Source organism: Okeania sp. KiyG1 (genome assembly GCF_014132355.1).
Lineage (GTDB): Bacteria > Cyanobacteriota > Cyanobacteriia > Cyanobacteriales > Microcoleaceae > Okeania.
In genome coordinates this window covers 1-57,671 of sequence record NZ_BLZO01000039.1, presented here as the reverse complement: position 1 = coordinate 57,671, position 57,671 = coordinate 1, and the positions used below count along the sequence as shown (strand labels likewise).

The 57,671-nt window shown below is 38.4% G+C and carries 52 protein-coding genes and 2 pseudogenes; 33 read left to right on the top strand and 21 right to left on the bottom strand.

Annotated elements, in window-relative coordinates:
- The first annotated feature begins 124 nt into the window (after positions 1–124).
- Positions 125–1,000, top strand: coding sequence for a formylglycine-generating enzyme family protein (locus SAGCYANO_RS06555; RefSeq protein ID WP_202219334.1), 876 nt, complete (start codon positions 125–127; stop codon positions 998–1,000).
- Between the two features lie 608 nt (positions 1,001–1,608).
- Here SAGCYANO_RS06555 and SAGCYANO_RS06550 read toward each other — a convergent pair.
- Both SAGCYANO_RS06550 and SAGCYANO_RS06545 read right to left on the bottom strand, forming a co-directional pair.
- Positions 1,609–2,913, bottom strand: a complete 1,305-nt coding sequence (locus tag SAGCYANO_RS06550; protein WP_202219333.1) for a calcium-binding protein — start codon at positions 2,911–2,913, stop codon at positions 1,609–1,611.
- 285 nt (positions 2,914–3,198) lie between these two features.
- A complete protein-coding gene (locus SAGCYANO_RS06545; RefSeq protein WP_202219332.1) occupies positions 3,199–4,488 on the bottom strand; it encodes an iron-containing alcohol dehydrogenase in 1,290 nt (429 codons plus the stop codon).
- A 326-nt stretch (positions 4,489–4,814) separates the two neighbouring features.
- Between SAGCYANO_RS06545 and SAGCYANO_RS06540 the strand changes: the two genes are divergently transcribed.
- Positions 4,815–5,738: a LysR family transcriptional regulator gene (locus SAGCYANO_RS06540; RefSeq protein ID WP_202219331.1), complete on the top strand. Its 924-nt coding sequence runs from the start codon at positions 4,815–4,817 to the stop codon at positions 5,736–5,738.
- Positions 5,739–6,113: 375 nt separating this feature from the next.
- The gene (locus tag SAGCYANO_RS06535) at positions 6,114–6,662 is read left to right on the top strand and encodes a cytochrome b/b6 domain-containing protein (RefSeq protein WP_202219330.1); all 549 of its coding nucleotides are present in this window, start codon (positions 6,114–6,116) and stop codon (positions 6,660–6,662) included.
- 566 nt (positions 6,663–7,228) lie between these two features.
- Here the strand turns inward: SAGCYANO_RS06535 and SAGCYANO_RS06530 are convergent.
- Positions 7,229–8,431: a ferrochelatase gene (locus tag SAGCYANO_RS06530; RefSeq protein ID WP_202219329.1), complete on the bottom strand. Its 1,203-nt coding sequence runs from the start codon at positions 8,429–8,431 to the stop codon at positions 7,229–7,231.
- A 989-nt stretch (positions 8,432–9,420) separates the two neighbouring features.
- On the opposite strand from SAGCYANO_RS06530, the gene SAGCYANO_RS44230 reads away from it, so the two are divergent.
- The 3 genes and pseudogenes from SAGCYANO_RS44230 (at position 9,421) to SAGCYANO_RS06520 (ending at position 11,637) form a co-directional block, all read left to right on the top strand.
- Complete coding sequence (locus SAGCYANO_RS44230; RefSeq protein ID WP_237395858.1) at positions 9,421–9,735, top strand: hypothetical protein; 315 nt, start codon at positions 9,421–9,423, stop codon at positions 9,733–9,735.
- A gap of 1 nt (position 9,736) precedes the next feature.
- Positions 9,737–9,973 (top strand): hypothetical protein, encoded by a 237-nt coding sequence (locus tag SAGCYANO_RS44225; protein WP_237395857.1) that lies wholly within the window; start codon positions 9,737–9,739, stop codon positions 9,971–9,973.
- 771 nt (positions 9,974–10,744) lie between these two features.
- A pseudogene (locus tag SAGCYANO_RS06520) lies at positions 10,745–11,637 on the top strand (alpha/beta fold hydrolase).
- Between the two features lie 337 nt (positions 11,638–11,974).
- On the opposite strand, the gene SAGCYANO_RS06515 reads toward SAGCYANO_RS06520, so the two are convergent.
- Positions 11,975–13,087, bottom strand: a complete 1,113-nt coding sequence (locus SAGCYANO_RS06515; RefSeq protein WP_202219365.1) for a trypsin-like serine protease — start codon at positions 13,085–13,087, stop codon at positions 11,975–11,977.
- Positions 13,088–13,576: 489 nt separating this feature from the next.
- Between SAGCYANO_RS06515 and SAGCYANO_RS47360 the strand changes: the two genes are divergently transcribed.
- The 5 genes from SAGCYANO_RS47360 to SAGCYANO_RS47355 all read left to right on the top strand — a co-directional run bounded on the left by SAGCYANO_RS47360 (position 13,577) and on the right by SAGCYANO_RS47355 (position 16,298).
- Positions 13,577–13,702, top strand: a complete 126-nt coding sequence (locus tag SAGCYANO_RS47360) for a hypothetical protein (protein ID WP_255502476.1) — start codon at positions 13,577–13,579, stop codon at positions 13,700–13,702.
- A gap of 212 nt (positions 13,703–13,914) precedes the next feature.
- Positions 13,915–14,793 carry an Ig-like domain-containing protein gene (locus SAGCYANO_RS06510; protein WP_202219328.1) on the top strand — a complete coding sequence of 293 codons (879 nt, stop codon included), beginning with the start codon at positions 13,915–13,917 and terminating at the stop codon, positions 14,791–14,793.
- Between the two features lie 75 nt (positions 14,794–14,868).
- Positions 14,869–15,207, top strand: coding sequence for an SdrD B-like domain-containing protein (locus SAGCYANO_RS50055; RefSeq protein WP_375339888.1), 339 nt, complete (start codon positions 14,869–14,871; stop codon positions 15,205–15,207).
- Between the two features lie 140 nt (positions 15,208–15,347).
- Complete coding sequence (locus SAGCYANO_RS06500) at positions 15,348–15,947, top strand: calcium-binding protein (RefSeq protein ID WP_202219327.1); 600 nt, start codon at positions 15,348–15,350, stop codon at positions 15,945–15,947.
- A 219-nt stretch (positions 15,948–16,166) separates the two neighbouring features.
- Complete coding sequence (locus SAGCYANO_RS47355; protein ID WP_255502475.1) at positions 16,167–16,298, top strand: hypothetical protein; 132 nt, start codon at positions 16,167–16,169, stop codon at positions 16,296–16,298.
- Positions 16,299–16,362: 64 nt separating this feature from the next.
- On the opposite strand, the gene SAGCYANO_RS06495 is transcribed toward SAGCYANO_RS47355, so the two are convergent.
- The gene (locus tag SAGCYANO_RS06495; protein WP_202219326.1) at positions 16,363–16,893 is read right to left on the bottom strand and encodes a hypothetical protein; all 531 of its coding nucleotides are present in this window, start codon (positions 16,891–16,893) and stop codon (positions 16,363–16,365) included.
- Between SAGCYANO_RS06495 and SAGCYANO_RS47350 the strand changes: the two genes are divergently transcribed.
- From SAGCYANO_RS47350 to SAGCYANO_RS50045, 5 genes are all read left to right on the top strand, one after another.
- The gene (locus SAGCYANO_RS47350) at positions 16,887–17,012 is read left to right on the top strand and encodes a hypothetical protein (RefSeq protein ID WP_255502474.1); all 126 of its coding nucleotides are present in this window, start codon (positions 16,887–16,889) and stop codon (positions 17,010–17,012) included. The two genes, SAGCYANO_RS06495 and SAGCYANO_RS47350, sit on opposite strands and share 7 nt — an antisense overlap.
- A gap of 478 nt (positions 17,013–17,490) precedes the next feature.
- On the top strand, positions 17,491–17,811 hold the full coding sequence (locus tag SAGCYANO_RS06490; protein ID WP_202219325.1) for a YkvA family protein: 321 nt from the start codon (positions 17,491–17,493) through the stop codon (positions 17,809–17,811).
- A gap of 151 nt (positions 17,812–17,962) precedes the next feature.
- Positions 17,963–19,015 (top strand): UDP-3-O-(3-hydroxymyristoyl)glucosamine N-acyltransferase, encoded by a 1,053-nt coding sequence (lpxD, locus tag SAGCYANO_RS06485; protein ID WP_202219324.1) that lies wholly within the window; start codon positions 17,963–17,965, stop codon positions 19,013–19,015.
- A 447-nt stretch (positions 19,016–19,462) separates the two neighbouring features.
- A complete protein-coding gene (locus SAGCYANO_RS50050; protein ID WP_375339887.1) occupies positions 19,463–19,696 on the top strand; it encodes a DUF2358 domain-containing protein in 234 nt (77 codons plus the stop codon).
- Positions 19,663–19,869 carry a DUF2358 domain-containing protein gene (locus tag SAGCYANO_RS50045; RefSeq protein WP_375339886.1) on the top strand — a complete coding sequence of 69 codons (207 nt, stop codon included), beginning with the start codon at positions 19,663–19,665 and terminating at the stop codon, positions 19,867–19,869. Before SAGCYANO_RS50050 ends, SAGCYANO_RS50045 begins: the two co-directional genes overlap by 34 nt.
- A 346-nt stretch (positions 19,870–20,215) precedes the next feature.
- Here the strand turns inward: SAGCYANO_RS50045 and SAGCYANO_RS06475 are convergent, their stop codons facing one another.
- Positions 20,216–21,100: a methylenetetrahydrofolate reductase gene (locus SAGCYANO_RS06475; RefSeq protein WP_202219323.1), complete on the bottom strand. Its 885-nt coding sequence runs from the start codon at positions 21,098–21,100 to the stop codon at positions 20,216–20,218.
- 605 nt (positions 21,101–21,705) lie between these two features.
- Positions 21,706–22,713 (bottom strand): tryptophan--tRNA ligase, encoded by a 1,008-nt coding sequence (gene trpS / locus SAGCYANO_RS06470; RefSeq protein WP_202219322.1) that lies wholly within the window; start codon positions 22,711–22,713, stop codon positions 21,706–21,708.
- Between the two features lie 509 nt (positions 22,714–23,222).
- Between trpS and SAGCYANO_RS06465 the strand changes: the two genes are divergently transcribed.
- Together SAGCYANO_RS06465 and SAGCYANO_RS06460 are read left to right on the top strand one after the other, a co-directional pair.
- Positions 23,223–23,606 (top strand): hypothetical protein, encoded by a 384-nt coding sequence (locus tag SAGCYANO_RS06465; RefSeq protein WP_202219321.1) that lies wholly within the window; start codon positions 23,223–23,225, stop codon positions 23,604–23,606.
- Positions 23,607–23,816: 210 nt separating this feature from the next.
- The gene (locus SAGCYANO_RS06460) at positions 23,817–24,866 is read left to right on the top strand and encodes a folate-binding protein YgfZ (protein WP_202219320.1); all 1,050 of its coding nucleotides are present in this window, start codon (positions 23,817–23,819) and stop codon (positions 24,864–24,866) included.
- Between the two features lie 678 nt (positions 24,867–25,544).
- On the opposite strand, the gene SAGCYANO_RS06455 is transcribed toward SAGCYANO_RS06460, so the two are convergent.
- From SAGCYANO_RS06455 to SAGCYANO_RS06430, 5 genes are all read right to left on the bottom strand, one after another.
- Positions 25,545–26,024, bottom strand: a complete 480-nt coding sequence (locus SAGCYANO_RS06455; protein WP_202219319.1) for a TerB family tellurite resistance protein — start codon at positions 26,022–26,024, stop codon at positions 25,545–25,547.
- 560 nt (positions 26,025–26,584) lie between these two features.
- Positions 26,585–27,874, bottom strand: a complete 1,290-nt coding sequence (locus SAGCYANO_RS06450; protein WP_237395855.1) for a CRISPR-associated protein Csx3 — start codon at positions 27,872–27,874, stop codon at positions 26,585–26,587.
- 724 nt (positions 27,875–28,598) lie between these two features.
- Positions 28,599–29,090 (bottom strand): ISAs1 family transposase, encoded by a 492-nt coding sequence (locus tag SAGCYANO_RS06445; RefSeq protein ID WP_255502477.1) that lies wholly within the window; start codon positions 29,088–29,090, stop codon positions 28,599–28,601.
- Positions 29,091–29,245: 155 nt separating this feature from the next.
- Positions 29,246–29,473, bottom strand: coding sequence for a hypothetical protein (locus SAGCYANO_RS06435; protein WP_202219317.1), 228 nt, complete (start codon positions 29,471–29,473; stop codon positions 29,246–29,248).
- A complete protein-coding gene (locus SAGCYANO_RS06430; protein WP_202219316.1) occupies positions 29,460–29,699 on the bottom strand; it encodes a transposase family protein in 240 nt (79 codons plus the stop codon). The genes SAGCYANO_RS06435 and SAGCYANO_RS06430 overlap by 14 nt, the downstream gene beginning before the upstream one ends.
- Before the next feature lie 244 nt (positions 29,700–29,943).
- On the opposite strand from SAGCYANO_RS06430, the gene SAGCYANO_RS06425 reads away from it, so the two are divergent.
- The 3 genes from SAGCYANO_RS06425 (at position 29,944) to SAGCYANO_RS06415 (ending at position 32,595) form a co-directional block, all read left to right on the top strand.
- The gene (locus SAGCYANO_RS06425; RefSeq protein WP_202219315.1) at positions 29,944–31,419 is read left to right on the top strand and encodes a TIGR03985 family CRISPR-associated protein; all 1,476 of its coding nucleotides are present in this window, start codon (positions 29,944–29,946) and stop codon (positions 31,417–31,419) included.
- 392 nt (positions 31,420–31,811) lie between these two features.
- Positions 31,812–32,369 (top strand): HD domain-containing protein, encoded by a 558-nt coding sequence (locus SAGCYANO_RS06420; RefSeq protein ID WP_202219314.1) that lies wholly within the window; start codon positions 31,812–31,814, stop codon positions 32,367–32,369.
- A gap of 25 nt (positions 32,370–32,394) precedes the next feature.
- Positions 32,395–32,595 (top strand): hypothetical protein, encoded by a 201-nt coding sequence (locus SAGCYANO_RS06415; protein WP_202219313.1) that lies wholly within the window; start codon positions 32,395–32,397, stop codon positions 32,593–32,595.
- Between the two features lie 359 nt (positions 32,596–32,954).
- On the opposite strand, the gene SAGCYANO_RS06410 is transcribed toward SAGCYANO_RS06415, so the two are convergent.
- Together SAGCYANO_RS06410 and SAGCYANO_RS06405 are read right to left on the bottom strand one after the other, a co-directional pair.
- The gene (locus SAGCYANO_RS06410; RefSeq protein ID WP_202219312.1) at positions 32,955–34,268 is read right to left on the bottom strand and encodes an FAD-dependent hydroxylase; all 1,314 of its coding nucleotides are present in this window, start codon (positions 34,266–34,268) and stop codon (positions 32,955–32,957) included.
- Positions 34,269–35,084: 816 nt separating this feature from the next.
- Positions 35,085–35,900, bottom strand: coding sequence for a hypothetical protein (locus SAGCYANO_RS06405; RefSeq protein WP_202219311.1), 816 nt, complete (start codon positions 35,898–35,900; stop codon positions 35,085–35,087).
- A gap of 380 nt (positions 35,901–36,280) precedes the next feature.
- Between SAGCYANO_RS06405 and SAGCYANO_RS06400 the strand changes: the two genes are divergently transcribed.
- On the top strand, positions 36,281–36,637 hold the full coding sequence (locus SAGCYANO_RS06400; protein ID WP_202219310.1) for a hypothetical protein: 357 nt from the start codon (positions 36,281–36,283) through the stop codon (positions 36,635–36,637).
- 56 nt (positions 36,638–36,693) lie between these two features.
- On the top strand, positions 36,694–36,879 hold the full coding sequence (locus SAGCYANO_RS06395) for a hypothetical protein (RefSeq protein ID WP_202219309.1): 186 nt from the start codon (positions 36,694–36,696) through the stop codon (positions 36,877–36,879).
- Between the two features lie 228 nt (positions 36,880–37,107).
- Here the strand turns inward: SAGCYANO_RS06395 and SAGCYANO_RS06390 are convergent, their stop codons facing one another.
- From SAGCYANO_RS06390 to SAGCYANO_RS06375, 4 genes are all read right to left on the bottom strand, one after another.
- Positions 37,108–38,052, bottom strand: coding sequence for a DUF1517 domain-containing protein (locus SAGCYANO_RS06390; protein ID WP_202219308.1), 945 nt, complete (start codon positions 38,050–38,052; stop codon positions 37,108–37,110).
- A 625-nt stretch (positions 38,053–38,677) separates the two neighbouring features.
- Positions 38,678–38,896 carry a sulfur carrier protein ThiS gene (gene thiS, locus SAGCYANO_RS06385; protein ID WP_202219307.1) on the bottom strand — a complete coding sequence of 73 codons (219 nt, stop codon included), beginning with the start codon at positions 38,894–38,896 and terminating at the stop codon, positions 38,678–38,680.
- 11 nt (positions 38,897–38,907) lie between these two features.
- Positions 38,908–39,990: a thiamine phosphate synthase gene (locus SAGCYANO_RS06380; protein WP_202219361.1), complete on the bottom strand. Its 1,083-nt coding sequence runs from the start codon at positions 39,988–39,990 to the stop codon at positions 38,908–38,910.
- Positions 39,991–40,545: 555 nt separating this feature from the next.
- Positions 40,546–40,854 carry a hypothetical protein gene (locus SAGCYANO_RS06375; RefSeq protein WP_202219306.1) on the bottom strand — a complete coding sequence of 103 codons (309 nt, stop codon included), beginning with the start codon at positions 40,852–40,854 and terminating at the stop codon, positions 40,546–40,548.
- A gap of 320 nt (positions 40,855–41,174) precedes the next feature.
- On the opposite strand from SAGCYANO_RS06375, the pseudogene SAGCYANO_RS50040 reads away from it, so the two are divergent.
- From SAGCYANO_RS50040 to SAGCYANO_RS06350, 5 genes and pseudogenes are all read left to right on the top strand, one after another.
- Positions 41,175–41,372: pseudogene (locus SAGCYANO_RS50040) on the top strand (ankyrin repeat domain-containing protein); the annotation flags it as partial.
- Positions 41,373–42,037: 665 nt separating this feature from the next.
- Positions 42,038–43,798, top strand: a complete 1,761-nt coding sequence (locus SAGCYANO_RS06365; RefSeq protein ID WP_202219305.1) for a DUF1565 domain-containing protein — start codon at positions 42,038–42,040, stop codon at positions 43,796–43,798.
- Between the two features lie 1,402 nt (positions 43,799–45,200).
- The gene (locus tag SAGCYANO_RS06360) at positions 45,201–45,776 is read left to right on the top strand and encodes a DUF3038 domain-containing protein (protein WP_202219304.1); all 576 of its coding nucleotides are present in this window, start codon (positions 45,201–45,203) and stop codon (positions 45,774–45,776) included.
- A 599-nt stretch (positions 45,777–46,375) separates the two neighbouring features.
- On the top strand, positions 46,376–46,624 hold the full coding sequence (locus SAGCYANO_RS50035; RefSeq protein WP_375339885.1) for a zinc ribbon domain-containing protein: 249 nt from the start codon (positions 46,376–46,378) through the stop codon (positions 46,622–46,624).
- A gap of 634 nt (positions 46,625–47,258) precedes the next feature.
- Entirely contained in the window at positions 47,259–48,878 is a 1,620-nt protein-coding gene (locus SAGCYANO_RS06350) for a DUF4335 domain-containing protein (protein ID WP_202219303.1), read from the top strand.
- Positions 48,879–50,105: 1,227 nt separating this feature from the next.
- Here the strand turns inward: SAGCYANO_RS06350 and acsF are convergent.
- Positions 50,106–51,182: a magnesium-protoporphyrin IX monomethyl ester (oxidative) cyclase gene (acsF, locus tag SAGCYANO_RS06345; protein ID WP_202219302.1), complete on the bottom strand. Its 1,077-nt coding sequence runs from the start codon at positions 51,180–51,182 to the stop codon at positions 50,106–50,108.
- 677 nt (positions 51,183–51,859) lie between these two features.
- Here acsF and SAGCYANO_RS06340 point away from each other — a divergent pair.
- The 3 genes from SAGCYANO_RS06340 to rpmF all read left to right on the top strand — a co-directional run bounded on the left by SAGCYANO_RS06340 (position 51,860) and on the right by rpmF (position 53,583).
- Positions 51,860–52,339, top strand: a complete 480-nt coding sequence (locus tag SAGCYANO_RS06340) for an NINE protein (RefSeq protein WP_202219301.1) — start codon at positions 51,860–51,862, stop codon at positions 52,337–52,339.
- A gap of 317 nt (positions 52,340–52,656) precedes the next feature.
- On the top strand, positions 52,657–52,851 hold the full coding sequence (locus SAGCYANO_RS06335; protein WP_202219300.1) for a hypothetical protein: 195 nt from the start codon (positions 52,657–52,659) through the stop codon (positions 52,849–52,851).
- Positions 52,852–53,406: 555 nt separating this feature from the next.
- Positions 53,407–53,583: a 50S ribosomal protein L32 gene (rpmF, locus tag SAGCYANO_RS06330; RefSeq protein WP_202219299.1), complete on the top strand. Its 177-nt coding sequence runs from the start codon at positions 53,407–53,409 to the stop codon at positions 53,581–53,583.
- Positions 53,584–53,639: 56 nt separating this feature from the next.
- On the opposite strand, the gene queA is transcribed toward rpmF, so the two are convergent.
- Positions 53,640–54,755 (bottom strand): tRNA preQ1(34) S-adenosylmethionine ribosyltransferase-isomerase QueA, encoded by a 1,116-nt coding sequence (gene queA / locus SAGCYANO_RS06325; protein ID WP_202219298.1) that lies wholly within the window; start codon positions 54,753–54,755, stop codon positions 53,640–53,642.
- A 353-nt stretch (positions 54,756–55,108) separates the two neighbouring features.
- On the opposite strand from queA, the gene SAGCYANO_RS06320 reads away from it, so the two are divergent.
- Entirely contained in the window at positions 55,109–55,498 is a 390-nt protein-coding gene (locus SAGCYANO_RS06320; RefSeq protein ID WP_202219297.1) for a hypothetical protein, read from the top strand.
- A 1,450-nt stretch (positions 55,499–56,948) separates the two neighbouring features.
- On the opposite strand, the gene SAGCYANO_RS06315 is transcribed toward SAGCYANO_RS06320, so the two are convergent.
- Positions 56,949–57,419: a YraN family protein gene (locus tag SAGCYANO_RS06315; RefSeq protein ID WP_307785833.1), complete on the bottom strand. Its 471-nt coding sequence runs from the start codon at positions 57,417–57,419 to the stop codon at positions 56,949–56,951.
- 22 nt (positions 57,420–57,441) lie between these two features.
- Here SAGCYANO_RS06315 and SAGCYANO_RS44220 point away from each other — a divergent pair.
- The coding region (locus SAGCYANO_RS44220) for a hypothetical protein (RefSeq protein ID WP_237395873.1) at positions 57,442–57,671 on the top strand (230 nt) is incomplete at its 3' end.

The following is a 57,671-nucleotide window of genomic DNA, read 5'->3' as shown; positions in this document are numbered from 1 at the left end:
AAGGACTGAAAAAGCTGATAACTGATAACTGAAAAGGTGCAGATGAGATTGCTAAAATCTTATTTTCCATCATCAAAAGAACTGAAAAAAGCTGATAACTGATAACTGATGACTGATAACTGAAATGGTAAGAATAACTATTCGTAAGAAGAAGCAACAAGCTGAATACTATATTGAAGACCTGGGTAATAATGTTGAGCTAGTTATGGTGAAGATTCCAGGGGGTAAGTTCCTCATGGGTTCCCCAGAAGATGAATTAGAGCGACAGAATAGGGAAAGTCCCCAACATGAAGTTACAGTACCTGAATTTTATATGGGGCGTTATCCAATTACTCAGGGTCAGTGGAAAGCCGTTGTCGAAACCACTGAAAGGATTGAACGTGACCTTAATTCTGACCCTTCATATTTTAAAGATGACTATGAAAACTATGAGCGTTGGAGTCGCCCAGTTGAGCAAGTTTCCTGGCTAGATGCTCAAGAGTTCTGCGCCCGGTTAACTCAGAAGACAGGGAGAGAATATCGGCTACCTAGTGAAGCAGAATGGGAATATGCTTGTCGTGCAGAAACGACTACACCCTTTCATTTTGGGGAAACTATTACTACAGACCTAGCTAACTACCATGGAGTAGATCAAGAGACTGGTAAAAATATCTACAGTGGTTCCTATGGCAGAGGTCCAAAAGGAGAACATAGAAAACAAACCACTCCAGTCGGTTACTTCAAAGTTGCTAATTCTTTTGGATTGTACGATATGCACGGCAACGTTTTTGAATGGTGCGAAGATGATTTGCACAAGAATTATGAAAACGCACCTAATGATAGTGGTGCGTGGCTATTAGGTAATCAAAAAACTACAAAGGCTACTAAAAAAGTCATTCGTGGTGGCTGCTGGAACTACTCTCCTAAAGACTGTCGCTCTGCGTTCCGCAGCACATTTGATACCTTAAACCTCTTTACTGGTTTTCGTGTATTGCGTATCCCCCCCAGGACTCTTGAATAGCGCTTTGCTCTCTTGACCTCTTGAGTCTCGCCTCTGGCAAGTCGAATTTTTTGATAATATTTGTGTTCCATAGCTAATATCATGTCCGGATAATTAGTGATGAAAAAACTTATCACGAGTGCTTAAACAGTAAATCTTTCTATTTTCCCCTCCAGGGAGGGGAGGGGCGAGGGTGGGTTCCCTACTCCCCTTTTCCCCTCCAGGGAGGGGAGGGGCGAGGGTGGGTCCCCCGCTCCCCTACTATTTTAATAATAAGTATTCAACCGGACATGATATAATATGCCTTCAAATTAGCAACAGTCTGCGATCGCTTACAGCGGTTTTCATTTCAGTAGACCACAGTAGGGACGCCCTTATGCAACGTCCCTACAGGGTTTTGGTTATGGCGATGTGGTTCATCAAGAGCGAAAAGCGCTGTATACCATTTCACAGAAGTCAAAAGTAGGAAATATCATCGTTTGAATGAAGACTATCAAACTTTACACGGTTTATAATGAACCACGTTAAAAGAATGATAACCCTGTAGGGACGTTGCATACCACATCCCTACTCTCCTATTCCCCCGCTCAAGAAATCTGGATAGCAAACATAAATCAACCTTCAGAACCTCAAACTATACCGGAATCACTCAACATAGAGGTAACAACATCTTCCATTACTTCAGGAACTGGTTCGATCGCTACAGGAGATGGAATGGGTTCAGGAATAGCTGGTTCGGGAACAGCAAAATCATCTACTACCGGAAGCGGAATTGGACGGGGAAAACCAAAATCTGGTTCTGTCACAACAAAATCATTGACATCTAAATTCGGAGTATTCTGTAAGATGGCAAATATACCTCCTCTTTCTGGAGGTGCAAAAATCGATTCCCCTGCACCAAAACCCTCCTCAATACCATTAGGATTATAGAATAGACGACCATTTAAAGGATTATAAATAATCAGGGCAGGATTATTTACTGCTTCATCATCATTGGTAATAATGGCGAACTCACTCTCATCCAGAGTACCCCCTATACTAGGAAATGATGACTGATTCAAAGCAATTTTATCTCCCTGCGCTTTCTCAAAATCAGTAATCAGGTCAATACCAAAGAAACCAGGGTCGAAAGGTGCAAAGAAATCCGATCCAAAAGAAAAGCGATCGCTACCTACTCCCCCAGTTAAAGTATCATTACCGTCCCCACCTTCGAGAGTGTCATCACCTGCTGCACCAAAGAGATTATTCGGGAAGCGGTTCCCAATGATGCGGTTATCCAGGTCATTGCCAGAACCGTTGATAGCAAATCTACCACTGTTAAAGTCTTCAGAAAGATTGAGAAATTCTATATTAGGACCTAATTGGTAGTCTACATAAGAGATTACCAAATCTTCTTCCCCTGCATTTTCTCCCTCTAATTCAGTGATGAAATCTTGAGGAGTATCAACAATGTAGGTATCGTTACCTTCTCCACCATTCATTGCGTCAATACCACTACCCCCATCAAGGTTATCATTACCATGACCACCTTCGAGTACATCATCGCCACTACCACCCTGGATAAAATCATCACCCTTACCGCCATCAACCAAGTCATTTCCAGGACCTCCATTCAGTCCGTCACTATCACGACCCCCGAATAAAGCATCATTACCATCACCCCCAAACAAATCATCGAAGTCGCTACCACCATCAAGCACATCATCACCATTTCCAGCAACGAGGAAGTCTGTACCAGCACCACCAATGATTACATTATTACCAAAAACACTTAAAAGTTGGTCATTTCCTGCACCACCATCAATGGTATCATTACCAAAACCACCATCAATAGTATCTGCTCCTGCGAGAGCGTTAATTAAATCGTCTCCAGAATTATTTTGGTCTGGTTGGGGAAAAAAGTCAGGACCTTCTGTTAGTACAAAATTAGTCATTTTTTCTACTACTTTTAAATACCACCATAGATTATATCATCTAATTAGGGTTTTAGAAGTCAGGAGTCAGGAGTCAGAATGAATGGTTTCAATATAAGTATGAGAATTGCTATGATTTTGTGTAGATGCTTATAATTTTTCTGACTACTTATTAATATCAGGACTTACGCAAAGAAACTATATATAGTGTATGCTCAAGAGAGCGATCGCTTAAAAAAGTGTAACCCACCCCCATCCCCTCCCGGGAGGGGAGCAAGAGGGGTGGGTGCAGCAGCCAATGAGACTTCAACCCACCGAGGAGCTAAGGTTCGGTAGGAATCTCCGCGCCTTCAGGCCGGAGAGGATGTCAAGCAATATTGCCTCAATATCCTGAGTGGACATAAACTTTGGTACGGCGTAGCTGGAAATGGCTTCCTCGTAGGCTGTACCAGCAATACGCGAAATGTCCTCTTTCTGTAGCTCATGAACTACACTTGGAATATTCAAACGAGCATTCAACTCTTCAATAGAGTCAATAAAGGCAGCAGCGCGTTCTTCATCTGTCATATCTGACATACCAATGTTTAATTCTTTCGCTAACTCTGCAAGTTGGTTTGTGATGTTAGGTAAAGATGCTTTCAGCACTTTGGGAAGAAGAATAGCATTACCCAAACCGTGGGATACACCATAAATTCCACCCAATTGATGGGATATCGCATGGACATATCCCAAGGAAGCGTTAGTAAATGCAATACCTGCTTGATGAGATGCTAATGCCATCGCCTCTCTTGCCTGAAAATTTTTTCCGTCTTCAAAAGCGACAGGTAGACTTTCAAAGATGTGTTTTATGGCTTCAATGGCATATCGATCCGTTTTCCTGCTTGCGTTTCTGCTAAGATAAGCTTCAACCGCATGTGTTAGAGCATCCATTCCCGTCATTGCTGTTATTGCAGGTGGCATAGTAGCCAAGAGTACCGGATCGAGGGCAGCTGCTTTTGGCACTAAATTAGGATCGACTACAAATCGTTTCCTGTGGCTTTCCTTTTCTGAGACAACGGAAGCGATGGTGACTTCTGAACCTGTTCCCGATGTTGTTGGGATAGCATAAAAAGGCAGCGGTTTTTGCTTTCCCTTCATTATGCCAACCAATTTCTCAGGGGTATTGCCATTTGTGGCAGCCATGGCAACGACTTTCGCCGCATCGATGACAGAGCCACCACCAACCGCAAGTACTGCATCAAATTGATTGGATAAGCCATGCTCCAGAGCTTTGCTAACATCTGCAAAAGTAGGATCTGGGTTAATATCATCAAACACGAAAACCGAAACGCCATCATTTTTTAGCTGCTCTATAACTGAATCAAGTTGTCCTCTTCGTTTAATGCCAGATGTTGTCATAATCAGCAGTTTCTTATACTTTGCCTGCGATATTTTTTCGGCTAATGTGAGCGCTGCTTGTTCGCCTGTAAAAAGCTCTGGTTCGTAGGTTTTGATGAACTTACCGAGTATTTTGAAAGCAAACATCAATGAACGGTTTTTAAGAAAATCGATAGGTTTAAACATTTTTACCTCATTTGATAATTTAATATTTGGCATGGTGCTTGTTTAGCCTAGTTATATCATGTCCGTTTGAATACTTATTATTAAGATAGTAGGGGAGCGGGGGAGTAGGAGACCCACCCCTAACCCCTCCGAGGAGGGGAAAATAGAAAGATTTACTGTTGAAGCATTCATGATAAGTTTTTTCATCACTAATTATCCGGACATGATATTAATCACTGTTTTGTGGCAGACTTGTGAAACATTCGATTCATCTCTGTTGCTGATATTCTTACTTTATGTCATTCTATTCAAGATTACTAGACCTTTATTTTTACTATTATATATTCCATAATAGAATATATAAAAAGTTAATAGAATATATGGATCGTTTGACGCTTTTAAATACTTTCATTTATGTTACCGAAGCAGGGAGCTTCTCCAGCGCAGCTAGGCTTTTAGGGCAAACCCAGTCACAAGTGAGCAAAATGATCCGACGCTTGGAAGAAGAGTTTCAGGTCTCACTCTTTCACCGCACAACACGCAAAATTACGCTTACTGAAGAAGGCCAGAATCTGCTGATCCATGCAAAAGCGATAATCGAAAGGTTTAATATTGCTCAAGAGGATTTACAGGGTTATCAATCAGACCCAAAAGGTAAAATTAGGCTTTTAACATCCAATGGAATTGGTGGATCGGTTGTTATAGAGATAATCGCAAAGTTTCTGAACTACTATCCACATATTCAAATTGACCATGTTGTCTCCGATCAATTTATCAATATGGTCGAGAACCAAATTGATGTCGCCATATGGTTGGGCAATTTAAAAGATAGTACTTTACGAGCAAGGAAGATCGGGCTGATCCGGCCTATTACAGCCGCCACGCCAACATATCTTAAAAAGAACGGAATGCCTAAAAAACCTGAAGACCTAATAAATCATAACTGTATCAGTTTCACACGGCTTGGACAATTCATAGGGCTGGGGAATCGCAACACATGGCAGTATCTGGATAAAGATGGAACTCCGAAAAGTATTGAGATCAGAGGAAATTACCAGGTCGATCAGTCGTTGTTTATTGCAAAAGCTGCAATGCTTGATATCGGTATTTATAAAGGTCCGTCTTATTTGTTTTTTGATATGTTGAATACAGGCGAGTTGATTGAAATTCTTTCTGAATATGAGTTTGAAACATTTCCCATTTACTTGCTCTATCACGCAGGAGATTTTATTCCTTCACGGATCAAAGTATTTATGGATTTCATAAGCGATGAATTCAGGTTAAGAACATATTTATCAGAGTAATTTTTTATGCGTGTTCTTGGGTGCTTCACCAAGTTAACTTTTGAGCTTTAGGGATAGAAGCCTAATCTCCTAGTAATTCGCTCTTATTTGGAGGAGAGTGTGATCTGACAATAATAAACCTGTAGGTAAGTATATCCTTACGATTAAACTGCCAGAATTTAGATGATTTTCTCAAGGAGTAAAAATTTCCAGATACAGTTTATCATATAAGGTAATTTCAACAGGAGTTACGCAAATTCTTAGACAATACGCTATTTTTAGGGGGCGAATGCCATTCGCCCCTACTAGATGTGGCGCTTGGTGCGTAAGTCCTGTTCAACTTAAACAATCAAGTTTCTTTCCCAAAGAATACAAAATATAAAACTTTACTCAATTATGAAAACTCAACAATATCAACCATTTTTACTCCGCTTATTTCACGGTATTAATGCTTTACTGATAATTGCTTGTCTCATTACAGGTTTTTTAGTTTATGATAGCTGGGACGGTAGATTTGGTCAACTTGGTCTGACTGTAAAAAACCGCAGTTTAATTGATATTCATGGAACTTTTGCTTTTGTCTTGTTTTTTGTATTTTTGGGGTTTCTAATAGTTAGTATTAGAATTGGCAGAAACCGTTTAATTAAATCAGATGATTTGCCAAAATTAATAAATAAAGTAGGTACAAAAATTTGGTGGCATAGACTGCATCGCATTGTTAATACCACAATTTTACTCGCAGCAATTTTATCCATAGGTTCAGGAAAACTTCAAGATGAAAATTGGTTGCCAAGTGGAGAAATGAATCACATTTGGTACTACATTCATCTCACAGGTTGGTTAATAATGTTATTGGCGATCGCTACTCACTTATTGATGAGTGCCAAAATAGGTGGAATATCTCTAATTTTATCTATGTTTAAGTTTAAATTTTCAACAAAGTAGCGATCGCCCTGTTTTTGAAATGAAAGTTTTGAAACAGGACTTACGCAAAATATCAAATCACGCACCATTTGTAGGGGCGAATGGCATTTGCGTTCCGCAAAGCTCCGCTTTATATGTTGCGGAGCAAAACGCCCTCCCTGTATGTAGAGTCTGTGCTTAAGTCCTGGAAATTAAAGTTTTGCAGAAAAAACAAACCCCCCTAAAAAAGAGAGGCTTTAAAAAGTTGAATATTAGAAAATTAATTATTTGAAGAAGAAGTCAGAAGTTCAAACCTGCCATTAATTGAAAACTAACTAATCTGATGATTTGTAATTGATATTAAACTAATTTATTCATATTAGCTCATACAAACAGGACTTACGCACGGACACTAAATAGACTGAGGGCGTTAGCGGAGCTTTGCGGAACGCAAATGCCATTCGCCCCTACAGATGGCGTTTTTAAGGTGAATTTGCGTAACTGACCAATTTATTTATCTTAGCTCATACAGAATTTTCCTGTTAATTCTCACTCCTGAACTCTAACTCCTGACTCCTGTTTGCGGAGCATTCCGTAGGAAATTCTTTCTAATGATGATGATGATGATGGTGGTCATGGTCGTGATGGTGATGATGACCGTGGGAATGTCCATGTTCCCCACCATGACTATGACTATGAGTTTTCTTCGCCTGTGCCACTGCTAAAGAAGGATTAACAGCTAAAGCATTCTCACTCAACAACTCCTCAATATAAAGGTTAGCCCACTCCGCAGCCATCTTCAAAAATTCTGGGCGATCGTTTACACAAGGCATTTGACGATAAGTTACTTGTGGATATTTGCGACGTATCGCTTCAATAATATGCTCAACATCTAATAATGTTTCGTGATTTTCTGTGGCAAAACCGATAGGCATAAATATAATAGCTGTTGCACCTAATTCTATGAGGTTTTTAGCAGCAGTTTTCGCATCTGGTTGAGTCCAGTCAATTAGTGGGGTATCGTGATTTAACCAACCTACAGAAATTAAAGGAAAACGATTAATTAAACGTTCCCGCACTAACTCATAAAGTGCCTGACTTTCATCAATTCCAGAAGTAAAACCTTTCGCTTCGTGAGGACAACCATGATTAGTTAAAACAATGCCAATTTGAGATGGTAAATGAGCAACTGCTAAATCATTAGCAATTTCTTCTTCTACCATTGTTGCCATTAGATTAATATAATCTGGTTCGTTATAAAAGGAAGGAATATAACGTTGACCTTTAATCCAATGTTCGGTATTGTCTGCTAATTTTACTAAAGCTTCATTCACTTGTTCGACAGCAATTCCACTGGTAAAAATAGAATCAACTACGAGCAAAGGATAAATCAATAATTTATCAAACCCTTCAGCTTTAATTTGTGTTAATACTTGTTCTGGTAAGTGGGGAGCGCAGAAGTTAAAAGCTTTGAAAACTTTGACGCGATCGCCCCATTTTGTTTGGAGATTTTTTTCAATTCCTGCTCTTTGACTTTCAAAAATAGCATTATGAGGAGAGATAAAATTGCCATGTTGATGACTCCATTCATGCAAGTCAAAAATAGCTAATAATTTGGCAATAGGAGGATATATCCAGGTAGGAACAGGAGCAAATTTAGCAGTAAGTAAATTTAAAGCTTGTTCGTTATAATTCGCAAAATCTTCATAACTTTCTACTTCACCATATCCCATTAATAAGACTGCTACTCTGTCTTTTTTATCCGATGGAGTAACTGTTGATTGTTGAATTTTTTCTGGAGTAGTAACCACGTTTTTCCCTTGATTTTAGAAATATTAATTAACTTGAAACAAGAATGTGCAACAGAAACAATTTCTTGATTTATACCCTGTCAAAAAACAAGTATAAAAATTATTTTTTTGAGAATAGGTTTGATTGACATAAGATTGAAAAAAAGCAAACATTTTTCTCGAACCCGCCCCTACAACTATTGGTTTCTGTGCAACAGTAGTAGTGAGTAATTTCACTCTGGTGTTAGTTTAACACTCCCCTCCGGGGGGATGGGTACTAAAATAATTGAGATTATATAAAATATTGAAGGTTTGCTTGGGACATTTAATGAAGTCAGAAGTTCAGAAGTCAGAAGTTAACCCACCCCTAACCCCTCCCAGGAGGGGAAGTAGGGGATTGGAGCAAGGTTCCAAAAATACAGCATATTTCGGGCAAATAAGGTACAGGGTAAATGATGAAAATATGTAGTGCGGGCATCTTGCCCGCGATGGATGTACCTCATAACAAGGGGAAACGGTATATTTCGCCTTAAAAGGCGGCGTTTTAGACCCAATTATTTGGATAAAAAGCTGAAGACTCAGACAAGGCCAGATTTACTGATAACTGATAACTGATAACTGATAACTGATTAGACCCAATTATTTTGATCAAAAGCTGAAGACTCAAACAAGGCCAGATTTTTCCATCCTTCAGTTCTATCCTAGATAACTAAAGCCTTCTTCCTTCTTCCTTATGACTTCTGACTTTTGACTTATAACTTATAACTTCAGGACTTACACAAATTATTAGATAAAACGCTATCTGTAGAGGGCGAATGCCATTCGCCCCTACTAGATATGGCGGTTCTGCGTCAGTCCTGACTTCTAACTTTCTTCCTTCTTACTTTTGACTTTTGACTTTTGACTTCTAACTTTCTTCCTTCTTACTTTTGACTTTTGACTTCTAACTTTCTTCCTTCTTCCTTCTTGCTTCTTCCTTCTTCAACATGACGATAGTAATTTGCCCTGGAATGCACGACTCAAAGCTAACTGAGCAATTTTTGGAGGGATTATTTGTCCATTGGCAAAGTCTCTCTCAATCTGGAGAGCTGTTAATTTGTCCCACTCAAGATTATTCTCCCTATTCTGCTATTGACATTTTGAACTTTTTATGCATAAAAAAACAATTAACTAAAAATGTGCCACTATTATTTATTGCCTTTAGTGCCGGAGTAGTAGGAGCAGTGGGAGCAGCTTGGGGTTGGCAACTGCGGGGTGGACAAGTCAAAGCCTTTGTTGCTATTGATGGGTGGGGAATGCCTGTAGGGAAACTTTCCCATATATAAAGTGAGTCACGACTATTTTACCCATTGGAGTTGGGGACTTTTGGGGACTGTGGATGAGAGTTTTTATGCCCATCCATATGTAGAACATTTGGAAATCTGGCGATCGCCCCAAACTACTAAAGGTTGGTGGCTACATCAAAACAGTGCCCAATTAGAAACAGCCTCACCAGCGACAGTTAAGGAATTTATTAGTCAAATTTTGGAAAAGTATCAAGAATTTTCTCAGTATAAAAAATAGAAAAGGGAGTAGGGACTTGTATGCAATATCCCTACATAAGAGGATATCTGAAAAGTTTTTGATACTGAATTTTGCCCCTAACCCCCAACTTTGGGGGAACAAGAATCAATTTGCTTCTCAAAGTCCCCCAATGCGTGGGGGATGCGCGGGGGCACTGAATTTGCCCCCGAGCAAGCCAACTTTGGAGGGAACAAGAGTCAATTTGCTTCTCAAAGTCCCCCAATGCGTGGGGGATGCGCGGGGCTTGTTTGATACTGAATTTTGCCCCCTAGCCCCCAACTTTGGGGGAACAAGACAATTTGCTTGCTCTAGTCCCCCAATGCGTGGGGGATGCGCGGGGCTTGTTTGATACTGAATTTTGCCCCCTAGCCCCCAACTTTGGGGGAACAAGACAATTTGCTTGCTCTAGTCCCCCAATGCGTGGGGGATGCGCGGGGCTTGTTTGATACTGAATTTTGCCCCCTAGCCCCCAACTTTGGGGGAACAAGACAATTTGCTTGCTCTAGTCCCCCAATGCGTGGGGGATGCGCGGGGGCTTGTTTGATACTGAATTTTGCCCCCTAGCCCCCCAACTTTGGGGGAACAAGACAATTTGCTTCTAAAAGTCCCCCAATGCGTGGGGGATGCGCGGGGCTTGTTTGATACTGAATTTTGCCCCCTAGCCCCCAACTTTGGGGGAACAAGACAATTTGCTTGCTCATAGTCCCCCAATGCGTGGGGGATGCGCGGGGAGCTTACAAGAATAAAGTATTTTTATAGGAGTAATCTAGGGTGAAAACAACAGAAAAAACATCTTATATAAATATCAATGGCGTTGAACATTATTATGAGTGGATAAAGACATCAAATTCCACAGAAAAATCAAAACCAGTAATGGTATTTCTCCACGGATGGGGAGGTTCTGGTAGATATTGGGAAAGTACAGCCAAGGAGCTTTCTAGTCAGTTTGATTGTTTAATTTATGACTTACGAGGATTTGGACGTTCATGTTTACCTCAACCTTCTACTACTGAGGAAAAAACTCTTTTAAAATCCTCAAAAAATCCGACAGAAAAATATGAATTAGTAGGCTATGCAGAAGATTTAGCAATATTACTTGATGCTTTAAATTTAGAGAAAGTTTATATTAATGCTCATTCTATGGGAGGTTCTATTGCTGCCTTATTTTTGAATATGTATCCAGAGAGAATAGAAAAAGCAATCTTAACTTGTAGCGGTATTTTTGAATATGATGAAAAAACATTTACAACCTTTCATAAATTTAGTCGTTATGTAGTTATGTTTCGCCCCAAATGGCTAGTACAAATTCCATTTATGAGCCGCATATTTATGGCAAGATTTTTATATAAATCTCTGCCAGATAGTATTAGTCGTACATTTTTAGAAGATTTTTATTAGCAGATTTTGATGCTGCTTATGGCACAGTTTTAACTTCTGTAAGTAAAGAAGCCACAGAATGGTTACCAGAACAATTTAAAAAATTTACAGTACCTACTTTATTAGTAGCTGGCGAATATGACCAAATTATTCCCGCAGAAATGGGTAGGCAAGCAGCAGAATTAAATGAAAAAATAGAATTAAGTGTTATGCCAAATACAGCTCATTTTCCTATGTTAGAAGACCGGGAAAATTATTTACAAAGGGTGGCAAATTTTTTGGCTTAGATTAAGAATTAACGGTAGTGCCTGTGCGAAAGTGTGGGAATGGTAATATAATTATTGTCCTTAAACACTTTCTATTATCATGGAATGTCCTCTATGTGGCAATCAGAAAACTCATAAACATGGAAAGACCAGCAAAGGAAGTCAACTTTGTGAAAGTTTCCAGATTACAGTCAAACCCTGACCTGATGGCGCTATCGCCCACAATTGGGTATCATTAGCGATCGCTCTAGCTTAGACTATGAAGCCAGCAAGAATGAGAGGTAGAAGATTATGATCATATTCCACCCTCATCGATTCTCTGTAGACCTATGGCTGGCTTCTGAATGAAGCAAGACGGTTACTTTTTACGTGCTGAACTTAACCGGAGCTTGACCAGGAATGCACCGACTAAGCCCAACCCGAAAAGACTGCTCGGTTCTGGGGCTTTGGTGCGTTCGGCATAAAAACCCGTATCCTCAAGAACACTGATTTTATAGCTCGGGTCAAAGTAGTCATATTCTGGGTTAAGCTCCATTAGGCCAGGACTTAAGGAGTCACTAGAGGGAGCCGAAGCGGGGGCAGGTACACTGGGATTAGACTGAGTGATTGTAGAACCTCCAAACCACTTTCTGAGTGCATTTAATCCTCCCCAAATCCAGTTTTTCTTGGTGGAAACACGGGTGGAAGCAGAGCGGTCCCTATAGCTGGTATTGCCAGGACCATCATTGGAACTCACAAAGGAATGAACTCCTGCGACTCGACCGTTAATAAATAGACCTCCACCGCTATCACCGGGGGCAAGCTGATACTCTAAATTCATGGGTTGGCTTAAGAAGGCCCACCATTTGCTGTCACGAGGGTCGTCAAAGTCAGAGACTAAAACATTGGTACTGTATCCTAGTCGATTACCTGTGCCAATGATGTTTTGTCCAGCTCGCTTGGTTCCACCGGGATAAATTGCTCCGGTGAGACCGTTACCAGTGCGGCCATAGCCAACGTAAGTACCAAGGCTGATATCTTCATTAAAGCTGGTATAGAGTGAGGCAGGCTTTACTCCTGTAACGGAGCGAGATAGGGCAAGAAGGGCAATGTCATTGCCTAATCCCAGGTTACGACGGGTTGAAAACCAATTCCGATGAGCGGTTAATCCGGTTACAGAATAACGACTATTGCCCACCGAAAATGTCCCTTGATTCATGTAAGAGCCATTTTCTACACAATGGGCGGCTGTCATCACATATCGAGAGCCAATGAGGGTTCCCGAACATGCCCAGCTACCCCTTGAGTTGCGGGCACTGAGATATCCGACACTGGGAAATAAGTTGGCCAGACTCCGATATTGGGAGTCATAGCGATCGTGACGGATTGTACCCGCTTGCACGGGGGGAGCGATCGCGCTAACTCCCACTGTAGCGGTAAGCGCTAAGAGCGCAGAGGATAATGAAAATGATTTGGTTTTATCGTCTTCCATGGTGATTTTTTCTCAATTTCAAAGGATTACAAACCAATTCTCTGCCCTGCATTGATTCACCATAATCGTCAGTAGCAGCAGAGTATATGCAGAAAAGAGCGATCGCCCTTGACAATGACCGGATGGGTCACTATCGATACCATCATAGGAGCAGACATCTTGTTATTTACATATAACTAGACAAACTAGAGAACAAGAATCTGGCTTAAGTAGTCCTACGGTTGTAAAATCACTAACTCAAATACGATGTTGATCCCCTATGGATAAATCAGTTGATAATGAGTTTGGATATTTGGTTGAACAAGTCTACATTTATATATCAGTCCTGGAGAAAAAAATCGTGCAAAATTAAATTTGAACTAGCCTACATTTGTATATCAGCCCTAGAGAGAAAAGTTGTGCAAAATTTTAGCGAAGTAATTGTAAACACTGGATACAGCTATCGAACAAACTCAAGCAGAAAGATTTGACGACCTCAGAGAAGCAACTTTGGCGATTGCGGAAGAGCTTCAAGTTGCTCTAGACAACGACAGCGATGGAGTCTGCGCCCAAGTCCGCATTGAAATCGACCAAGAAGCAGTATTAACACGCTCTGCTATCAAGATATCACCCTAACTCGCAATGACGGCGGGAACCTGATAAATGACACAGTTACTGTAACCCAACTGGATGACCTCACCTACGAAGTTGCCAACATAGCAAACTTAAGTAATACCGAAGGCGAATACGAACTCATTGTTGCCGCTAATAACGTTCAAGACATAGACGGCAATAACGGAGTCGGTGGAAAAGGGTTCACCTGGGAACTAGACAACAACGTACCCACCTTGACCGGAATTGATGAAATTACTAGCGTTCGTAATATTCCTAATCCCAGTATAACTGTCACCTTTGACCAGGCGATCGCTCCCGAATCTTTCAATTTCCAAGATATTACCCTCACAGTTGATGGCGGTGAAAATCTAATCACAGAAAATATAGAAATTGAGGAACAAGATGAAACAACTTACGTCATCAAAGGCTTAATCCCCTTCCAAACTGAAGATGGGGAATATACCCTAACAGTCAATGGTTCGGGAATTACAGACAGCGCGGGTAACTCAATAGCTGACAATTTGTCTACCAGTTGGGAACTAGATACAATTGCACCTCTAGCTGCAACTAACATTCAAGTTAATGGTTCTAGCAACGATCCATCCGACTCAACCCAGGATGACATCAACTATGGAGAATTCAGTATTACCAGCAACAATATTACCATTGCAGGAGACTTACCAGAAGAAAATCTGCAAGTTTCTTTCACAGACATAACCACAGGAGACTCCCTCGGTCAAGCAACAGTAACAGGAACAAACTTCACTGGAAATATAGAACTTTCTGGAGTAGGGTCTCGCACAGTAGAAATAGCGATCGCCGATCGAGCAGGAAATTCGACAACAGGAACTCTCGAACTATTCGCCGATGTTACCGCACCTACCATCCTAGAATTCTCCAACGTTCCAGAAACCCTAACTACAGACCCCGTAAGATTTATCGATGTCCGTTTTTCAGAAGCCATCGACATTACAACCTTTGACAACAGCGACATTACCCTCACCCGCGATGGTGAAACAGTCTCAACCGATGGAATTACCATCAAAAATATTTCTGATAACACCTACCGAATTCAGAAACTGAGAAATTTAACCAAAACCTTTGGTAACTAAAGTTTAGGAATTAATACCACAACTATCCAAGACGAAGCAGGAAATTCTGGCACAGATACAGAATTTGCCAACTTTATTATAGATGAAGTTGTTACTCTTCCCCCAGAGGCAACCATCGGTGACTTTGTTTGGTTAGACAGTAATGTTGACGGTATTCAAGACCAAAACGAAGCAGGTCTAGCAGATATTACAGTAAATCTCTATGACCGCGATGAAAACTTAGTTGACACAACCACAACTATTGACTCTGGTTCCTACAGTTTCACAGACATTCCTCCAGGGGAATACTTCCTAGAATTTATCGCACCTGAAGGCGTAACCTTCAGTCCTCAAAATGAAGGAACAAATGACAATCTAGATAGCGATGTAGACCCCACCACAGGTCGTACTACTTCCATGAACCTATCCCACTAATAATATTTTTGCTAAAAACCCTAAAAATTTTGATAATTAAAAGCGAAAAATTAAGCTTTTTAAGCATATTTTACTTAAAAAGCTTAATTTTTTTAAAATAGTGGGATAGGTTTATCACCTTAGTTGACGAGCAAACTGATTTGACTTGGGATGCAGGTCTCTACCTCATTGATGAAGTTACTGACGATGAAATTAATGGTGGTGCAGACAACGATGTGCTGAATGGAGAAGCAGGTGACGATACATTAAGTAGTGGAGGAGGAAACGACACACTCAGGGGTGGCAGTGGCGAGGATAATCTCCTAGGAGGAGGAGGTGCAGACCGCTTGAATGGTGGTCAGGGTAATGATACTCTTAATGGTGGTATAGGCAACGACCGTCTGTTTGGTACATCTGGTAATGACCTTTTGATTGGTCGTCGTGGTAATGACCGTCTCCTTGGAGGTAGTGGTGATGATACCCTTAATGGTGGTATTGGTCGCGATCGCCTCAATGGTGGTAGCGGAAATGATGTTCTCACTGGAGGAGGTAGTATTGACCGCTTTATTTTCAACACCAACAAAGAGTTTAATCCTGAAGATTTAGGAATAGATAAAATTACAGACTTCGTTCCCGGACAAGATTTGATTCTTCTGGATAAAAGAACTTTCACCGCACTGATGAGTGACAGTGGAACTGGGTTTAGTATTGATACTGAATTTGAGACAGTGACTCTTCAACAATTAATAATTAATAATTAATAATGAATAATGAATAATTACCTCTCCTTGAAACGGATAGGATTGACAAATTCATGAAAATTTTTCTTCTCTTGGTCGATTGGATATGGCGCAGGTTTCCTCGCCATCCCATCCTAACGGACTGCTCCGCAAACGACCGCTTATTATCCCCTTAAAAGGGGAGGATTTAAACCACAATTTTTCGGTAATCGAGACGCCAGAACTGCCAATGCTTTTATTGTGTACAATACTGAAAATGGAAACTTATTCTACAACCCCAATGGCAGTGAAGCAGGATTTGGCGGAGGTGGTCGATTCGCAAAACTGCTCAATACAGCATCTTTAAGTGAGGATAATTTTTTACTGAGATAATAGTTAGGTAGTATTGCATTGTAATGGTCGTGAATTGCCCAGCAATGTTTGTTATCACCGGGACTTACGCAGAGACACTAAATCCAGTGAGGGTGAATGCCATTTGAGGGCGAATGCCATTTGAGGGCGAATGCCATTTGAGGGCGAATGCCATTTGAGGGCGAATGCCATTTGAGGGCGAATGCCATTTGAGGGCGAATGCCATTTGAGGGCGAATGCCATTTGAGGGCGAATGCCATTTGAGGGCGAATGCCATTTGAGGGCGAATGCCATTTGAGGGCGAATGCCATTTGAGGGCGAATGCCATTTGAGGGCGAATGCCATTTGAGGGCGAATGCCATTTGAGGGCGAATGCCATTTGAGGGCGAATGCCATTTGAGGGCGAATGCCATTTGAGGGCGAATGCCATTTGAGGGCGAATGCCATTTGAGGGCGAATGCCATTTGAGGGCGAATGCCATTTGAGGGCGAATGCCATTTGAGGGCGAATGCCATTTGAGGGCGAATGCCATTTGAGGGCGAATGCCATTTGAGGGCGAATGCCATTCGCCCCTACTGTGGTCTATACAAATAAAAACGGCTGTAAAAAATGTCACAAATAGTTAGTAATATCAAATCCGGTAGCATCGGTGTTATTCAGTATTTAAAGATAAGAGAATGGCATTCGCCCTATATTGTAGGGGCGAATGGCCATTCGCCCTTACCCATTGTATGACGAGCAACTGAATTATATTACTCCGATTTCTCGGGAACCCTAGCCAACAGATTTGATATAACTGATGAATTCAAATAATAAGCTGAAATTACTGTAGAGTAGAGGTTTTAAGTACCTAAAATACCACTTTTGACTTTTGACTTCTGACTTTAGTGAAATGGTATTACCGAAATATTGTGGGTATGCGCCTCCCCTTTTCAGGGGATAATAAATAAAAATTTTCATGATTAGTCAATCCTCTTCTTTTCAAGGAGAGGTAATTCTAAATTCTAAATTCTAAATTCTAAATTCTAAATTCTAAATTCTTGAAGAGGCACGGTAGTGGGAGCATCTTACTCCCGTGCCAGGTATTCCTCATTCCTTAATTTTAAGTGTAGAAATTTCTGTAAAAACTATGGTGGATACTGACACTGCGATACTGCTTTAAATTCTGCCATTATTAAAAATGTAAGTAAGTTTTAAGTTTAAGGATAATTAAATGAGTTTTTCCATTCAATCTCTATATACTTGGTATCGCAATACTATCCGTAATCCTAAGTATCGTTGGTGGATTATTGCTGGAACATTGGCTTATGTATTGAGTCCTTTTGACATCTCTCCCGATTTTATCCCAATTGCAGGACAAATCGATGATATTGCTATTGTAACTCTCTTAGTGGCAGAAGTTTCTCAGATGGCAGTTGAATTTATAAAGTTACGTCGGGGTAAAAAAGATGTAGCAGTTGCACCTGATATTAATGATAAAGATTCAACTACTACTGATACCACAGTTGATGTAGATGCTGTTTCTGTCAAGTAAATTAGACTTAGGCAAAATTAGCTTTCGAGTATTTTGTCTTGATAAGAATATTTAATCCAAATCTCCGGTTGATTAACAACGATGGATTTGGGTTTATTTTTTTGCAGGAAAATGGTATTAGTTCAAGGGTATTTGCTACGAGTGGGAAGTTATGAAATTTAGGGAACTTGTAAATAAACTTGGTTGTGAGGCGATCGCTAGTAGTCTAGAAAAAACTAATGGTGTGGCCCCAGATATTACAGGTGTGGCCCCAGTGGATGAAGCAGTAGTAGGTACTCTTAGTTATATAGAAGGAGCAAAATTTGCCAGTTATTTAGGCACGACAAATGCTAGTGCTTTGATTTTGCCCATGGATGAGACTCTGCAAACCCAGGCAAGCGAACGTGGTATTGAGTGGGTAGCTGGAAAAGAACCGAGATTATTATTTGCCAAGGCGATCGCTCTTTTTTATCAACCTTTTCAACCTATTCGAGAAATTCATAGCACTGCTGTTATTCACTCAACAGCGGAAATAGGAAAAAATGTTTATCTTGGCGCTCATGTTGTGGTTGATGCGGGGGTAAAAATTGGGGACAATGTTTGTATTTATCCAAATGTAGTAATTTATCCAGATGTAGAAATAGGAGATAATTCTGTTTTACACGCCAACTGTTCGATTCATGAACGTAGTCAGATTGGTAATGGTTGTGTGATTCATAGTGGAGCGGTTATTGGTGGAGAAGGTTTTGGTTTTGTGCCTACTCAAGAGGGTTGGTATAAAATGGAACAGTCTGGCAGAGTGGTTTTGGAAGATGGGGTTGAAGTTGGTGGTAATACTACTATCGATCGCCCCGCAGTGGGAGAAACTAGAATTGGCAAAAATACAAAGTTGGATAATTTAGTGCAGGTCGGTCATGGTTGTCAAATTGGGAAAAACTGTGCTTTGGCCGCTCAAGTTGGTTTAGCTGGTGGGGTGAAACTTGGTGATAATGTGATTTTGGCAGGTCAAGTGGGTATTGCTAATCAGGCAAAAATTGGAGATGGAGCGATCGCTACTGCTCAAGCGGGTGTTCATAATGATGTTGCTGCTGGAGAAATTGTTTCTAGTAGTCCTGCTGTTCCTTATAAGATTTATTTAAAAGCGTCTGCTATTTATAAACGTTTACCTGAAATTTATCAATATGTGAAACAGATTAAACGAATTTTGAATATTAGTTCTTATTAGAAGAAGGAAGAAGGAAGAAGGAAGAAGGCAGAAGGCAGAAGGCAGAAGGCAGAAGGGAAAATTACTTATGGATAGTAAACGATTGGCCACTCCGTGTCTTATAATATCAAATCCGGTAGCATCGGTGTTATTCAGTCTTTAAAGATAAGAGTAGGGGCGAATGGCATTCGCCCTATATTGTAGGGGCGTTAGCAGCAGCTTTGCGTTAGTAAATGGCCATTCGTCCTTACCCATTGTATGACGATCGACAGAATTATATTACTCTGAAGCCAACGGATTTGATATAATCCCTAACCCCAAGCAATTTTAAGCATTCCCATTGACGGTGGGGTATTAAACCCGCAAAAGAAAAGATAAAACTGCTATTTCAACTTACGCTGATTATTTTTTAAGTAGATTAAGTAAACTCTAGTCTAGATATGTCAATTTTTTCTGAGGAAAATTATAGTGAAAGTTGAACAAGTTATTAATACCCTAAATTTGGATTTACCTACTCTATTTGAAAAGGATATTTCCTACGATATTTATACTAAAAATATTTTTTTAAAGACCCAGTTAATACATTCAAGTGGAAGTTTAATTATCGAATTATTTTTTGGACTTTGCGCTTTCATGGTCGGTTATTTTTCACAGAACTCTATTTTGATTTGCACAATGTTCAGCAAACAGAAGAAAATATAATTTTGGCAAATTGGACTGTGCGTGGAATATTAAGAGTTCCTTGGCAAGCCAGAATTTTTTTTAATGGTTATTCTACTTATAAATTGAATCAAGATGGATTAATTTATGAGCATATTGATACTTGGGATAGAAAACCTACTGAAATATTAAAGCAGTTTTTTCATAAGGGTTGAATTCAGTTATCAGTTATCAGTTATCAGGTTTATGATTAGAGAAAGGTTAGGACATACAGCAGATTCGGTTGTATATGAAGTACAGATATTAATGATTAAATCTTCCCAGTGGGGGCATCTTGCCCACTATTAGTGTACCTCACCCTTGATGTAATCTGCTGTATCAAAAGCTTAAAACTCAGACAAAACCATATTTTTTAGTCCTTCCTTCTTCCTTCTTCTATGAAAACGCCATTTTTTTCAGTCCTTTCTTATTCCTTCCTCCTTCCTACTTACTTCCTTCTTCCTCCTTCTTCCTTCCTCCTTCTTCCTTCTTCCTTCTTCCTTCTTCCTTCTTCCTTCTTCCTTAAATAGGAGAAATTTCAGCCATATCTAATATTTTGGGAATTAAATCTTCTCGTTTAATTGCCATCAAATGAACTCCATGACAAATCTTACTAGCAATTTGTACTTGTTCGGCAGCAATTTTAATTCCTTCCTCTAAAGGTTTTTCAGCTTTTGCCAAACGATTAATAATATGTTCTGGTATATCAATTCCAGGCACATACTTATTAAGAAAAGCAGCATTTTTTGCAGATTTAAGTAAAAATATTCCAGCTAAAATTGGCTTATTACTCTCAACTGCAATTTGATTCATAAACTTTTCTAACTTATCAAAATCAGAAATTAATTGACTTTGAAAAAATTGAGACCCTGCTAATAATTTCCGCTCAAATCGTTTTTTTAATCCAGACCAACTAGGGGACTGAGGATCGACAGCAGCACCTACAAATAAATCTGTAGCTCCATCCGGTAAAGCTTTCTCATTCCAATCTATCCCTTGGTTTAATTTAGCAATCATTTGTAATAAACGCACTGACTCCATATCAAACACACTCCTGGCCTTTTTATGATCCCCTGCCTTTACAGGGTCGCCAGTAAGAGCTAAAATGTTATTAAGTCCTAATGCCGAAGCTCCCATTAGATCAGCTTGTAACCCAATACGGTTGCGATCGCGACAAGCTACTTGACATATTGGCTCTATGCCATTATTTTTCAAGATAATTGAGGCTGCCAATGAAGACATTCTCAAGACAGCACGACTGCCATCTGTTACATTAACAGCATGAACTCGACCTTTTAGTGTTGAGGCCATTTCAATCATGTGAGTGGGATCAGCTCCTTTTGGTGGTGCTACTTCAGCAGTTACTAAAAATTCTCCCGATTTTACTGCATTACGAAATCTATTCATTTATTTATTACTTAGTTGTGGTTAAGTTGTTGATTTTTTTCAGACTATTCGATAGATTAAATAAAAATCTTTTTTAACTAACTACTATTTACTTTGATTAACAACGGAAATTTCAGAATATATCATGGTAGAACAAATATCATTTTTGTTGCTCGTTAACAAATTATAATTTCGCGTTGTACTTACACATAATTATCCAACTTTAAAATAACTTTTACAATAAGTTAATCCATTTAACTTCAGTTTAGGATAATTGTGATTTAGGAAAAAATAAATTATTAATTTGAGCTTTACCTGAGTAGTTAACTTCTAATACCAATTCACTTTAAATATGTCACAAATAGTTTCACTCCTTTAAATGTTAAATAACTTCCTTCAAGAATTTAGAATTTAGAATTTAGAATTTAGAATTACCTCTCCTTTAACACGGATAGGATTGACTAATCATGAAATTTTTCCTTTTTATCCCCTTAAAAGGGTAGGCTTTATACCACAATTTTTCGGTAAATTACTGTCGCATCAAAGTTTTGAGATGATAAAATCTTACTCTTGACTTTTAACTTTTAACTTTTAACTTTTAACTTTTGACTTTTGACTTTTGACTTCTAAATTGGCACAGAATAACCTAAAGCTGCTTTCACTTTTGCTAATGTTTGATTAGCAACTGCTCCTGCTTTTTGTCTACCTTCAGCTAAAACAGATTCTAAATAACCTTTATCGTCCATTATTTCTTTATATTTTGTTTGAATTGGTTTCAAAGCTTCAATAGTTGCCTCAGTTAATAAAGGCTTAAATTGTCCCCATCCCATATCCTGACATTCTACTGCTACTTCTTCTTTTGTTTTGTCTGAAAATAATCGATAAAGGGTTAATAAATTATTGCATTCAGGTCGCTCAGGATTATCAAATTCTAAACCCTTAACTGGGTCTGTTTTACAACGTTTAATTTTTTTTGTAATTACATCTGGTGGGTCTAATAAACTAATTCTACTCAATTCTGAAGGGTCAGATTTAGACATTTTGCTAGTACCATCTGTCAAACTCATTACCCGCGCACCCTCTTTTCTAATCAAAGGATCTGGTAATTTTAGTATCTTTTCCTCCTGACCAAACTGATGATTAAATCTAACTGCAATATCGCGGGTCAGCTCCAAGTGTTGTTTTTGGTCTTCTCCCACAGGAACCTTATCTGCATCATAAAGTAAAATATCTGCAGCCATCAAAACTGGATAATCTAATAAACCTGTACCTACATTTTCTCCTTGCTTAACTGATTTTTCCTTAAATTGGATCATATCTGTCAACCAATTCAGTGGAGTAATACAGTTCAGTAACCATGTCAATTCACTATGAGCTGGAATATGAGATTGTACGAATATGGTAGAACAATCCAGGTCTATACCACAAGCTAAATATAACGCTGCAATAGTGTAAGTATCTGTAGTTAGTGTCGCTGGATTGTGTGGTACTGTAATAGCGTGTAAGTCTACTACACAGAAAAAATTATCATATTCTTTTTGACCCTCCACCCAGTTGCGAATAGCACCTAAATAATTTCCAATATGAAGGTTTCCAGTTGGTTGAACTCCAGAGAGTACGCGCTGTTTAACCATTACGTTTTAACTTTAGCCATTAAATGTTAATTAATTATTAACAATAACATAAATGAAGTCAAAAGTTTGAAAGTCAAAAGTCAAAAGTCAAAAATTAAAAGTTTGAAAGTCAAAAGTCAAAAGTCAAAAGTCAAAAGTCAAAAGTGAGATAGTATTCACGCAAAAGTTTAAAAGTTAAAAGTTTAAAAGTCAAAAGCGAGATAGTCAGGACTTAGGTAAGTTGACTTTTAAAGCACCATATGTAGGGGCGAATGGCATTCGCCCTCAGTGGATTTAATGTCCGTGCGTAAGTCCTGATAGTATTGAAGCAAAAGTTTAAAAGTTAAAAGTTAAAAGATTGACAAAATGTGAATAATTATTCCCAATAAATATTATATTAATGAATATACCTCTTGCAAAAGTTTTAATTAAACCAATTCAAGATATGAAATAAACAATTTTATCTCCCTATTCCCTATTCCCTATTCCCTGAATTCTGCAAGAAGTTTAATGTTTCTGAATCAAATTAAATGAAGCCTAAAATTAATAACATTACTGCCTGGAAACAAGCTGAACTACTCATGCAACCTGCCTTCATCAGATTATTAGATCATATTCGTAAAAAACTAGATAGTTCTGTTTGGCAAGGAGATTATCAAGAAGTACAAACACCAATTCCAGGCTATAGATTAGATTTAGAATATCAAGACCAAAAAGTTAGTATTGATATCTGGGAACTTTGCTATCAAGTTTGTTTTAGTAACTATCATGTTACTCATAGTGCTGACCAAACAGTAGAAGTTGAAGTCGATACTAGCTTACTAAACGATGAAGGAAATGTAAATTGGGAGCATATTGACGAAAAAGCTCTGAAAGTAGTAGAAAATATGATGGCTAACTTACCAACAGTATAGATATATTTTCTCAGAACAAAAGAACTATTTGTATTAGATAGCAGTCAGCAGTCAGCGGTCAGCGGTCAGCATTAGAACTTTTTTTTTACGGGGGATTTTAACCCAGACTAAACCATCTGGCGCACTCTTTTGCCTGGGTATAAACCCAAGATCAAAAAGCTGAAGCGCTGATAGCTAATTAAATAAAAATCAACAGAATAAAATATAATTATGAACCAAGAATTACAGAATATTCAAACATCTAATGGTGCAACTTTTCAAGACTCAATTCCAGTTAGTTTTGGTAATAATACTCAAGCAATAGAAGCAACAAAACAGGGAGTAGCTGTATGCGATCGCTCTCATTGGGGACTAATACAAATTTCCGACGATGACCGTCTCCGGTTTCTACATAACCAAAGCACGAATAATTTCAATATTCTCAAACCAGGTGAAGGTTGTGAGACAGTTTTTGTCACCCCCACTGCTCGTACTATTGACTTAGCAACAGCTTATGTGATAGAAGATGCAGTTTTGTTGTTAGTCTCTCCCACCCGTTGTCAACAGTTAATAGAGTGGTTTGACCGTTATCTGTTCCCGATGGACAGGGTAGAAGTGAAAGATATTAGTAGCGAATACGCAATATTTAGTCTCATTGGACCAGAAAGCAAAAACTCCATCGCCAAATTATCAGGGATAACTCCTCCAGATGCACCCCACGCTAGTCACCAGTTAATAAGTCTAAAAGATGTAGAAGTTCGCTTTACTGTTGGTAGTGGGTTGGCAACAGAGGGATGCACTTTGATAGTTCCTGTAAATAATGCTGCTAAGGTTTGGCAAATGTTAACAGAAACAGGAGCAGTACCTATGGGCGATCGCCTATGGCAACAACTGAGAATACAGGAAGGTCGTCCCGCACCAGACTATGAACTTACAGATGACTATAACCCTCTCGAAGCTGGTTTATGGAATACCATTTCTTTTGAGAAAGGTTGTTACATTGGTCAAGAAACTATTGCTCGTTTAAACACATATAAAGGTGTGAAACAAAGACTTTTGGGAGTACGTTTAAATGGGATGGCGGAATTAGGAAATGTTGTGAAAGTTGGAGATGAAAAAGTGGGGAAACTAACAAGTTTTACGGAAACTAATGAGGGTTATTTTGGTTTGGTTTATATTAAAACTAAAGCAGGTGGAGTAGGTTTAAAAGTTCAAGTAGGAGATGTGGAAGGGGAAGTAGTTGAAGTGCCTTTTTTAAGTCATCAATATTTTGATAGTTAGGCAGAGTAATTTCACACGCTCAGGACTTACGCAAAAAAGGAAATTATACACCATTTGTAGGGGCGTTAGCGGAGCTATGCGTCAGCAAACGGCCGTTTGCTTCGCATAACTATCGTTAACGCCCCTACTAGATGTGGTGGTTCTGCGTAAGTCCTGACGCTTTTAAAATAGAAAAATTTCTGGTTCGAGCAATAGACTATCGCTCCAGTAGGTTGGGTTAAGCGTTAGCGCAACCCAACAGAAACTTACCGAATAATTAATAATTAATAATTAAATAATTTTGGTTTAAAGCCTCCCCTTTTAAGGGGAAAAAAGCGGTCGTTAGCGTAGCTTCCCGAAGGGTGGGATGGATGGGTTTCCTAACCATATCCAATCGACCAAGAGAAGAAATAATATTTCCTTATATTCAATTCCGTAGCAGTTTTAACCAGAGGTAATTATCAATTATCCATTATCAATTATCCATTAATGAAAATGCTTTGCGTTCTGAGCTTAGTTAATACGGGAAGCTCTAGGTTCAGTAACTAAAAATCAAGTTTACACGACTTACGCAGGGACTCTACATATAGCAAGGGCGTTAGCGGCAGCTCTGCGGAACGCAAATGCCATTTGCTACGCACAACTACGTTAACGCCCCTACAGATGGTGCTTCAAAGGTTAATTTGCGTAAGTCCTGGTTTAGTAAGGAGCGCCATCAGGGAATAACATACCTATCCGTTTTTGTCGCACCTTAGCTTCCTCAGCACAAAGTTCCTTGAGAGAATCAACAACATCTTTTGACAACCCTAGTTTTTCTGCTATTTGGTAAATTTTAGCCATTTCATCTGGGTGTAATTCTCCATCAGCGCTACAAGTCTTAATGGCCAGATAAATAACTGTACGACGACCACCTTTATTCACAGCAGGTGCCTGACTTAAAACATCAATTACATCCTCATCTGCTAGGTAAGTTTTAGCTAATTCATATCCCTGACTACCCAGTGCAGCAGCACGACCAACAATCCAATTTCTTTCTTCTGGTGCTAGTACCCCATCTCCTTTTGCACAAATAAGAACTGATTTAATAATTGTGTCATGGTCTTTAGTTGGTGGGAGACTTTTGAAGCCATAGGTTTCACCATGCAACCACAACTTAGCGTCCTGTTCCATATCAGACATAATTTAACACTCCTTGTTTGGATTGTTTACTTCCACTAGCATCATATTAATATGGTGGAAAATATTAATTTTTGACAGTGTAAAAAATTATTACAATTGACACTCTCACCGTTAAATCAAAGATTATAACGGGAGATTCTTGTTTCCCAGATTCTTAACTAGGTAGCAAATCAAACAAGTTGAGTTATACCCCCGTCAGACCATCTCCACAAGCTCTCTTGCTCCGTCTTTACGCTGAGGGAACCTCAGCGCAGGCGGTGCGCTTTTATTTAACCGTGTGCCCCACGGCTGCTAATAACTGTAACTGATGCTTCCTTAATTTGCAACTCTTCAATTAACTTACCACTTTGAAATTCATCTCACCGTTAAATCAAAGATTATAACGGGAGTCCTCTTTCAAAATTTTTGATAGACATCTCCAAAAATAAAAAATAAAATCAATTATCGTACATAAATTATCAATTACTCCCTCCTGGGAGGGTTAGGGTGGGTTCCCTATTCCCTAGCGCTACGCGTTATAACTGATTATCAGGACATGATATAAATTATTTTCCGAAAATTTAGTGCCGGTTTACTAACTTGACAATTTCTGAGGCTAATGCTTGTATCATTGGGCGAGTAGAAACATTTTCTCCTCTTTCTAGATGATGTACAATACCTGTTAAAATCGAATCTTTTCTCTCAACTTTATCCTCTTTTGCCTCATAATTGCTGTAGATAATTGCGATTATGGGTAAAGTTTTTTTCAGTTCATTTTGACAAAAATTTTGCCATTCAATAACTTCAGATTCAGCTTTGGCTAAAATCACTGCATGAGTAGCTTCAGACATAATTACTTGATTTTCTGGAGAAGTTTTTCCTCCCACATCAAACAACAATAAGGAATTTTTAATTCTTTGGATATCTCGTGCCTTTCCTTCGGCAAATTCTGGCGTAAATTTAGCTTTATATTCAACTTTTAATTGCTTGGCTAACTCTGGATATTTCTTGGCAGTTTCAGAATAAAAAGCTCCATCACCATCAGGACAAGCTGAAATTGAATAAAAATCTTGTGGAGCTGATTCTAAACTCAAAATAACTTTTTTTAAACCATCTCGCAAAACAGTTTTACCAGTATTTGCAGGTCCGCATAAAACTACTTTAGTAGGTTGATGGTTGACATGATTTTCTATATTTAATACTTGTCCTACTTGATAAGATTGAGCATGACTGATAGTTACTACATACCCAATTCTGGGGTCAAAAACGGCTATACCACTATATTTATGAGCTAATTTATTCGCTATGAAAAAACTAGCTAATACTGTTGAACGTCCGTTGATTTTTAACAGTTTTTTACCACCTGGTAATTGCCCGGAATTAATTAAATTTTCTAACTGTATTTTCGCGTCTTTGAGAATTCGATCGCCCTCAACTTCCCCAGCATTTTTAATTTTGGCAATTAAAATATCATCTTCCCAATATGTTAAAAATGATAGTTCTACCGAAGGCGCAGGAGATACTTGTATAATTTCACCAGTTTCCAAGTCAATACGAGTTCCTAAAGGATAGTCGGGAGTTGTGCTGATAACAACAACATAAGCACTTAAACGAGTATCTGAAACAGCGATCGCTCCATATAAATGTCCTAGTTGATGGGCAAAAGTATAACTTGCTAATACAGAAATACGTCCGTAAATTTTCAGCAGTTTCCCACCTTTAAGTTCTCCTGCAGAAATCATTTGGTCTAGCTGTTTTGCTACATCTTTGACAATTTGGTCTCCATCAACTTGAATAGCTTCACCATTCGGAGTTTTAGCAAAGTCTACTTTGAGAGTATCTTTTTCTAAGCGAATATTGTAGGAAGCCATCTATTTTTCCCTTTTTTTATTGACTTTTTTACTTTACACCACAATATGAAAGGGGGCTTTCTACAATCTTGTACTATAATAGAATTCAGAATTCAGAATGCAGAATTCAGAATTCAGAAGTCAGAATAAACATCTCTAGAAAAGAGGGAGTTGGCGGTGGGGACGTTGCATGCAACGTCCGTATAGAGTAGGGGGAAATAATTGATAATTTCTGTGGGATAATTGATTTGATTTTTTATTATTCGAGATGTTTATTAATCAGGACTTACGCACCAAGCGCCATATCTGGTAGGGGCGAATGGCATTCGCCCTCTACAGATAGCGTTTTATCTAAGAATTTGCGTAAGTCCTGTTAATTATAAAAAACCTTCTTTTTTAAACATTTCTTTTCTACCAAGAGAAGAAATATGATTTCCTTATATTCAATCAAGAACGGTTTTAACCAGAGGTAATTATCAATATTTTGCCCCCCTAACCCCCCAACTTTGGGCAGGGCTAATTCATTGTCGCCAGAGAAAAATATTGAGGAGTACAAGTTTGGCCATATTGTCAAGTATTTCATAGTCTTTTCCCCTAAATTATCATACTTATACAGGAAAAATTTATGTCACAGACTCAGTCGCGATCGCTAATATCAGTCGCGATCGCCAATACCAGAACTATTGAAATCGAAAACTAGGGGGGAGTGAGGTTCTGTGTATGGGCCAATTTCAATTCTCAATGACTACAGTTCTAGATTTATAATCATCAGAAAAATCTGCTCCAAATCGTGAGCAATGGTACGAATCGCAGTAGTGAGGGAAGAATAACCATGAAGGCGACAGATAGCGATCGCCAACTGACGAATCACAGAAAAATTAGCAGCAGCTTGAGAGTGCCGAATTAGACTTGTGTCCTCTCGAAACACTACATCTTTAACCCAATGTAGTCGATTCTCAATTCCCCAATGTCCCTGAATTCCTACTGCAAATTCTGCTGCACTTAATTTCAGACTGCTAATGTAGTAAGCTGTTTGATAATAGTCAACACTTGCTCGTGTACCCTGACGCTCAACTCTAATCACAGACTTAATTCCTTCCCACTCAGAGCTAATTCCCAACAGATTATTAAACACAGACACTGTTCTACAAACCACACGATTTCTAGATCTATCTTCTGATATATCAACACTACTTGGTTGTGTTTGTTCAGTTGTTAGTTGTACTTGCTGGTACAGTTTTTTTTTGATTACCCTTGACTGCTATTGTGTAATGGTTACCTCTGTCAATGATTAACTTGACGGTTTTTTTTTGACAATGTAAAGCATCGCAACTAAAAACTACTCCTTCAAGGTTTAAACTAGCCAATATGGCTTGGACAACAGCAATTTCACTACTTTCTTCCCACGTGAAATTGTTCTATGGCTACAGGTACTCCTTGACAATTACTGAACACAGAAACAACATTGACAAAGTCTTGGTAAGAACCATAACAGTCACTGACAGTAGACCTAATACTCTTACCGTCCACTGCTAACCATTCGGCCTCTTGAATTGTTATTTGGTGTTGAGCCCATTGATTGAATACTTGAGCTAATTGAGCAAAATCAATTCTGGTCATAATTCGCCGAAATGTAGACTTCAGTTGGAAAACTCAAAGGCGATAGCTCTAGTTGTTGCTGTAATGCCAGATGATGACGACGAGCAAAATCTTCTAGGGCACAATAGGAGAAACAACCGCTCATTGTACCCATAATTACTAACAGTAATACTAACCATAATGGATAACGTCTCCCTCTAGCAGCTCGAAAATCTGGTAATTGGGCCAATATTTGTAATAAGTTCATTTCTATCTAAGCCCTAATATTGAGAATAGTTAGCTTAACTCAATACTTGACAACAATCATTGTACTCCTCAATATTTTTCTCTGGCGACAATGAATTAGCCCTGCCAACTTTGGGGGGAACAAGAGTCAATTTGCTTCTCAAAGTCCCCCAAAATTGGGGGATTTAGGGGGCTTATATCTAGCAAATGGGACTTCTCAGACAACCTCTTAATAAACTTCTGCCTTTCTTCTTAAAATTAGAATAATGAATCAAGAAAACTTTACAACATCTGATGTTTTTAAATTTTCACCTGATGTTGAATTTTTACAGATATTAGCACGAGGTTCTTTAAAACAAAACTTACCTAAAGCAGTACGTCTTTGGGTAATTTTACGTTCTATATATGGTCCTGAAACAGATCCAATCAAGGTAAAATTGACCGATAAATTTACTTACAATGACTGGTGCGAGAGGTTTTTTACAGAATTTGAGTATCACAAAAATGATAAAATTCCTATCTACCACGACCCTAAATGTCCTTGTGCTAAAACAACTCCTGATTGGCTATTTGAACCAACTATAGGTTCTAATGCACGGGAATGGAAAAAGTCTTTTATTCAGCTTTACCCAATTACCGTACAGCAACTAAATAACTTATTAAATTTTGGCATAATTAATACACAGAAAAACCAGACCAAACAACAAAAAAATCGTTTATTAGCTAAAACACGAAAAAACTTTCAATATGATTTTCAAGCTTTAGTTTCAATGGGTTGGTTGCGGGCGAGACAAGTCAAAACTAATCATCATCTCAATAAATTTAAAACTCAATATATTAAAGTCTCCTCATTTCCTAATTTTCTCACATCTACACCTTCACAAGAAGTTGTCGAACGTCAAGAGGTAGGAAATGTTATTCAAAATGATTTAGCCGATTTTTTTGATGATTTTGGTAGGGAAATTAATCACGAACAACGGTTTTTTTTAGACCTTGAATATATCGTACATCACAAGTTATCATCAAGAATAAATGAGTTCCGGGAAAAACTCAAAGAAATTTGGCATTCTCAGCCTATTCCGCCTATAAAAATCACTTATGTTAGTGCTAGAAATTTTCAAGACCGTCAAGATGATGGGGAAGATTATATAGTCTATCCTGTTTGTATTTACTATTCTCAGCGCGCCCCTTATCTATTTGCTTATGGTCAAACTCCAAAGGATGATAGTGGCACGAAAATAGATTGGTATGATTATCGTCTCGACAGAATAAAAAGTTTAGAGGTATTAGAATGGAATAGAGTTAATCTGCCTAATTTTTCTCTCAAAATTTGTCAATCAAAAACACCAAAGGAAATAGAAAAAAAGAGAAGTGAAGCTTGGGGGTTTGATTTTTATAAGCCCCAAGATGTGCTACTAATTCGCTTCGATCGCTACTTTCATAATCTTTATATTCAAGGCACAGAACGAGAAAAATTATTTCAAAATATTTCTTATAAACAAGCTCAAAGTTTGATTAATAATTCCAAGGATAAATTAGAGCAGAAACAACAACTATTAAGAGTTTTAAAATCTCGTTCTCCCGATGATATTTATTGTCGAATTAACTATCGTAAAGATGATTACAACATAATTATGCGTTTGAGAGCTTGGGGGGCAAAAGTTGAAGTATTATTACCTTGGGATTTGCGTCAAACTATGACTGAAAATATTCAAGATACTTGGAAACTTTATAATAGTTAGAACAAGACTTACGCAAATTGACCTTTAAACCACTATCTGTAGGGGCGTTAGCGGCAGCTCTGCGTTAGCAAATGGCATTCGCCCTCCCCATAACTAGAGTCTGTGCGTAATCCTGTAGAATTCAGAATTCAGGAGTCAGAAAATTACTGTAGTGTCAAAGTTTTGAGCCTGTAAAATCTGACTTTTGACTTTTGACTTTTGACTTCATATTCTCAACCCCTTTCTACCACTACTTTACAGCGCTTTTCAGATTGATAAACCACATCGTCATAACCAAAATTCTGTAAGGGCGTTAGCGGAGCTTTGCGTTAGCAAATGCCATTCGCCCCTACTATGGTCTACTGAAATGAAAACCGCTGTATACTACTAAATAAAAACATATAATCAAAAAAATGAAACTTTCAAATCGTTTTGAACAAGCTTTAGTATTAGCAACTCAACTTCATGCTAATCAAGTCAGAAAAGGCAATAATATTCCCTATATTAGTCACTTACTAAGTGTGGCAGCGTTGGTTTTAGAAGATGGTGGGGATGAGGATGAGGCGATCGCTGCTCTTTTACATGATGCGGTGGAAGACCAGGGGGGAGAAAAAACTCGTGAATTAATTAGACAGCAGTTTGGAGAGAAAGTTATTAGTATTGTTGATAGTTGCACCGAGTCTTTGACAATACCTAAACCACCCTGGCGCGATCGCAAGTTACAGTATTTGGAAAAAATGCGTTCTGCTTCGACTTCTGTACTGCGGGTATCAATGGCAGATAAATTACATAATGCTCGTTCTACTCTAGCTGAATTTTATCAAGAAGGCGATACAGTTTGGCAGAAATTTAAGGGAGGAAAAGAGGGTTCGTTATGGTTTTATCGTAGTTTGCTGGAGATTTATCAACAAGATGCTTCTAATTTCTTGAAAACAGAATTAGAAAGGGTTGTGTGTGAGTTAGAGGGTTGAAAAAGCGACGTTGCTGATTCTGGGTATGATTTTGCCCCCCCTAGCCCCCCAATTTTGGCAGGGTCTATTTATTGTCACTAGAGAAAAATTGATGGGGAGATGGGGAGATGGGGGGATGGGGGGATGGGGAGATGGGGAGATGGGGAGATTCTTATATCTATTTGCTATTTGCACAATTTTTTGTATTTCATATCCATATAAATATTCTCTGACTACAATGAATTAGCCCTGCCCAAAATTGGGGGGAATAATACCAAATTCAAGAAAGATTGTTACAGTAAAATCCGGGGGTCAAAGGATTGGAAAATTGGCACTTGTTTTCTCTCATAACTAACACCTAACACCTAGAAATCAACCACTGTAGCAATATTTTATGAAAATGGTATAAAACTCTAAAAGTCCCCCAATTTTGGGGGGAATAAAACTCTAAAAGTCCCCCAATTTTGGGGGATTTAGGGGGCTTTACCAGAACCAAACAATCGCGCATTATTTCAATCCCAATACTTCAGGTAGATGTACTGATAACTGATAACTGTTAACGCAGTTCTGACCATAGGAGGCTAACTGATAACTGAAATGACTCCTCTACTTAACAGATAACATCTGAGCTAATTCTGGATGACGCCCAAATAAACCAGTCATCACCCGCAAAGACAAAGACTTAAAAATCGGAACTATTCCCATACCCCACAAACCCAAACGACGAACCGCTACTATAGGCAACACACTAGCAGAAAACATTCTATCAAGAAAATCAGTAACCCCTAAAATTACGAAATTCTCCTTTCTGCGCCAACTTTCATAACGCCTTAATACCCGAATATCTCCAATATCCTCACCTTGCTGATGAGCAAACTTAATCACCTCAGCGATCGCTCCTACATCCCGAATACCCATATTCAAACCTTGACCGCCCACAGGATGACAACAATGAGCAGCATCCCCAATTAAAGCTAGACGGTGTTGAACATAGCGATCGCTCTGCATCAACTGTACCGGAAAAACGTAGCGATCGCTCAACAACTCCAACTTACCCAACTTTCCAGCAGTGCGATACTCCAACTTAGCCAAAAATTCCTGTTTATCCAACTCTTGCAACGCCTTCGCCTCAGCATGAGGAGCAGTCCAAACCACCTGACAGCGATTTCCCGGCAAGGGCAAAACCCCCATGGGGCCACTCGGCCAAAATCTCTCAAAAGCAATATTATTGTGAGACTTTTCAGTTTTAATAGTCATTGCCACACAAGACTGCCAATACTTCCAACCATGAGTCCCAATATTAGCAGCTTCACGAATAGGAGACCTCGCCCCATCTGCTCCTACCACCAACCGAGAACGGACAGTCAAACTTTCATTTTCACCAGACAAACTATCTGTATCCTTCTGCTTTAGCTCAACCTCCACAAAATCCGATTTATAATCTACCCGCAAAACTTCCGCTGGACATAACCAAGTAAGTTGTTCGCAGTCTGCCAAAAATTCCTGCATTGCCGTCAACATCACCTGATGTTCTCCCACATAACCCAATCCCTCCTTTGAACTTGGCCTTTTACCAGTAATAGCCAAATCATCAGGATAAAATTGGACAGTACGGGGATAATTACCATCAGAAAGACTAATTTGCTGATATGTAGTGATGTTAGGCAAAATTTGTTGCCAAACTCCGATGCCATCTAATATTCTGCCAGATGTTAAGGAGAGATTATAAGCAAGTTTTCTAGCTGCAACTACAGACTTAGGTTGACTTTCAATCAATGCCACTTTTAAGCCAGAATTTTTCAAAGCACAAGCAAGAGCAGTGCCAGCGATACCCCCACCGACGATAACTAAATCGTAATCTAATTTTGGTTTGACAGTTGTTTCAGATAGAGAATTTTGGGAAAGTTGCTCCATTACCATATTTATCAAAAATAATCAAGTGTCTAGTAATTTATACTCTCCCTATATTGTGGCGCAACTTTTCAGAAAAATCTGAGTGATTTGTGACTGAAGAAGGAAACAGGAGTCAGGAGTCAGCAGACAGGAGTCAGGAGTAGTAGTGGCGTGACACGCCTAAAATGGTGCATCGGGTAGGGGCGGGTTCCGCGTTAAGTTAATGGTTTTACCCAGGACCAGGTAAACCCGCCCCCGCACCAATAATCTAATGTACAGTAGTAGGGGCGGGTTCCGCGGGTAGGGGCGGGTTCCGCGTTAAGTTAATGGTTTTACCCAGGACCAGGTAAACCCGCCCCCGCGTTAAGTTAATGGTTTTACCCAAGACCAGGTAAACCCGCCGCCGCACCAATAATCTAATGTACAGTAGTAGGGGCGGGTTCCGCGGGTAGGGGCGGGATCCGCGTTAAGTTAATGGTTTTACCCAGGACCAGGTAAACCCGCCCCCGCGTTAAGTTAATGGTTTTACCCAGGACCAGGTAAACCCGCCCCCGCACCAATAATCGCTCTGCATAGTTTTAGCTGTGTCAGTCCAGTAGGGTGTGTGAGCGGAACGAAGTGGAGTATCACGCACCATTTTTCTGAAGAAGGAGACAGGACTCAGGACTCAGGAGTCAGAATTTTCAGTAGTAGGGTGTGTGAGGGGAACGAAGTGAAGTATCACGCACCATTTTTCCCCATTGGAGTTTTGCTCAGTTACGCTGTCGCTAACAGCACCCTACTAAATTAAGCAGCAAACAGAGATTTTTTTTCTGCCAAAAACATATTTTGAAATTTATTTCCTTAACCATAAACATAAGCAGTTTTAGTCATAGGATGAAAATTTATCCATTCCCGTTGTTGTTGCAAAGCTTTAAACAAATAATTTGTTCCTTGAATCATTGGCATAGGAAATTGTTCTAATTTTTTTGGAGATTCCAACAATTTTTTAGGTAGACGATACTTAAGTGAAAATTCTGCAATTAACGGTAAATTATCTGTTGTATTTAAATACCATAAACTTAAATCTGTTTTCACAATATGTTTGTCTCCAAATTGTAAATTTGCTAGTTTCTTTACCACTTCAAAAGCCCGAAAATTATTGACTAACCCAATTGAAGTTTGTTCGGGAATATCAAGAGCTTTTAAACCAGGAAATAATTTCGCAACTTGTTTAATATTTTCAAAGTTAGGCTGCCGATCTTTAGTTACAGATATTGACTGAGAAAATTTGCTTTGAAATGGCGGAATTATATCTTCTTCAAACTTAGTCTTACCTGGTTTTGTTGCCGACAAATCCTGTGAAGCTGACAAATAGCGGTCTGACTCACGATGTTTGAGAGTTATCTGATATTTTGGTTGATGATATTTTTTTTCTCGCCTAATTCTCAGGATAAAACCATGATGACGTAAATCAAAATTTGGTGTATCTAAGTAATAAATGTGTCTATATTTTTCTTCAGTTTGTTGGCTAATAACTTTTCCTTTAAACTGTTGTGTCAATGACCCAACTAAATTACCAAATCTTTCTACAGTATGAGTACGGTCATAAAATTGATTAATGTTGAGAATTAATTTGTATTCTCTGGAATTAATTGCTTGGTTGCAGTTCTTCATCACTAATTCTTTATTGCATCTGTGTACGAGTTATAATTACCTCAAACTTATTGATTCAAGTTTTAAGTTTGAGGATATTTTTTACCAGATGCGACCCTGAGATAGCTGATAGTTAATTTGTGAAATATATGGATTAATATAATAACTATTCACATTATATTTTAGACAATAACATTTGCCTAAAATATCCTGGCTATGCTACTATTATTAAACAACAATCAAATATTGATAAATTCCGAAGTAATCTTACCAGGACTTACGCAGAGACTCTACATACAGGGAGGGCGAATGCCATTCGCCCCTACAGATGGTGTGTGATTTGATATTTTGCGTAAGTCCTGCTTACTATAAATTCCATCGCATCTACTAGAAATCAGAAAATTTTGTCGATTAAACAACTTTTACATACCAGGAATTTGAAAAGTTTTACCCCTTTCATTCTTAGAGCCAATCAGCAATATATTAAAAATCAAAAACAAATATTCCCCACCCTTACAGGAATTAAGAATGGGGAATATTACAGTTTAACAAACAGTACACTAATTGGTATTACTGTAGGCGTAATGATAAATGGAGACAAGCAACATTTAGAACGGGAGCAAGATGCTCCCACTGCCTATACTATTACGCTGAAAGCTGAGTGCTGTTTGCGGAGCATTCCGGTACGGAAAATGCTAATAGCTAGCAAACCGCCAGGTTCATGTTTGACAATTAGTGCGAGCATCTTGCTCGCGTCATAAATTATCATAATTACCCGATGTCCTAACTATAGTGGCGACTCCTATAGAACCCCTGAGTGGATCTATTTAAAAATAGAGAAGGAGATGGGGGATGGGGGGATGGGGAGATGGGGAGATGGGGGGATGAGAGTATTTTCCTACCTGCAAGGGAAGCTACCAGGTTTGCTATTGGGCGACGCGGGGTCTCATCCGCTGGCCTCCCCATTCTCGTTCCTGAATTTTCACTGGCTCGCTCAGACTGAGGACGGAAGCCAAAAGCACATACCGCGTCCAAAGATACCAAATAGGTTCTATATATAAAAAATCAGTTGGGGTGCGTTACGCTGCCGCTAACGACACCCTACTCCAGTGACAAAAATAATCAGAACGGGAGCAAGATGCTCCCACTTGCTATACCCCGATCAAAATCATCACAACTTCGGTTCTTCCTTCCTTCTTCCTTCTTCCTCCTTCCTCCTTCCTTCTTTTGATTAAACCAATTTAAGATTTGGATACTCAGCAACCATATCCTCAGATGTCAAAGTATCACCACTCGCTTGAGGTGTCCATAAAACTTCAACAGCTAATAACTGCTCGCTAGAAATACTACCAATTTGACTTAAAGCACGTCTGACATCTTCCGTACTATTAATAACTGGTAACTGTAATTTACTTTGAGTACCAACAACAACAGTAACCACAATATATTCCCCTGGTGCTTCTACTTGCTGAGTTACCAGTTCACCATTAGTCTCACTAACAGACAGAGAAGTTTGAAGGTCTTTATCAATTAATTTATTATTGTAATTAGAAAGAGTCTCCTCAGAAAACTTACTGCGTTCAGCCAAAGCATACTGATTAAACTTTGCTTCTGCCAAGTCTAGCTTTGCTTGTTCACTTTGGGCAGATCCATAAGCCCAATATTCAGGGTGACGCAATAAAGATAATGTAGCTTCTTGGAGAACTTGCGCTCTACCCGCAGCAGAACCAGTATCAGCATTTTCAGCTATTCTATCAAGGTCTGTTTGTAAACTGCGACCTTCCGCCAATAAACCAACTTGTACACTAGCAACAGAAACTGTAGGATTATTACTATAGCTTTCAAACTCATCTCCCTGAGTTGCTCTTCGGAAACTACTAACTAAGAAATTAGCGATCGCAATAAAAATCAAAATTGTAAACAGACTACCAAACCCACCGAAACCAAAGAAAGGTAGTAAAAATGGGAAACCAATACCTCCTCTAGGATAGTAACCACCTCCAGGACTACGGGTAGGTGATGCATAGGTACGACTAGGCATTCTAAATGATCCACCGCCCATACGACCTCCACTTCGAGCGGCAAAAGCTGCATCAGCTTGACTGAAGACTAAAGTAAACACTAGCGCTATGGCAAAGACAGATTTTACAATCTGGGAAAGCAGTTTTTTATTCATAAATAAATAATTGTTATTATTGCTATACTTCTTTTTCTTTAAGTAGTTCTGCATAGTAATGGTATACAGGAAAAAGCAATACCTGGCACGGGAGCAAGATGCTCCCACTGTTTTCGTAACAAAAATCAAGACAATGCACAACCATTACAATACATCACCACCCTTCTTTAATGTATAGCTTTCTTTCTAGACTTTGCAATCAAAACTGAGTGTTTAATTATTGGGATATCCGTACTTGAGTTACTAGATATCAAAAGTTACAGCATATTTCGGGCAAACGATGTACAAGACCTGAATGGTAAAATTATTGTAGTGCGGGCATCTTGCCCGCTAGATGTTTACCTCACGGGCAGCGGGCAGTACTGTATGTAGTCGAGGTTACAGTCTAGGTAGGAATTTACTTAATACTTAATTATATAGCACTATAGTTTTGAGTTGCTATAACCATATATAAATATAAATCCCCGTTTTTAGTCTATCAAATCTAGTGCAGGATGGCGCAAATAACTGACCAGTCACAAAATCCTAAAAGCCTTACCAATCAATACTTTTGACTTTTAAATTTTGACTTTTAACTTCCGCGTAGCGGCACTAACTTCTAACTTCTAACTTCTGACTTCTGACTTCAATCAACACCTCCTCCCACAATAGTAACTATTTCCAACTTGTCCCCTGCTTGTATTTCAGTTTTGTCCCAAAATTGTCTATGTAAAATCTCACCATTATATTCCACAGCTATTAACCGAGGGTTTAGCCCCAACTGCTCCAGAAAATTAGGTAAAAGTGTATGGGGTAAACAAGTATGGGTTTCTCCGTTAACTTTGAGCGTAATTTGACTTGACATTCTAGTAATATTTAGATTTTTTCTGGTAATATATTGTGAGAGCGTAGGGCTTGATAGCGATTTAGTTGAGAAAGAAAATATTGAGTTACTAAAGTTGGTTGCTCTGCCTGCATAATTGCCCTAACTACAGATACACGCTCCGCACCAGAAGATAAAACTTCATCACAATTTTGCATATCAATTCCACCAATGGCAAACCAAGGAATAGTACAATTATTCACAGCATAACTAATGTATTCTAAACCTGCTGCTGGTTTATCTAACTTAGTAGGAGTTTCATATATTGGCCCTACTCCAATATAGTCCGCTTCTTCTTGAATAGCTCCCTTCATTTCTTCTGGGTTTGTAGTGGAACGACCTACAAGTTTCTGAGGGCCAAGCAGTTGTCTAGCGAGCTTAACTGGTATATCATCCTGTCCGAGATGAACTCCATCTGCATCCACAGCGATCGCCAGGTCTACTCGGTCATTAACAATAAATAGAGCGCCGTAGCGATGGCAGAGTTGAGAGAGTTTTTGAGCTTCTGTCAATCTTGTTATATCGTCTGCTGTTTTGTTGCGGTATTGGACAAGAGTTAACCCTCCCTGAAGAGCTGCTTCTACTATATTGATTAATTTATCGTTGGGTGAGGTAACTAGATAAAGGTAGGAGTTTTGCAATTGCTGATATCTTCTATAGGCGAGAAGTCCACTTTCTATAGTGTAAACTCGGTAACGTATTTGTTTACAAGCGGAACCCATCTGAGAATTATAAATTTTTCCGTATTCTTCTAAAACTCGTAGTGCTTCTTCTAAGCGACAGAAGTTAACCTGTAGTAGTTGTTCAACATCTGAGCGTTGCTCTTCCTGTGGATGAGTCAATTCTGTACCTAGATCGCCAGGGGTATTTCGGGACATTCTTAATTCTGTACTATGCCAACTGCCGATCTCTTGACGTAGTTGTTTACATTCATTTGCCCAATGTATATTATTGAGGCCAAACCGACACCATTCTTCTATAATTCTTAAACCTTCTCTGGCCCTATCTAGGTTAGCATCCAAAATTCGGCGAACCCCAGGCTGTACATTTTGACCCCAATTATACTTATCGTTCATAATAATTGCCCTATAAATTTTCAACATAACTATAATCCTGCTCTCTAGAATACTAAGGGGCAGATTATGACAAATTTTGCTACTAATATAGATTGTTTTATCGTATAATATTGCCTGCAATCTATAAACTAACTATGGTTCAGATAATTTCTGAGATATTGTAGCTATCAATATTTATGACCACAGGACAAAAAGAAAGATTGTCAGGCCATATTTAGAGAAAATGCTGACTCTCAGGCTAGAAATTTTGCTGAATTAAAAAATTAATTGTTTATATAGTTAGCGGATAGCGATGATCGAAAAATTTTAGCGATCGCTATGAGTAACTTCGTTTTTAACTGTTGATTTACAGATTATATTGCTAGTTAATTTTGATAGGGCAGTAGTGGATATCTTTGAGGGCGATCCTAAGTCTAGATTTTATTTAATTTCTCATCAAACAACAATATAATTTTTTCTGATAAGTGCGATCGCACAAGATAGATGTGCGATCATTTTGAATAGCAACCCGGTGGTTAAATTTACAGACAAGGCTACAGTATAGACTCTACAGGATTAAACAGAATAAGCTACCCATCCAATTGTTTCAGTAGTGTGATTACCATCTGAGAGTGTTTCCTTACCACCATTTGCAACTAATTCATTCATTCGGATCTTAAATCCAGTAGTTGTAACCTCAGCAAGACGGACTCCTGGATTATCTGGTCCATTAAAGGTTTGAACCATAGGAATGACAATTACAGTTGTTCCTTCTGGAAATGGTGTAGGAAAGTCAACTTGTGTAAAACGGCTAAGGTCACCGCCTTGTGTAGCACTTGGTCCTGGGGAGTTTAAGTCAACGGAACCTGCTTGCATCATACTCATAATTATTTATTTCTTTGATAATTTATGGAGTTAATTGTTCATTTCATATTTTATCAGCTCAAGAGGAAATTAATCACCTTACCAAATATTTGTATTAAGGACATTTCTATATGTGAATCAGTCCAAGTCCAATTATCGGATAAGCAACTGGTCTAAATAGGGTTTGCGTATGGAAAGTCTTTTTGCTGGGGTAGGAGAATAGGAGACAGGAGAAAAGGGTCGGGAGCGAGGAGGTAGCGGAGCATGACCTAGGAAATTCTAAGAAATACCCTAGCTATTTGTAGCAAACATTTATTGAATTGGTATGACATAATGCTACTCAGGATAATGAATCTCAAGTAATAAATATACTAATTGCTCATGTCGCTCAGGTTAATGCGAAAAAGAACAATGAGAATACTCCACTACATTATGCAAGTAAAACCCAGGAAATCACTGCTTTACTTATTAATAAAGGAGCAGATTTTAATACTAAAAATAATTATGCTGAAACCCCCCTAAATAATATCGACAACTAGGCAGTAGTAGAGTTTATTAAGAGTAAAATGGGTGAGAAGAATAAAGAATTTCGGGTAATTGCAAAGTTCCATTTCTATCTCTAAAAATAAGTTTTGCTAGATACATTAAGACTTATATCCTGGCCGCTTAAGCCTGTGATAGAACTTTTTTCCCTCCTGACCAAAAAATCAGGTCTGAAGCCTCCCCTTGGCTGCACCGCGAGCTACCGCTCTACAAGGGGATGAAAAAGCGGTCGAGAGATGACGAGGTTTCCTCGCCATATCTAATCGACCAAGAGAAAATAAAGTTCAATATTTCAATCCCAATACTTTCCTAGGTCATGCTGCGCAAACAGGCAGAAGTACTGATAACTGATAACTGATAACTGATAACTGAAATGACTCCTGCCTAATTATTTATAACTGTTCAAGCGGTATCCATTATCCTTAACAATCAACCCCTCTTTACAAAAATTAAAAGATTTGTTCAAAACACCTATAATAAGAGGTACTTGACAAAACTATAATAATTAAATTGTCTGTCACAGTTTCCTAGGAGGAAAGCCGTGAAACAAATATTTATCCTTTTTTCGCAGGAAAGTAATCAAACAAATTTACTGCGTAAAATCAATTTTTTATCGCCTATTTTAGCCACTGCGCTACTAGGGGTATTTACTTCTGCAAGTTTGGCAGTACCATTTGCACAACAAGTGGCCAAATCCCTAGAAACTCAAGCTAATTCTCAAATAAATGTGCTTTATGTTAGTTCATCTGTTGGTAGTGACTCTGGAGATGGTACTAAAACCGCTCCTTTGAAAACTATTACTTATGCTTTGAAAATTGCTCAACCTCACACAACAATTTTGCTTGCTCCCGGAACTTACAGTAGACAAACAGGTGAAGTTTTTCCTTTAATTTTGCAGCCAAAAATAACAATTAAAGGTAACTATTTTAACCGTGGAAAAAATGTTTTGATTAAAGGTGGAGGTAATTTTAAGAGTCCGATTTTAAATCAGAAAAATATTACAATAGTATCTGCTAATCAGTCCAATTTAAGTGGCGTAACAGTTATAAATCCTAATCTTCAAGGTTATGGTTTATGGATAGAATCTAGTGGTTCTATTATTAGTAAAAATACTTTTACTGGTAATAATGTAAATGGCATTTCTGTAGCGGGTAGTAATACAGCAATTATTCAGGAAAATAATTTCTATGGAAATAGGGTAAGTGGTATTGAAATTTATCATAATTCTCAGCCAGAAATTAGAGACAATTCGTTTCAAAATACTGGTATTGGAATTAAAATATCTGATGATGCTGCTCCAAAAGTAGTGGGAAACCGTCTGATAGAAAATGAAAGTGGGATTATTATTCAAGGAAATGCACGCCCAATTTTGCGGGGTAATTATATTGAGAGTAATAGAAAAGATGGAGTAGCAGCGATCGCTCAATCATTACCGGATCTAGGTAACTCTCAAGAACCTGGTCGTAATACTATTCGTAATAACATTCGGTATAATATTTATCATGCAGTAAAAGGTCAAATTCTTCCTGCTTATGGAAATTCTTTAGGAGGGGGTCGTAATTATGGCAGTATTGACATTGCTGGGAAAATTGCTCCACCCCCACGAGTTGCTCCTTTGCCGAATATTGTAACTACTCCTACAGTAAATCGAGAAACAGAGTCTGTCCAGGAAAAGTCTGTTAGGGAAACTGCATCGACATCGACTGAACCAGAAATTCAGACAACGCCAAAGAAACCAAATATTTCAGCTTCAGCAGAAAAATTACAGGAGCAGAACAATTCTGATAGTATTATTTCACGACAAAGACCGGGAAATTCTACTACAATTATTATCCCCGTACCAAAACCAGAAACCCCAAGGTCTAGGGGAAATTCCTACCAGACAACAAGTCGTCAAGGCAACTTACAAAGACTACTACAAACTAATCCTAATTATCAGAATACACGAGCAATTGAAATACCAGTATCGCCACCAGAGTCAGGGAGCAGAACTTTAGAAAGATGGCGAAATTTACCTCCAAGGAACACTACCCCAAGTTTTGAACCCACTACCCCAGTTGCATCTCCTGGTTTACTATCTGTACCAAGCACAAATATTCCCCTTGGTCGTGGGGGTTATGTACCTCCCGGTATTGGCAGAAATCAAAATTCTAATCCTAACCCTTTGCCTAGACTATCCTTGCGTCGTAATTCTCAAAGTCGTGCTGCTGCCTTGGGCCTACGTTATCGAGTTGTTGTAAATGTCAAAAATGCCTCTCAGACTTACAAGTTGCGATCGCTTGTACCAGATGCTTTTTCCACGAATATTAATGGTAATTCAGTCATGCAAGCTGGAGCTTTTCGTAGTCGTCTTGAGGCCGATCAACTATTAAAAGTTTTACGGAATAATGGTCTGAATGCCAAAATTGTACTGATTAATTGATTCAGAAATTAAATAATATTTTTTTGAAAACAAAAACACAAATTATCAATTCTTTTACCCTACTCCCTATTATTGACATACTCCCCGGCGTAAACGCACGGGGATTCTCCTGAAACCAGGATTCTTGGTTTGCGCTCCGCAAGGCTACGCCAACAATGAGTCCACTTAAACTAAACACCTTACGGCATCTAGTCCAGAGATGGTTCTCTCCCCAAGCGTTCGCTCTATTGCCTCCTCCGGAGGAGCTTCGCTATCAAGAGCCTGTTCCCGTATGCCCTACGGTACAGTTTAAACCTTAAAAAACTTTGGTTCTCTGATATTTGTTGCTTAGAGCAATTCCTAAGCACAAGCATTCCTGTACAAAACCCCCTAGCTCTTATCTTGGTCAGCATTCCGCAAGCGAGCTGACGGCGACGCGGGGTCTGACCGCAGTTTTCAAGGTGCAAACGCTACAAGTTAGGTAGCTATAGGTTTTTAGAGCGGTTGAATACCTTTCCGCGAATTTAAGCATAACATAAAGTCCCCCGAAAAGGGGGAGGCTTTAAACCCAATTTTTCGGTAAATAAATAGGGCTTGCTGATTAAATCTAAAAGCATTGACATATAAAGACAAGTGCCTTTTTGAGGTCAAAAAAAGTGCGCCTGTTTCAGCTCTTCATGCTCAAAAAGCAGCGTATTTTAGGCCCATAGTTGGGCAGAAACATCAAGGGACAATTCTTACCCCTACCTCCTCGCTCATTCCTATTTCTCCTGTCTCCTGTCTCCTGTCTCCCCCTCCCCTCCTGGGAGCAGGGCTAATTCTTTGTCGTAGCGAGAATATTCATAAGAAATACAAAAAATTATGCAAATATACAAATCTCTCCATCTCCCCACCTCCCCACCTCCCCATCTCCCCATTCCCCCATCTCCCCATCCCCCCATCTCCCCATAAATTTTTCTAAGCGTGACAATAAATAGACCCTGCCTCCTGGGAGGGTTAGGGGTGGGTTGTCTCCTACCCTCACCCATCAGACTTTTTCAGCAAACCCTAAATAGACATTTCCAATAATAAAAAATAAAATCAATTATCGCACAGAAATTATCAATAGACATCTCAGAAAAAGATATATACTTTTTGCAAGAGTAGGGAACATGAAATAGGGAATAGGGAAGATATTTTCATGCTAAAGATACGAAAAATGATTTTGTAAGTGACTGTTACAAGTCTAGCTTATGTTAAATAAAGAGTAAGTTTATTTTCTGGAGATATCTAATTCTTTCCTCCCTACTCCCTACTCTCTACTCCCTCTTTTCTGAAGATATCTAGATATTTAGTAAAAAAAATTTTCCGAATAGTAGACACAATTTAGGAAAGTACGACTACAATAGACGTGCTTGTAATAAATTTTTCAGAGGTCTAAAATATGGTAACATATTCTTCTCGTGGCAATACCTCAGTCTTCATGCTGCCTTCGAGACAAAATTATACTCACCCTGTCGTGGCCAAAAAAGTTCAATCAAACCAGATTAGAACAAAATTGGACATGGAATTATTAGCCCTAAATGTTTTAACGGGAATTAATTCAGACAGTATATTGCGAGTAGCGAGTAAATTGAATATACCTCCCAATTTAGCTGATGAACTGACTTTAGTGGTTGATGAAAAACGGGGAATGTCGGCAAACCGACCTCTGAAAACAGAGGAAGCAAAATTTTTCATCTCAATTGTATGTCACTTAGCAAAACAAAACCAAGCATTAATTCGTCGTGCAGTAGCATTAATGGAGCAAGTTGCTGCTCAAAAGGCTAAACCTCAATCAGTTACTTTATTAAGAGAATATCTTGATAAATTTGAAAAAGCATATAAACAATATCACATATACTCTGAAAATACTCCCGATGATAACCCAGAAAAATTAGCTCTAAAGTTATTAGTAGATTTATTATTTTATAGCGCTCCTCAAGGGTGTAGTCGTCATTGGTCAAGTCTGAAATTTTAGACTCCGAAATCATACTAGAAATATTAGTATGAAGCAAAATACTTGAGAAAAATTCAAAATACCGATTTAACAAAAAACTTAAAAAATTGATTGATTGATTGAAAAAGTTTTAAGCATAGTAGAGAATTAAGAATCATTAAGTAAACGGTAAACTTTAGATAGTTTAAACTGTTTTATACCTTAATTCTCTTTTGATTTTTTGAGATAAAATTTATATAATGTCCGGTTGAATACTTATAGATAAACGACGGAGGAGTAAACCCACCCCTAACCCTTCCTGGGAGGAGAATTCAGGAGTCAGGAGTCAGGAGGGAAGAAAGAAGAAGAAATAAGCAATAAGAAAGAATAAAGAGGAGGAAAAGGAGAAAGTTTTTTGGTTGCAGAGGGCGGAACGGAGTTCTATAAGACTTTCACTTCAAAACAGCCAATGAATTATTATTAAAAGCTGAAGTTATCGCCCATGTAGACGCGGAGCAGCGTGCCGGAGGCAAATTTAAATATTAAAGGGCTAGCAAAGACTCGTTTGAGTAAATCAATTAACGATGCTGGATGGGGCCAATTCCTGTCTATTTTGACTGTCAAAGCCGGAAATGCTGGAGGTGAAAACCATAGCAGTGAACCCTAAAAATACTAGCCAAGACTGCTCAAATTGTGGTGAAAAAGTCAAGAAAGAATTAAAAATACGAACTCATTCTTGCCCGCACTGTGGTATTGTCATAGACCGCGACTTAAATGCAGCGATAAATATCAAAAATAGGGCGGTAGGGCATTCCGTCCTTAAAGCTCGTGGAGCCCGATGCAATAGCAGGGCAGCGAAACGAGAAGCCCACACTATAGCGTCAGCTTAGTGTGAGAGTATGTCACGATATCGATATTTAAGTACATAAATAGGCATTGCTGATTAAATCTAAAAGTATTTACAGATAAAGGTTTTAGCCTTTTTGGGGCCTTTAAAAAGTGCCTGGTTTTCAGCTCTTCACCCTCAAAAAGGAGCGTATTTTGGGCTGACTATGGCAGAAAAATCACTCTTACAATTCTTACTCCTACCTCCTCGCTCCCGACCCTTTTCTCTTGTCTCCTGTCTTCCCCTCCTGGGAGGGGTCAGGGGTGGGTTGTCTCCTGTCTCCTACCCTCACCTTGGGGCCTTAAAGTGCCTGGTTTTCAGCTCTTCACCCTCAAAAAGGAGCGTATTTTGGGCTGACTATGGCAGAAAAATCACTCTTACAATTCTTACTCCTACCTCCTCGCTCCCGACCCTTTTCTCTTGTCTCCTGTCTTCCCCTCCTGGGAGGGGTCAGGGGTGGGTTGTTTCCTGTCTCCTACCCTCACCCATAAGACTTTTTCAGCAAACCCTAAATAGGTAGTTCTGCATAGTAATGGTAAGATAATTAATTGGTATGAAGAAATAATTGTTAAAATTGTACATATAAGATAATTTTATTTTGATATTTATTAATTTGATATTTATTCAAAGGTTTTCAAATGCCTTCACGAAGTTATACTCCCCCAACTTGTACACTAAAATTTACAGCTAGAGGTTTAGCGGCCTTAAAATGGATCGGTATTCCCAGAAAACAACGTTTTAGCCTGAGTTTTGACGACCCCAGGGTATCAGAAACAGAGCATATTACATTGAGGGGTGGCCGCAGTGAATTAGACGCTCTCCACAAAGTTGTTACGACTTATGTACAAGAATTTCTCAGTAAGTCTCCAGAATTACCTCTAGATAATGAAAATCAAGGAGAAGAAAACAATAGCACTGCAACAGAGTCAAACTCACAAACAAAAATTCAGGAAGAGACCACCGAAGTTGCTGATGCCAAACTTTCCATACCTAATTCCCCACCCCCAATAAACGGTCAAAGTATTTATCTACAACCACGAGACTTATTAAACCACGATCTATTTTTGGGGTCTTTAGCGACTAAAGAGTCAGGAAGTTTTATTACCATGAGTATGCTGCAACTATTTGACCTGGCGATCGCTCTAGATGAATGTCAAACAGATATACAGACATTGCCTCAGTTTAAGTCTGACGGTGAGGTTAAACCTCTTCCTGAATGGTTGCAGACTTTGATACTAATTATTATCAGTGCTGGTTTAACAGCAAGCGCCATTAAATTATATGACCGCTACGCAATTAGTCGCAAACAACAAAATGAACCTAACATTATTGCTTCTCCACCAACCAGTAATTCACCCCTTCCAGCACCAACAAATTTACCAACACCAACATCAACACCAACATCAACACCAACACCAACAGTAACTCTATCACCATTACCAACACCACCAACAAATCTACCAACACCAACAATTACCAGACCATCTCCTATTCCCACACCATCTCCTCTGTTTCCTAGACAAAACCCCGCACCACCTGCTCCTAATAACTTGCCACCACCTCTGAATGATTTTTCTCGCCCTCCTCAAAATCAGGGAAATGCTACAACAGTAGTTATTCCGGCACCACCAATAATACTGCCACCAGTTCCTGTTGCACCACCAACTACACCGCCACCAATTCCTCCACCAGCAATACCTAATTATGGGGTGTCAGTACAACCAAGACCTCCTGTGCAACCGCCTCCAAATTTACAAATTCCACCTGCACCAAACCGACCTCTACCACCAGCACTCAATAGAGGAGGTGGGGTAAGACCTTATTTAGATGTGAGTCGTATTCCGGTTAATGTTCCTAGAGCAATTGATTTACCGACCTTGGAAGATGTAGAACCAGTTGCTTTACGCGATCGCGAATCTGTGGTTGAACCTAGTGAAAATGCTAGCAGGAAACCGAAATCGACATTATTTGATCGAATTCCCCAAGTTGCAGAGGTAAGAGAATATTTTGAAAAAAGTTGGGAACCGCCATCAGATTTAGATAGGAATTTGCAGTATAGTTTGTTATTAAACGGTGATGGTTCGGTGAAAAAAGTAACTCCAATTGGTCTAGCATCAGTTGAATTTTATGGTAATACAGAGATGCCTTTGGAAGATGAAGTTTTTGTCTCTAATATTGAGGGTGGCAAGACTGCTAAAATTCGATTGGTTTTGAGACCAGATGGTCAAGTTCAGACTTTTTTAGAGTCCTTGAATTAAGGAGTTATATCAAGGGAGGAGTCTGGAGTCTGGAGTCTGGAGTCTGGAGTCTGGAGAGAATTTAGAAAGATTTGCGGTCTGGTTAAAGATGAAACTGACATTTTCTCCTCTTTTTTATCTTCACCTCTTCTCTATAATTACAGTTTGAGGTTTTTTTCTTGAGTCTAAATACTTACTCAAGTTTTCTCCTCTTTATGTACTACATTGTGTCGTGCGGAATGTAGGTTTGATCTCAATTCTCAAGCTTTAAGAAGACAATTATTGCTCTATGGTCTAGTTCTGTGATTATTGGTCCATACCATATAGTTCTAAATAAGTCAAATCAGTATATGGATAACTTAGAAAAATTAGTTCATCACGTTTGAATAAAAATGAGGTGTCGCCTATCTAAACAACGAAATAATAAGTATTTTAGGCTTTAAAATCTCTTTAAGTAATAAAACCCCTTGGATTATTATTTGTTTATTTTATCATGGAAGAGCTGAAACTATTGAAATTCTGTTGGCTATTTCAGGGGATTTATCCGATTTTTTGTCATCAATCTCTGACAAAATTTTAATTTTTAAATTTATAGATTGAGATTGATAATTAAAACTTTTAACTAGCAGGGTTTGAGTCCACATTTTGTAATTCAATTTATATTATTAAAAGTAGTATATAAATCCGTAGCTTGGTAGATATTTATACTATGCAAATCATCTCAATTACTTTTTTAGTCGATCGAATTCCGAGTAAATAATTAAGCATAAATACTTACTTAATTGTTGACTCGATCCCGGCAGCTATGATTTTCTTCTAAAATTCTGTCTCCTGTCTCCTGAGGACTGACTCCTGATTCTATGCTACATTTTGGGCGTTGCACAGTAACGAATGATTTTAGATTTTTTATGAACAGGATTTTGGATTAATAAATGGCTAGAATGGTTAATATTCAGTTTTTTTTAGTCAAAGTCTAAACTAATTTTTGCCAATATCATTCCATAATGTGCAACTCCACATTTTGTGGTGCGGAATGTGGGATGAAACATTGTTTTATAGCCAATTAAGTTGATTTGATATTAGACATCTCCAATAATCAAAAATAAAGTTAATTATAGTACATAGATCGTCAATTATTTCTCCCCTACTCCCTACTCCCTACTCCCTCTTTTCTTAAATAAAACAAATAAAAAAATAGCCTTGTGATATTTCCAAGGCTATCAAACTAGAGTGATTATCAAGACTTATTTAACGAACTGAACTTTGCATAGTAGCAGTTTCAATTGGCTTCATAAAATATAGTTTTAGGAATTGCCAACCATTAGACAGATAAAGAGGTAATTTCTGGAAAAGCTTCACAACACCCAACTTATTAGAATTAGCGATCGCCGTTAACTTTTCATTATTCTTCACACAAAGTTCTAGTCTTTCATAAAATTGAGGATCTTCTACATCCAAAATTACTGGAAAAACACGTCCTGAAGTTTCATTAGTCTTCTCAATTACATACTTATCATAATCACGAGCATTCAAACCAATAGCAGCATAAAAATCAGCTCTTTGAATGTCATTCAAGTACATAGTAGCGAACACAGAAAGTAAGAAAAACCTACACCACAATTTTGCTTGCCAGTCATTTAAAATTTGTGGTTGTGCCCTCATAATAGCATCAAAGAAATCTCCATGACGATTTTCATCCTGACACCAATTTTCAAAGAAACGGAAAATAGGATAAATTCTATCTTCTGGATGAGCTTCTAAATGACGATAGATAGTAATGTAACGCCAATAACCAATTTTTTCCGATAGATAAGTAGCGTAGAAAATAAACTTTGGTTTAAAGAAAGTATACTTACGACTCTTTGTCAGAAATCCTAAATCTAATGATAGATTAAAATCCGACATGGCCTTATTTAAAAAACCTGCATGACGAGCTTCATCTCTGGACATTAAATTGAAACACTCAGCCAAAATAGGGCTTTTATTTTTGAGACGACGACCCAATTCTTTGTAGAGTAAAAAACCAGAAAATTCAGCCGTACAAGAACGTTCTAGAAACTCAACAAATAATCTACGAGTATCCCCATCAATATGATCCCATGATTGGGCAAATTCTTCATCCCGAACAAAATGATGGCGGTTATAGTCAGTACGAAATTCTTCTAGAATAGCTATCAATTCATCCTCATTGACTGAGATGTCCATTTTAGCCATCTCATCAAAATCTGTTGTGTAGAATCTAGGGGTTAGAATAGTTTCTTTAGAGGGAACTTTAACCCCTGGTCGCATTTCTTGAAAATCTGGTTTTTTTAGAGAATCTACCATAAGTTTTGTTGTTTTCTGAATCTATGAATTTATGGCTGGTTTGGAGAATGAGCAAGAAGTACTATATTTTCCACGCTATGTATTTTACCAAGGTCTAGGGGACTGAAGTGCAAAGTTTTAGTTAAGAATTGCAAAGTATCTATAGTTCATTAAAGATATAGTCACATAAGACACATCCTTATTTTGCAGGTGTTACCCTGACTGGGTGTTAGCGCAGCTCCTCCGGAGGAGGCACTACAACACCACGCCAGTTGCGTGACTGTCGGGGAACCCGCAAGGGCGCACTGACTTCTCTATCCCATGGTCAGAGACATAAGAGAGCTGCTTTTTTCATTATTATCCTGTTTCTAATATACAGTATGTAGTGTTTTTATTTGAGATGTAAACATAGATTGAGGCTTTTTATTATAAAAAAATGCTGTTTTGAGTACCAGTTATTCTGGTGTTTGCTGCTATTTAATGCTATTTTTCCTCCTTTACTATGCCCTATTTCCTGTTTCTTTTTTCATAGTACTTGGTTTCCACATCCCAGATAAAAACGCTATATTTAGAGTTATTACTGTTTTCCCCATTATATTATTGGACTAAGATGGTAGTAATACTAAGTGCCCATAACGAAAATTAAGTAACTAGGCAAAGAAGTATATTAATTTCAGAAAAGTAATTTTTGGGACTAAATGAATACTATAAGATACAGTTACCTATTTTGGGGAGCTTGCATTCTAGGTCTTAACGGATGTCATCGTTTATACAATGGCAAAATTTTGACTGGTCTACTTTGGCTCTTTACTGGAGGCTTATTTGGAATAGGCCAATTTATTGATTTGTTGTTAATTCCTAATATGGTAGAAGAACACAACACTAAAGTCAAAGCAAGGTTAGGTACTTCATCCCAAGGAGTGCCACTATATCAATCAAATGGGGCGGTCTCTATGAAAGTTTCTCCTCCACAAACTCGTCAACAGTTAATGGTTGCTTTACTCAGGTCAGCTTCTACTAAAGGAGGTAAGTTATCTGTTAGTCAGGGGGTGATGGAAACAGGAGCTAGCTTTGTAGAAGTAGAAGAAACTCTGAAGGAAATGCTTAAAACTGGTTATGTTAGTGTAGATAACCATCCAGAGACAGGTATTGTAATTTACGATTTCCATGAGTTGTAATTTTGCCTACCAATAGTCTTTATATTGATTTTCCTTTCTACAACATTCGCGATCTGACTGCTGCTAGGCTCTGTTTTTTCCTTTGGAATGCTAGGCTTTCTATGTAGGCGACTGCCGAAACGCGAAGCTTTGCGGAACGCAAAACGCGTTTCATGTCGCAGAGCGAAAGCGGAGTTGAGTTTTATCAATTCTTTAGTTGAATAAAAAGTCATGCGTAGGGGCGAGTGAAACCCAATAAATCATACGATATCACAATTTTGGTGAGGATGCAACGGAAAATCTTTTGGCGCGCGGTTTTTTTTCAGGAGCTTACTAGAATGAAATGTTGGGAATTTTCTACTAAGGAGCGATGGATGGAAAGGTTTGATGGGGAAAAACAAGCATTTATCATTTCCCTTATGGGTTTAATACCCCACACCTCACCTGCGGTACTCAAAATTGTTTGGGGGAGCATAGACGCGGAGCGGCTTGTCGTTGACTATCCCCATGCAATTTTCCCTCCTGACTCCTAAGGACTTACTCCTTCTTCAAGGGAAGCTTCACAAGATGAATATATTTGCTGGTATTGCTCCTGGGGAAAATTCCTGAATACCTATGATTGTGTCTTCACTAAGCCAGGGCAAACGCATCTTATTTTGAAGTTCTGACAGGGCAAGGATGCCAGGCTTATGAGTATTTATATTTATAACTTCTCTAAAGCTTAATGGCAGAAGCTTCCAGAATTTAGATGCGTTTGCCCTGTTCACTAAGCAACTTAGTTGAATAAAAAGTCATGCGCAGGGGCGAGAAACACCCAATAAATTATACGATATCACAATTTTGGTGAGGATGCAACGGAAAATCCTTTGGCGTGCGTTATGAGCTTAATAAGATGAAATATTGGGTTTTCGATTAAGGAGGCTTTATGACTGAATTTTTCGCTAACTCAAAAACTTAATTGCGGGTAAAGATACCAAATGACTTCTATAAATAGATAAGTATCAAATGGGTTTTATAGAGGTCTTCCATAGTTAATAAAATTAAGGTACTATAGTAGTCTGTCTATAATTATCTATACAATAACTTTCATGGCTGTACCAAAGAAGAGAACTTCAAAATCTAAGACAAAGATGCGGAAAGCTCAGTGGAAGCGCAAAGCAAGACTGGAAGCACAGAAAGCGCTATCTTTAGGGAAATCAGTTCTTACTCAACGTTCCCACAGTTTTGTATATCCAAGTGCTGAGGAAGAAGAGGAAGAAGATTAATTTATTGGAGAATTGGGGATAAAATGTCCAATTCTCAAAATATTTTAACTACTAGACTAATTTATCCTAGCATCTGGCAAAATTAACATCGCATCACCAAAAGAATAAAAGCGATATTGTTGGGCGATGGCTTCCTGATATAAGCTTAAAAGGCGTTCTCTTCCTATCATTGCGCTCACAAGCATAAGCAAGCTGGACCGTGGTAGATGGAAATTAGTGATTAGACCTTCTACTATTTGCCACTTGTAGCCAGGATAAATAAATATATTGGTATAACCAGAAAATGGTGAGATAGAAAATTCCTCACTACTACTATCACTACTACTATTTTTCTGATTAGCTAGTGCTGCTCCCTCAAGAGCTCTAACTACTGTTGTTCCCACTGCAATTATACGTCCACCTTGAGATTTTGTTTGATTAATTTTGTCTACAACTAATGACGAAACCTCAAGCCATTCGTAGTGCATATCATGCTTGGTAATGTCTTCAGTTTCCACTGGACGAAATGTACCAAGACCAACGTGTAATGTGATAAAAGCTAGTCTAATATTCCTTTGCTCTAGTTTCTCTAGTAATTCATCAGTAAAATGTAAACCAGCAGTAGGTGCAGCAACTGCCCCCGAAATTGTACCATATACAGTTTGATATTGTTCTGTGATAGCCTGTGAATCTGTAACATAAGGAGGGAAGGGCACATGACCAAATTGGTCTAACAACTCTATCAAAGAAATTCCTTGAGGTAAGTTAAACTGTAAAAAGCGCCCACCAGTTTCTCTATCTGTTGATAATACTGTTGCCTGTAACTTATAATCACACCCAAGAGATGAATTAGGTTCAAATTCAATTGTTGTACCATTGGTAAAACGTTTACCTGGTTTTACTAAGGCTAGCCAGCAATTATTTTCCACTGGTTTGAGCAACAATATTTCTACCTGAGCGCCAGTAGTTTTGTGGCCATAAAGCCTTGCAGGAATAACGCGAGTATTATTCAAAACCAGTAAGTCTCCTGGCTGGAGTAAATCTGGTAAATCTCTAAAAATACAATTATGGTGTGTAAGTGAATCTACAACCATTAAATGAGAACTATCCCTGGGAACAACAGGATTTTGAGCAATTAGTTCCTGGGGAAGTTCATAGTCATAAGCATCAATAGACCAATCTACCTCAGTCATGTTACTGATATATGATTCGTAATTGGGTAAAATCCCCCAGAGAAATTAGGGTACTTTTCCCCTAGTGATATGCTACACATTTAGAGAAAATATAGAATATATCAGTACAGAATTAATTTTCAGAGTGTGGGGCAGATATATCTGTAGTGAAAAATAACAGATCGATAATCTAGTTCAAAACTCTAAACATTCTAGAACATACACCTAATTTATTAACTGGGAAGCGGCAACATCCGCCCCGCTTCCTACAACCGTTTTTCATAACCTTTAATTTTTCCTCTGTAGTAGTCAAAAAATTGAGAGGTTAAACCGAGGGAAAAGCAGTAGTTTTCAGCGGTAACAGTGAGATTGAGATGGAATACCTTTACTTTATAGCTAATACTAGCCTCTGCCTGAGAGTAGTTGAATACCTACGCATTACTCATCAACTACCGCTTCAATTTATGACTGTGATTCATCAAATTGATGGTTGGGTGGTAAAAATCAAAATGAGTCACTATTTGACACCTCAACAACATGGGGATTTTCGGGCTTTTATGAATGAACTAGGAATACCTTATGAGCCTGATATCCGTATTAGAATGGCGTTGTGGGGTTTAGAAACTGGACAATCACCTTTAAGTGTGATGAGACGCTATCAGGTAGCAGTCGTATCTCATGGCCAACCAAATCAAGAGGAAATAGAAGCATTCCGTACCCAATTTGTCAAGGGTTTAGGGTATTGTCCTGAAACTTTGGGTTGAGTTATAGTTTTACTCTTACTCTAAATTTGTACCTGTACGTTAGTTATATTAGTACGGGTACAACAAGAGTAAGACACATTTAATTTATTCTTTATAATTTAACTTACTTTGCTCATTTGGATAGCATTCTACAGTTCAGAGGCTAGCGTTCTTCATTAATTGATAATTGATAATGGATAATTGATAATTACCTCGGGTTTTAACCGCTACGGAATTGAATATAAGGAAATATTATTTCTTTTTTCCCCTTAAAAGGGAGGCTTTAAACCAGAATTATTTAATTACTAATTATTAATAATTAATAATTCGGTAAGGAATAGAAGTAATTTGGACATTGTCTGAAAAGAAGATGATTGAGATAATAATAAAGTGTACAGTTAAATCAAGGAAAAGACAATTTCGCTATAATTCATCTTTTTATTTAACAACGCTGTAATTTTATTAAATTTGGCTTCTCATTCCACACTACAAAAATATCAAAAGAATGAAGAGAACCAGGCGGTTTTAACCCTTGGATGAAAAATGAGTCACTGAATTTATTTTGTAGTCTGACAATACTATAATTGAGGGTTAGCCTATGAATTTTCCGGGCTTTTGTTTAGTTTTTTTGGTAGCATAGGCACATCATTGAATACCTGGCATTGCTGAAAAGAGGGATGAATTTTGGAACTAGCCAAAATCTATAATAAACTTCTCTAAAAATCAAAAATCAAAGCAATTCTTATCTATAAAATTGTCAATTAATTATTTCTTCCTATTACCGAAAAATTGGGTGCATCTCAATGCGTGAATAAAGCAAAAATTTATCGCTTTTAGGGAACACCGGAGCTGGGAACAGGGAACAGGGAACAGGGAACAGGGAATATATAGGAAAAAAGTATTTTTGCAAATATGAGATGCACCCGAAAAATTAAGGTATAAAGCCTCTCCATTCATGGAGAAAAAAATCCTTTTAGCCAATCCTCTTATTGATAATAAGAGGTAATTATTAATTGTTGAACTGTTCCCTATTTTCTGGAGATGCCAAATGATTATAATGATTGTATTATCTCTGTTCTATCTGGATATGAAGCAAGCATAAATTTAGTACCTATAACACTACTCAATAGTAAAAATTATACTGTTATTCAACAACGCCAAATACCTTATTAACTGTAAATAAGTTGTAAGCATTCAGCTGTCAGCTATTAGCCATCAGCTATTGCTTTTAGTATGAGATAAAAGCTTTACTAATTTAGGCAGAATTTATACTTAAGGAGCCATGTAATAATAAGTTGTACAAATTTTATCTGGGATAAATTGTGAAATATAGCTTCCATTAAAAAAACTGTTCAAGTTATTTTTACACGACTACTAACTATAAAAGCTGGCGCTCAACAGTCTATATTCATTAAAACCTCATCATGATAGCTGATAGCTGACTGCTAATAGCTGAATGCTTACAATAACTTTAGTCTAGCTCAGAGGTAGAAATAAAGGCAGAAGGAATATAATTTTGCAACACAAGTTGATAACCTGCCAATTCTACAGAATTTCCGACCTTAATAGTTAACTTAGATAGTTGCTCCTCTAATGATAGAAATTTAGATTGAGGATAATCTTTTTGAGTATAATTACACTTGACTAAAGCTACATCGAATCTGCAAGAACAATCTGCTAATTCTGGGCGATCGCTCAAAAATATTTCTGCGGTTTGCCACAACTTGGCTTGTTTTGTTTCTGTAACTGCCAGTAAACCATTTTTATCCCAGTTACCCCGACTACGAGTTTTGACCTCCACAAATACCAGAATTGGAAATTTTTGAGCTGGGTTATCTTCCAAAGGAGAAGTTTTTAGGGCAATAATATCTAACTCTCCCCAAGGACATTGCCACCGTCGATGGAGTATTTGCCAACCTTCTTGAGTTAACCATTTTGCCACTAAATTTTCTCCCAAGAGACCTGTGTCAATTTTTGAGGAAGAAGCAGATTGCCTAGATGAAGAAAAGCTCATTTTGGTTTATTCTTCTTTATTATGGTTATGGACCGCCTGGAGTAAATTAGACAGAAGTAGTATGAATTTTAGACAACAAAAAACTTCCCAAACTTTAGTCAACTTCGTCTTTTCACTAATAGTATATCTCATTACTATTGGGGGAATAACTGCCTTAATATTTACTAACTTGACACCCAC

Bases quoted from the DNA above. Each gene is read 5' to 3' on its own strand.
- lpxD (WP_202219324.1), top strand. From the start codon at position 17,963: ATGAAATTTAGGGAACTTGTAAATAAACTTGGTTGTGAGGCGATCGCT.
- SAGCYANO_RS06390 (WP_202219308.1), bottom strand. From the start codon at position 38,052: ATGAATAAAAAACTGCTTTCCCAGATTGTAAAATCTGTCTTTGCCATA.
- SAGCYANO_RS06320 (WP_202219297.1), top strand. From the start codon at position 55,109: ATGGAATACCTTTACTTTATAGCTAATACTAGCCTCTGCCTGAGAGTA.
- SAGCYANO_RS06540 (WP_202219331.1), top strand. From the start codon at position 4,815: ATGGATCGTTTGACGCTTTTAAATACTTTCATTTATGTTACCGAAGCA.
- SAGCYANO_RS06535 (WP_202219330.1), top strand. From the start codon at position 6,114: ATGAAAACTCAACAATATCAACCATTTTTACTCCGCTTATTTCACGGT.
- SAGCYANO_RS06360 (WP_202219304.1), top strand. From the start codon at position 45,201: ATGGTAACATATTCTTCTCGTGGCAATACCTCAGTCTTCATGCTGCCT.
- SAGCYANO_RS06415 (WP_202219313.1), top strand. From the start codon at position 32,395: ATGATTTTGCCCCCCCTAGCCCCCCAATTTTGGCAGGGTCTATTTATT.
- SAGCYANO_RS06425 (WP_202219315.1), top strand. From the start codon at position 29,944: ATGAATCAAGAAAACTTTACAACATCTGATGTTTTTAAATTTTCACCT.
- SAGCYANO_RS06555 (WP_202219334.1), top strand. From the start codon at position 125: ATGGTAAGAATAACTATTCGTAAGAAGAAGCAACAAGCTGAATACTAT.
- SAGCYANO_RS06380 (WP_202219361.1), bottom strand. From the start codon at position 39,990: ATGAACGATAAGTATAATTGGGGTCAAAATGTACAGCCTGGGGTTCGC.
- SAGCYANO_RS06350 (WP_202219303.1), top strand. From the start codon at position 47,259: ATGCCTTCACGAAGTTATACTCCCCCAACTTGTACACTAAAATTTACA.
- SAGCYANO_RS44230 (WP_237395858.1), top strand. From the start codon at position 9,421: ATGCACGACTCAAAGCTAACTGAGCAATTTTTGGAGGGATTATTTGTC.
- SAGCYANO_RS06435 (WP_202219317.1), bottom strand. From the start codon at position 29,473: ATGACCAGAATTGATTTTGCTCAATTAGCTCAAGTATTCAATCAATGG.
- SAGCYANO_RS06460 (WP_202219320.1), top strand. From the start codon at position 23,817: ATGAACCAAGAATTACAGAATATTCAAACATCTAATGGTGCAACTTTT.
- SAGCYANO_RS06545 (WP_202219332.1), bottom strand. From the start codon at position 4,488: ATGCCAAATATTAAATTATCAAATGAGGTAAAAATGTTTAAACCTATC.
- SAGCYANO_RS06450 (WP_237395855.1), bottom strand. From the start codon at position 27,874: ATGGCTTCCTACAATATTCGCTTAGAAAAAGATACTCTCAAAGTAGAC.
- SAGCYANO_RS06490 (WP_202219325.1), top strand. From the start codon at position 17,491: ATGAGTTTTTCCATTCAATCTCTATATACTTGGTATCGCAATACTATC.
- SAGCYANO_RS06420 (WP_202219314.1), top strand. From the start codon at position 31,812: ATGAAACTTTCAAATCGTTTTGAACAAGCTTTAGTATTAGCAACTCAA.
- SAGCYANO_RS06340 (WP_202219301.1), top strand. From the start codon at position 51,860: ATGAATACTATAAGATACAGTTACCTATTTTGGGGAGCTTGCATTCTA.
- SAGCYANO_RS06375 (WP_202219306.1), bottom strand. From the start codon at position 40,854: ATGAGTATGATGCAAGCAGGTTCCGTTGACTTAAACTCCCCAGGACCA.
- SAGCYANO_RS06550 (WP_202219333.1), bottom strand. From the start codon at position 2,913: ATGACTAATTTTGTACTAACAGAAGGTCCTGACTTTTTTCCCCAACCA.
- trpS (WP_202219322.1), bottom strand. From the start codon at position 22,713: ATGGTTAAACAGCGCGTACTCTCTGGAGTTCAACCAACTGGAAACCTT.
- SAGCYANO_RS06410 (WP_202219312.1), bottom strand. From the start codon at position 34,268: ATGGTAATGGAGCAACTTTCCCAAAATTCTCTATCTGAAACAACTGTC.
- SAGCYANO_RS06475 (WP_202219323.1), bottom strand. From the start codon at position 21,100: ATGAATAGATTTCGTAATGCAGTAAAATCGGGAGAATTTTTAGTAACT.
- SAGCYANO_RS06465 (WP_202219321.1), top strand. From the start codon at position 23,223: ATGAAGCCTAAAATTAATAACATTACTGCCTGGAAACAAGCTGAACTA.
- SAGCYANO_RS47350 (WP_255502474.1), top strand. From the start codon at position 16,887: ATGTCACAAATAGTTAGTAATATCAAATCCGGTAGCATCGGTGTTATT.
- SAGCYANO_RS06515 (WP_202219365.1), bottom strand. From the start codon at position 13,087: ATGGAAGACGATAAAACCAAATCATTTTCATTATCCTCTGCGCTCTTA.
- rpmF (WP_202219299.1), top strand. From the start codon at position 53,407: ATGGCTGTACCAAAGAAGAGAACTTCAAAATCTAAGACAAAGATGCGG.
- thiS (WP_202219307.1), bottom strand. From the start codon at position 38,896: ATGTCAAGTCAAATTACGCTCAAAGTTAACGGAGAAACCCATACTTGT.
- acsF (WP_202219302.1), bottom strand. From the start codon at position 51,182: ATGGTAGATTCTCTAAAAAAACCAGATTTTCAAGAAATGCGACCAGGG.
- SAGCYANO_RS06455 (WP_202219319.1), bottom strand. From the start codon at position 26,024: ATGTCTGATATGGAACAGGACGCTAAGTTGTGGTTGCATGGTGAAACC.
- queA (WP_202219298.1), bottom strand. From the start codon at position 54,755: ATGACTGAGGTAGATTGGTCTATTGATGCTTATGACTATGAACTTCCC.
- SAGCYANO_RS06430 (WP_202219316.1), bottom strand. From the start codon at position 29,699: ATGAACTTATTACAAATATTGGCCCAATTACCAGATTTTCGAGCTGCT.
- SAGCYANO_RS06335 (WP_202219300.1), top strand. From the start codon at position 52,657: ATGAAATGTTGGGAATTTTCTACTAAGGAGCGATGGATGGAAAGGTTT.